The sequence below is a fragment of the Empedobacter sp. UBA6305 genome (assembly GCF_002440405.1).
Lineage (GTDB): Bacteria > Bacteroidota > Bacteroidia > Flavobacteriales > Weeksellaceae > Empedobacter > Empedobacter falsenii_B.
The window spans coordinates 1-46,680 of record NZ_DJTP01000042.1 but is presented as its reverse complement, the minus strand read 5'-3'; the positions used below and the strand labels follow the sequence as shown (position 1 = coordinate 46,680).

Genomic DNA, 46,680 nt, shown 5'->3' with positions numbered 1-46,680 from the left:
AGGATATGACGTACCCACATATAGAAATGGGTTGACAATGGATAGACGCTACCCTGGTACACATTTATCAGGAAGTAATCCATTATACACTATTCTTGCTACAGCAAATGAAGTAATTGAATATATTCCTGAACAACAAATTATTGTTTCTAAAGGAGTTTTAGTTCAAAATCCATAGGATTGAGAAACATTTGTAAAACTAAAATCCGTTCGACTATCGAACGGATTTTTTTATATTTTGATTACTAACTTTCTATTTTTATTGTTTTCAACAATTCTGGTAAAACGGTATTCGTAAATTCTTCTTGGGCTTCGATTAACAAAGGTTTATAATCGTGATAACGATTAGAAAAATGACCTAAAATTAATTTCTTTACATTGGCTTGTTTCGCAATCATTCCAGCTTCTTTTGCAGTTGTATGCCCTGTGTAAACCGCTAAATCTTTCAATTCGTGTAAAAATGTTGATTCGTGATATAACAAATCGACATCTTTTATAATTGGAACAATATCTGGTTTATATTTTGTGTCCGAACAAAACGCGTAACTCAAGGACTTTTGAGCATCAAATGTTAAATAATCATTCGGAATTATTTTTCCAGATTCTAACGTAAAATCTTTTCCATTTTTCAAATTTTGATAATCGCAGATTTCAATTTCAGGAAATTCTTCGATTGTATCCATATTCAATTTTCGAGGTTTTGGCTTTTCTCGAAAAAGATAACCATTGGTATACACTCGGTGATTTAGCGGAATAGAATAAACTTCAACTTTATCATCTTCAAAAACTAAAACAGATTCTTTTGTATGCAATTCATTGAAAATAATCTCGAATGAATTATTGGATTCTGTTAAGCGTAATTGTGTCGTAATAAATTCCTCAATTCCTTTCGGACCATGGATATGCAAAGGCATATCGCGACCAAGTAATTGAAGTGTGGAAATTAATCCAATCAATCCAAAAACATGATCGCCATGTAAATGCGATATAAAAATGTGGTTTATTCGGTTGAATTTTGCCTTTGCTTTTCGCAATTGTACTTGTGTTCCTTCTCCGCAATCAATCAAAAAATAGCGTTCTGCAATATTTAATAATTGTGCGGTTGGATGCGTAAAAGCCGTTGGTAATGCCGAATTAAATCCTAATATTGTTAGTTGTAAACTCAATTTACGTTTAGATTAATTAAAAAATCGTTTAATTTTTCGACAGCTTTTCCTCTATGACTAATGGCGTTTTTTTCTTCAGCAGTCATTTGAGCAAATGATTTTGAAAAACCATCAGGAATAAAAATAGGATCGTAACCAAAACCATTATCACCCATAATTTCGGTAGCAATTGTTCCATTTACGCGACCTTCGAAAAAATATTCTTTTCCATTCAAAATTAAACAGAAAATAGAAATAAAATAAGCTTTTCGATTCGTTTCTCCTTCCAATTCTTTCAACGCTTTTGCGATATTATCTTCGTCTTTTCCAGTACCTGCATATCGAGCAGAATATACACCAGGCGCACCATCTAACGCTTCTATCACTAATCCAGAATCATCTGCAAAGATATTTTTACCCGTTTTATCGAAAATAGTTTTCGCTTTTAATTGCGCATTTTCTTCGAAAGTTGTTCCAGTTTCTTCAATTTCATCAAAGAAATTAATATCAGTCAACGATTTCATCGATAGGTAAGAAGGTAACATTTTTGTAACTTCTTTTACTTTATTGTTGTTATGTGTGGCAAAAATTAATTCCATTTATATTGTTTTTGTTCTGTTTTTTTTGATTAATAAATAGACAGATAAAATTCCGATAAGTGTCATTCCTCCAATTAATAAATAATCTCTTTGCGCAAAAACTTCGCCTTCCATATCGCCTTGCATTAACATTAACGAGTAGGAAAGTGTATTGTTTAAGAAATGTAATAACATAGGCAAAAACAACGATTTTGTGCGGTAATAAACTATTCCAAAAATGATTCCTAAAAGTCCGGCGCCTATAAATTGCCAAGGATTCATGTGTGCGCATCCAAAAATAAAACCATTGATTAAGATTGCAGTGGTAGGATTTACATTGAAATTTAGCATTCCTTTCAAGATTATTCCTCTGAAAATAATTTCTTCGAAAATTGGAGCCAAAATACAAATCATAATAAATCCAGCGATTTTGTAATCTAACATCATTTCAAAAGAAGCTTGAAAGATTTTATAGATTTCTTCTAAAGGTCCAGTTGTTGGAATTAAACTTGTTGCAACCTCGGCTAAAGGCAAAAGAAATAACCAACAAGCTATTGATAATATGAGCTGAATTGGAGTAAAAGAATGTTTGATATCTTTTAAAATTGATGCAAATTTAGTTTGTGTCAACATCAATAAAATAACAATTGCGCAAACCGTTCCTGTTAAAAATCCTAACGGTAAAAGTAAGTGATTAAGCGGTTTGTAAAAAAGTGCTGGAACTGAAATAATTCCGCCAGCAAACTGCATTATAATCACTGCAATTGCGCTATACAAAAGAGCTTTTCCAATACCAAAACTTAGTTTATTTTCTTGCTTAGGAACAAATTCTTCAAATGGAGAGGTGTTATTCATGATGATAAGGTTTACCCTGCAATATACTAAATCCTCGGTAAATTTGCTCAGTCAAAAATAAACGAACCATTTGATGCGTAAATGTCATATTGGATAAAGACATTTTTTTATTTCCACGATTGTAAACAGATTCGTCAAAACCATAAGGACCACCAATCACAAAGACAAGATTTTTGACAGATTGATTCATGTAATTCTGAATATCATCTGCAAATTGCTTCGAAGTAGGCTGTTTTCCTTTTTCATCCAAAATAATAACAAAATCTGTATTGATGATTTTATTCAAAATTTGCTCAGCTTCTTTTTGTTTTTGTTGAATTTCGGACAAATTTTTACGATTTTTGATGTCAGGAATTTCAATTCTTTGATAATTAATGTGCGAAGGCAATCGATTTTCATACTTTTGTAATAGCATTTCGATGGCTTTTTCGTCTGTTTTACCGATACAAATGGTCGTAATATTCATTCAAAATTATTTATTGAGACAAAAATATGCGCATTCTACAAGATTTTAAAACATATACAGGAATAAATTATTTTCGAGCTTGGTCGAAAACAAAATTGATGAACAAAAATACAGGTATCACGGTATATGATTTCTTGAAAGTTTTTTGGATTCGCGTCATGAAAGGTAATTTTCCGTTGCGTTCGGCAGCAGTTTCATGGATTTTATTTTTTAGTATGTTTCCATTTTTGCTTTTTTTGTTTAGTATTTTACCGCATTTGGTTTATTACCAAGAGATAAAAAACTTGTTATTTACACAACTTCTTCCGCAACTTTTGCCTAAACATGTGAGCAATGAAGTGATTTCGTATATTGATAAAACGACGGCTGTACAAGGAAAACGTAAAGTGAATTATTTCTTGATTTTGATTACAATTTTTATGTCATCTAACGGAATACAAGGAATTATAAATGGGTTTAATGTTTCGTATCAAGATGTTTATGTAAAGCGAAAAAACTCAAAATCGAGAATGATTTCGATAATTTTAACCTTGTTTTTTACAGTTTTTATTGTGTTACAAGTGTTTTTATCTTATTCGACATCAATTATTTGGAAATACTTAACCAACGTTTCATTTTTAAGTAAACTTGGACAGTTTTCGTATCTAATCAACTATTTTTCGGTATTTCTTTTCTACTTTGTTTCGATGTGTATGTTGTATTATTTCGGACCAAATCACAAAAAATCGCGTAGCACAGTTTTACCTGGTGCTATTTTGACATCAGTTTTGTTCTTGTTAACTGTGATAGGTTTTAATTCGTATTTAAGTTATTTTACAAACATTGATTTGTTGTATGGATCGCTTGGATTAGTAATGATTATGATGATTTTTGTATACATCAATGTGATTTTGATGTTAGTTGGTTATGAATTGAATATGTCAATTAATTACACCAAAAATTACGAATACGTTAACCATATCGACAATAATCGATTTATTAATTTGGATAAATTTTAAGGCTCATTTAAAAGATGCCCGCAGGTTTTGCAATAAATAGCACCATCTAAATGATAATCATCACCACAATTGCGACATCTTTGTGTATTTGTAGGGATATCTTCATTATGTTTAGCTGCTTTATTCATTTCCATTGTTACAATACTTGTCGGAACAGCAATTACACCATAACCTATAATCATAACAACAGATGCTAAAAATTGTCCCAAACCAGTGACAGGAGAAATATCACCATAACCTACTGTTGTTAAAGTAACAATTGCCCAATAAATACTAATTGGAATACTTGTAAAACCAGATTCAGGATGATCGTGTTCAACCATATACATAATCGAGCCAATTACAACAACAATTAAGAGAACAAATGATAAAAAAACAATGATTTTATCTTTACTTTCTTTCAGTCCAAGTACCAACACATTTTTTCCACGTGTAAATCGAGTAAGGTTAAAAATTCTGAAAATACGTAGTAATCTTAAAATACGAATACTTGCTAGGTACTTACTTGTAGGTAAAACTAAACCAAGATAAAAAGGTAAAATAGACAATAAATCAATAACTCCATAAAAACTAAAAATATAGCGCCAACGATTTTTAACACAATAGATTCTTAATAAATATTCTATAGTAAACAAAAAGGTTAAAATCCATTCTAAAGATACTAAAACTGTATGGTGTCTTGCGTTAATTGCCGGAATAGACTCCAACATAACTAAGCCAACACTCAATAAAATTAAAAGTAATAAAGAGATGTCAAAAAATTTTCCATAAGGTGTATCAGCTTCAAAAACTATATCGAATATTTTTTGTTTTAGCTTCTTTTCTTCATCAGCTCCCATTCTTTTTAGATAAGGAAATCTACCTTTAAACATTAGTTTATATTTTTGGAATGAGCTAAATTAGGAAAAAATTTTAGTATGAATATTCTATTGACTGGTGGAAGTGGATTAATTGGTTCAGAATTAACAAAGATTTTAATTAAAAATGGACATCAAGTTCGTATTTTGACAAGAGAAAAAGAGATTGAACATCCTTTTTATCATTGGGAGAAAGATACAATTGATGAAAAAGTTTTTGAAAATTTGGATGGAATTATTCATTTGGCTGGAAGCTTAATTGCGAAAAGATGGACAAATTCTTACAAAAAAGAAATTTTTTCGAGTAGAGTTGATACAGCGAATTTACTTTTTGAGTATGTCAAAAAATTGAATATTGATTTGAAATTTTTTATCTCCGCGTCTGGAACTGCTTATTATGGACAAATTACTTCGAACAAAATTTTCAAAGAATCTGATGAACCGAATATTGATTTTTTAGGTAAAGTTTGTGTCGCATGGGAAAATGCTGCTTATCAGTTCGAAAAAATAGGTGCAAGAGTGGTTTGTCTTAGAACTTCTTTTGTTTTGTCTAAAAACGGCGAAGGTTTCAAATTATTAAAAAAACCTATTCAACTTGGTGTAGGAGCAAATCTAGGTAACGGAAAACAATGGATGCCTTGGATACATATTACAGATTTGATACAAATGTATGCGGAAGCTGTAGATAATGATAAAATAAAAGGAAGTTATAACGCATCTTCACCGCAATATATAAATCATTCGGAATTCAATCATACGCTAGCGAGAATAATGAATAAACCTTTTTTTATTCCTAATATTCCTGCTTTTGTTATGAAATTAGCATTAGGTGAGATGAGTAGTTTAGTCCTAAATGGATCTAGAATTGACGCAACTAAAATTCAAGAAATAGGTTTCAAATTTCAATATCCTACTTTAGAAAAAGCGTTAGAAGAATTGATAGAAAAGTAACGAAAATTTTATTTAGATTATTCTTTATGTATTATTGTGTATTGTACTTTTGCAGGAATTACAAATTGAAATGAAATTAAAAATTACTTTACTCTTTTTATTTATTGCATTATATACAAATGCGCAATCGAAAGATTTAAAATTCGGAAAAATTTCGGAGCAAGAAATTAACTTAACTCAAGTTCCTTTTGAGAAAAATGTAGATGCTGTTATTCTTTCGGAAGAAGGAAAAATGGATTTAACTTCGTCTAATTATTATTTGACTGTAAAACGAAGAATCAAAATACTGACTGATAAAGGACTTGATGAAGCAAATATACAACTGAATTATTACAGCAAGAATAGAAATGAATCTATAAGCGGAATCAAGGGAAGTACGATAAATATTGTAAATGGAGTAGAGCAAATGACTCCGATTGATGAGAAAGAAATTTTTGATGTTTCTTTAAATGAATTGTATGCTGTAAAACGTTTTACTTTTCCAAATGTAAAAGTTGGTTCTATTATCGAATATACTTATATCAAAAGTAGCGAACACAATTTTTCTATTGATGCGTGGAATTTCCAACATGATATACCAACGCTTTCGAGCAAGTTTCGATTAAATAATCAGGCTTATGGTACATATTCGATTATTACAATTGGTGATGGTTTGAATACAAAGTATAAAGGTAAATCTAGTTCAACGGAATGGTTATTACATAATATCCAAAGTTATAATCAATTAAAATACGTTTATAATCCTGAAGATCAAAGTGAACGAATTAAAATTCAGGCAGCTAATTATCATACAGATGGAGCAAAGAAAACTACGATGAGCGCGTAGATAGATTTGATTCAAGATATAAATGCACAATATGATTTGTATCGAAATCCTTCTGCAATCAGAGATGTTGCGCAAAATATTCCGAATGGAAAAGATGAGGTAGAAACTTTGAAAAATGTGATTGAATATATTGATTCAAATGTAAAATGGAATAGATTTTATGGAATTATTCCAACGCGTTCGAACAAAACTTTATTGAAAGAAAAGTCTGGTTCTACGGCAGATATGAATCTTTTATTGAATGAAATTTTAACAGCTAAAGGTTTCGAAACTTCGATGGTTATGTTTAGTAGTCGTCATCATGGACAAATTTTGTTTTCTTATCCAATTGTCAATCAATTCAATTCTGTTTTAACAGTTGTGAAATTAAATAATGGTGCTTCAAATATTATCTTAGATGCTTCAAAATTAAATAAAGAACAAATCGAATTTGGACCTTTAGATGTGTTTAATTATCATGGAATTGTCATCAAAAAAGGTGAAGCTTCGTTTGTAAAGTTGAATCAAAAATTGTCTTATTACGAATCATCATTAAAGTATGATTTTATGAGTAATGGAAATTTAATTCTTTATCGTAAAGACAAATTCAATGATTATTTTTATGATGATGCTGCAGACGAAGAAAATGTTTTGAATAGATATTTGACTGAATCTTTAGATGTGCGTTTAGACGAAGAAATTAATGATAAAACGGTTTTTGATACTGATTCTTACGTTAAAAATTATAAAGCAAAAGCTGTAATTCCGAATGCTCCATTTTATACATTTATAAATCCTTTGCGCGAATTTCTAAAACAATATACTTTTGAAGATAAAAATCGTCAGCGCAAAATAGAATTTAATTATCCTTATTTGTTTAATATTCAGGTGAAATCTAAAATTCCAGATGGTTACGAAGTGATAATTGATGAAAAATACAAAGCACATCACAAAACTGAGCTTGGTTTAGAGTATTATCAGGAAGCAAAAGTGAAAGATGGACAATTGATACTAGCAATTCAATTTTTATTGCCAGAAGGTGTTTATGAAGCGGATAAATACAATGAATTGAAACAATTTTTTGAGAAAATAAAAACAGAATCTCTGAAAGAAGTTTTAATGAAAAAGAAATAAATAAAATCCCGCACTGAATTTTTCAGTGCGGGATTTTATTTATTATTCAATCACCATCAAATTACAACCTCGCACATCCGAATGATCGAAACGTCCTAAGATTTCAAATTGATTGTGAGTTATTTTTTTACCTAAATCATCAGTTGCAATAAAACTAATCGAATTGTAATTTGCCAAATCAATCACATTCACGCCACCTGTTTTTCCCTCTTCAACATATTGGAAAGGATCTTCGGTTTCTCTGATCAAAATTCGCATCCAATTTGGCGATTTAAACGTCAAATCTCCTCGAGAATAACCTTGCGAAAGCAATTCCGTCATTCCATATTCCGAATGAATTTCATTTGTTCCGAAACCATTTTTCAAAATTGAATGCAATTCTTCGCGCGTAATTTCTTTCTTGCGACCTTTCATTCCGCCAGTTTCCATCACAATTGTGTGCTGCAAATTCATTTTATAATTTTCGACAAAATCTAATAAAGCAAATGAAACACCAATCAAAATTGCTTTCTTGCCCGTTTTTTCGTGCGCAATAAGATTTTCGTACAATTCATCGTGATTATACAAATAGAAACCACTTTTATCGCTACCAGATTTCTCAATCCAATACTCCACCATATCAATCAAAGACGAACCTGTACGCTCCAAATACGAAGGCAAAAGCGCGAAAATAGTATAATCGGGAAGTGGACCATAAAATTGTTCGAAACATTTTTCTAAACTGTAATGATACAATGCCAAATCCGTTACCAAATGTTTACTTGTCGCCATTCCAGTTGTTCCCGAACTTGTAAAAACCTTTTCCACTTCACGATTTCCCGAAATCAATTTAAATTTCTTAAAAAACTGAATCGGTAAAAAAGGAATTTCGTTGGTGTGTTTTACAGTAGAATAATCAACGTTCAAGAAATTTAAGAAGTTTTTGTACACCTCATTTTCTTGCGCTTGATAACGGAAAACTTCCAATGCAACGTTTTGGAAATCTTCTTCGGATTGAATAGAAAAAATTTGCTTTGAATCAAACATTTTGCAAAATTACAAAATAGAGTAGAAGTGAGCGAAGTAATTATATTATTTTATAAATAAAACCGTCAATTCGAGTGAAATTCGTTTAGAATTTTGTGTCGAGAATAAGGTTTTAGAAGATAAAATTCATCTTAATTCTCGATACAATTTTTAGAAATATATTTCTAAAAATCACTCGAATTGACGAATTTTAATTCAAGACAAGTTATTATTTAAAATATTCATCAAAATGATGTTTGAATAAAGTTGACATCGTTTCAGATTCTAAACCATATAAAGTAATTTCAAATTCAAATACGTCATCAGAAATTTCAATTCCAGAAATAGAACTTCCCCAACTTTTTAATTCTTCTTTAAAATCATTATAATAAATTCTAAGATTTGGAATAATCGCTGTGTCTATCAATCTTTCTTTTTCAGAATCATAATTTATATGGATGTTATTTGCTAAACAATAATTTTTGAATAATAAATAAGGAGATTCAATATCTATAAAATTTATTTTGCCATAAACAACTCCCATCGGAACATCTGCAAATTCAAATTCTGTAGTTCCAATAATTTGTTCTTCAAGCTTTATTGTAAATGTAGTAGCCATGCAATAAATTTCTTTAAACTTACAAAAATCTACTGATTTTTTAGCTTAACAATTGTTGCATTGGCTTTGTAAAGATGATCGCCAAGAATTTCGTAATTCTGAATTAGATCTTTGTAGAAAAGCGCACTTGTAGTCAAAAGTTTCTCTTTTTCGATCGTCTTCATTAAATTTGCTTCGGCTTCTTTGTAAATTGTATTAATCGTTTTTTCGATAAACTCCGCTTGTTTGATAGAAACTTCTTCTTGTGTTTCGTTCAAATTTTGATTTAGAATACGCGTTGTTTGATCCAAATTATTTTGAAATTCGACCAAATACGTTCTCATTTTTGGTGTAAAATAACTATTTGTCATTCTACGACGACGATGAATAGAAGAAATCTTAATCGCAATATCGCCCACACTTTCCAGATGATGACAAAGTGTAATTAGTTGATGAATCGCAATTGTATTTTCGTTTGGTAAATCTAAATCAGCAATTTCATTCAAAAATTCATTGACTTCTCTCTCCAATTGATCACCTTCTTTTTCCAGTTCCAAAATTCGTTCACGAAAAACCAAAATCTTTTCTTCATCACTTTCAGTAATCATTCGCCCAAGCGTATAAATCGTTTGTTTCGTTGTAGAAGCGAGTTTCAGAAGTTTTTTGTTGGCTTCATTTTTATATAGGTCAGAATTTGTTCCGAATGGAATTGCATAAAATTCTAATTTATTGTCTGCTGATTTTACAGAGAAATATTTTTTCTGACAATAGAAAGCTATTTTATTGATAAAAGGCGTAAACAAAATGACCCCGACGAAATTACTAATAGTATCAAAAGTAATCAGTTGAACAGCGATATTTGATGAAATTGTTGTTCCAATAAATTTTAAAACAAAATTTGCAATCAACATAAAAATCAACGCAATTACAATATTGAAAAATGTATGAAATGCTGCGACAACTTTCGTGTATTTATCTCCAATTGCGGCAACTAAATGCGCTGTAAAAGTTGTTCCTATATTTGCTCCCAAAACAATCATTGCAGCTAATTCGATAGGTAAACCTTTGCTCGCTAATAAAATTGCAATCGTAATTGATGCTGATGAAAAGTGGACTAAAACCGTTAGTAATATTCCAAATAGAATAAATAACAAATTAGTCAAAAAACCATAATGCGATAATTGCTGAAAGAATTCTTGTAACTTCTGATGACTTTCGATAGAAGGTAAAAAAGTTTTCAGGAAATAAAGCGAAAGAAAAAGTAAGGAAAGCGAAAATAAAATTCCACCTACTTTTCTTTGGTTACGTTTTTTCGATAAATAAAATGGAAAAGCCACCAGTATAAGAGGCAATGCAATTTGTACCAAATCGAATTTCATTCCGAAATAGACCAACCACAATGTAAGCGTAGTTCCGATATTTGCGCCTAATATTAAGCCAAATGCTTTTCGCAAATTAATCAATCCAGCATTTACAAATCCCAATATAAACACACTCGCAGCCGAGGAAGATTGTATAGCTGTTGTAAAAAAAGTACCTGTAACAATTGTCGATAAATTGTTTTTGGTTAATTTGTTTAGAGTGCGTTTAAAATTCGATCCAGATAACGCTTGTAAATTTTCGCTTAATAGTTTTATCGCAAAAATGAACAAAGCAATTGCTCCGAAAAGTTGCAAAATTTGTATGATAAGATGCATTAATGATTAATTGACTACAAAAATAGGGACTCTAATGTAAATAGAATATTATCTTTTTTACTTTTATTGAAAAAAAGTTTAATCTTTTTTTGAATTCTAAAATTCTGATTTTCAAAATTGAAGTAAATTTTTAGAAAAAACTTCTACTTTTTTTTGAAAAAACATTTGCGAGATTCGAAAAACTGCCCTAATATTGCACCACGAAAAAGGAACAATACTTCTTTCGAGAAATGAATATCCTGTTTTCAATTTGAAATATACAAATAATAATATTTTTGCCGATGTAGCTCAGCTGGCTAGAGCAGCTGATTTGTAATCAGCAGGTCGTGGGTTCGAGTCCCTCTATCGGCTCAGCAAAAATATAGGTCGGGGAGATACTCAAGCGGCCAACGAGGACGGACTGTAAATCCGTTGGGTAACCTTCGCAGGTTCGAATCCTGCTCTCCCCACTAAAAAGCCGATGTAGCTCAGCTGGCTAGAGCAGCTGATTTGTAATCAGCAGGTCGTGGGTTCGAGTCCCTCTATCGGCTCCAAAAAAGTTTATATTTTACTTTTAAAACAAAAATAAAAAATCGCCGATGTAGCTCAGCTGGCTAGAGCAGCTGATTTGTAATCAGCAGGTCGTGGGTTCGAGTCCCTCTATCGGCTCTTCTTTTTTGAAGAATACTTTATTATTAGGCGGGGAGATACTCAAGCGGCCAACGAGGACGGACTGTAAATCCGTTGGGTAACCTTCGCAGGTTCGAATCCTGCTCTCCCCACAATCCATTTTAAATATTTGGAAAAGCAAATCATCAAATCTTTTGATGATTTTTTTATTAATGTGAGCATCAAAAAAAAAGCCCTTTTTAAAGGACTTTTTACTTGATGATGTTCTTAATAATTTCTATTGAATATACATTCGAAATCTTTTCTATAAAACTATTAAAATCTAATGTAGAATGATCGTCGGCATCATCTGATATTGTTCTTATGATGATAAAAGGAATATCAAATTCGTAACAAACTTGTGCTACTGCAGCGCCTTCCATTTCGACACAAAGTATTTCGGGTAAGTTTTGTTGTAATTTTTCTTTCTGAGAATTTGTCGAGAAAAATAAATCTCCAGATCCAATTAAACCAACATGTAGTTGAGGCTGATGAATATTAAATTTATCCAAATCTTTTTCAGAAATCACATTATGCAAATGTTGCTCTTCTAAAATTTCTAAAATAGCTGTTGTCGCAACTTCTAATTGAGAAGAATCAGCCTCAAAATAAGCTTTTCCTAACATTGGGATTTCGTAAGCAGGAAAAAGAGGTTGAGCATTCATATCATGTTGAATCAAACTTTGCCCTAGAACAATATCTCCAATTTTTACATCAGCATGAATTCCACCTGCAACACCTGTAAAAATCAATTCAGAAACGTTAAATTCAAGGATTAAGGTTGTAACCGTAGCAGAGGCAGCAACTTTACCAACACGAGAATAAACGACCACAACTTTTTGATTGTTTAATTTTCCAGTAAAATAACTTCTTCGACCAATTTTATGTTCTTGCTTGTTTGTTAATAAATTGACTACACCGTTTATTTCTTGCGGTATAGCGCCTATTATTCCTATTATTCTTTCGCTCATCTTTCCAATTTGAAAGCGAAGTTACCAATTTATTTTCTGTATTTGTAAACCGAACAATAAATCTCATAAATTAAGATAAATGGCAAACAAATGATAATCAAACATGTATTTAGAAGATTTTTTATCATCTTACAAAAGTAGAGTTTTTTCAGAATATGTTAAAAATCAATTGTGAATTAGTCTTGGCTTGTTGTATTTTTGTAGCATAAAAGTTTGAAATGAAAAAATTATCTATAGCGATTATATGCTGTGCATCAGTAATGCTGATGAATTGTACGAATAAAACAGAAGAAAAACCAGTTGAACAACCTGCTAAATCTGCTGTTACAGTGGAAGAACCAACGGAAATTGTAGAGGGTGTAATTAGAAAATCTGGAGTTGAGTGGACGGCTTATAAAACAACAGAAAAAGTGGCTGTTTCAGGACGTTTTGATGTTGTTTTGGTGAAAGACGCAAAAGAAGATGGAAAAACGCCTCAAGAAGTTTTAGAAGGTGCAAATATTATAGCGACAGTTGCTACATTAAATTCTGATCAAATTGATCGTGATCAAAAATTGAAAGATATTTTGTTTGGAAATATGATTAATACAAGCGAAATCAAAGGTCAATTACATTTCAGAGATGGTAAAACTTTCTTGAATTTAACGTTGAATAATGCTTCTAAAGAATACGAAGTAAAATCAACGTTTGAGAACAATGTTTTTTCAATTGAAACAGATGTTGATTTGATGGATTTTAACACAGGAAAAGCAATAGAAGCTCTTAATCAAGCTTGTTTAGAATTACACAAAGGTGCAGATGGCGTTTCTAAAACATGGAGCGAAGTACACATCAAAGGTCAAGTAGAATTTAGCGATAGTTTCGGTAAATAATTCAAAAAATAAATAATTAATTTTAAGGCTACAATTTTTTGTAGTCTTAATTTTTATAAATAAATCAGTAAAAAATGAATTGGGTAATTTTACTAATTGCAGGATTGTGCGAAGTCGGTTTCGCATCATGTCTTGGAAAAGCAAAAGAAGCAACCGGAAATGACACGTATTTATGGTATGGTGGTTTTTTATTTTTCTTAACGGTGAGCATGGTTTTGTTGGTAAAAGCAACGCAAACATTACCAATCGGAACGGCTTATGCAGTTTGGACAGGAATTGGAGCAGTCGGAACAGTTTTAGTAGGAATTTTTATTTTTAAAGAACCAGCAAGTTTTTGGCGCGTTTTCTTCTTAACGACTTTAATTTGCTCTATTATTGGGTTAAAATTTGTGTCAAATTAACTGAAATTAAAGTGTTGATTTATGGAGAATTTTAATGTTTTTGATCAAGAGGAATTTATTCAGCAAACTGTTGAAAATAAACGTTTGAAAAAAGATTTGATTAAGACGATTTTTATTCAGCATGGTTATTTAATTATTTCTCAAAATGACCAAGAAATTAAACTAAAACAACACGATGTTTTCTTCCCAGAACCTAATAAATCTTACCAAATAATTTCAAAATCATCTGATTTAGAATTGTTGAGTTTAGTTTTAACCAAAAAGATTTTAGATACATCGATTATCGATTTGAGTGGTTATGAATACAACCAATTTTTTGGTGAAGGTAGAATCAATAATTATCATTTCAATGAAATAGAATTTTCTGCTTTAATCGAACTTTTATTGCAATTGAAGTTGCGTTTGCAAGAGAAATTGACCAAATTCGTACGCTATTTACAGTTCAATTTATTTTATGCGATTGTTTACACAACGTTTAGCGAACTTTCGAAACAACAAACAATTATTGTAAGAAAAGGAACGCGAAAAGATGATATTGTAAAGCGTTTTTTGAATGATTTAAATAAGAGTTATACAGAAAACAGAGATGCAAAATATTATGCAGATAAATTGAATATTACAGTACGATATTTAACTGAATGTTGCAAATCAATAACAGGTAGAACGACAAAAGAATTAATCAGTTCTGTTGTGATTCGTGAATCGAAAGTATTGTTGAGTGAAACAACTAAAACAATCTCTGAAATTTCGAATGAGTTAAACTTTTCTGACCAATATTCATTCGGAAATTTTTTCAAAAAACATCTAAAAATTAGTCCAACTCAATTTAGAAAAAGTTTACAATAACTTCCGTTTTGGACATCTTTAGGCTACTTTTCAAACTTTTTTTTATCTCGATTTTTATCATCTTTGTTACTATCAAAAGGGTCACTATAATTTTATAGTAAAACAGAGGTGTTTTTTGATGGCGAAAGCTAACAAAAGTGAGTAGAGTATTACTAAAAGTTTATATCACCTCTGTTTTTTCTAAAATAATGTTTTTAAAATTAATAGTTCCGAAAAAGTTTAAAATAGTTCTAAGTTTACTGATATTTGAAAAGAAGTAATCCAAAAACCTAAAATGATTATTTTGACCATTTGACAAAAAACAAAAAGAGAACCTAAAAAATTAAGTTCTCTTTTTCTATATTTTATAGATATTTAAGTGGAAAATCACCTTTTATTGAAAGGTGATTTTTTTATGCTTTAAATAATTCATTCAAGTTTACTCCACCGAAGTTTCCTGAACTCATCATCAAAAATACTTTATCTTTTTTATCTAAACTTTCGATATAATCTTGCAATTGTTCACCATTTGTAAATACCAAAATAGAATCATCTCCAAAGGCTTTTTTGATATCTTCTGGAGAAATCATTTCCATACGTTTTATTTCTAATGCTTCTGGGCTATACATTACAATTTTGATATCAGTTTTGTCTAAAGCACCTTTGTATTGCACCAAAAACTCAGGATTCAAAGACGAATAGGTGTGGATTTCTAAACATCCTACAACTGTTTTATCTGTATATTGTTCTTTTACTGCATTCGTAACTGAAGTTACTTTACTTGGCGCATGGGCAAAATCTTTATACGCAACAAAATCAGAAGTACGATTAATTAATTCCAAACGTTTAGATGCTCCTTTGAATGATTGAATTGCTTCGTTGAAATCATCATCCATTACACCTAATTGTTTACAAATTGCACGAGCACCTTCTAAATTCATCAAGTTATGATTACCAAAGACTTCTAACGGAATTGGTCCATCTTCTGTTTCGATAAAAGTGATTCCATTTTCGATAAAATGTTCTGGTAAATGATAAGGGAATTTCTTGATTGCTTTCTCCGTTTCTTCTACCACTTTAACAACTTCTTCGTCTGTTTCGTTGTAAATTAAAGCACCTCCATTCACGATAGATTCTACGAATTTTGAGAATTGAGAAGTGTAATCTGCAAACGTTGGAAAAACATTGATATGATCCCAAGCAATACCTGAAATCAACGCAATATTTGGTTGATACAACAAGAATTTTGAACGACGATCTAAGGCAGATGATAAATATTCATCACCTTCCATAATCATAAATTCGTTGTCTTCTGTCAATTTTACCATCACATCAAAACCATCCAATTGCGCACCAACCATATAATCAACATCGATATTATGATAATGCAAAACGTGAAGAATCATTGATGTAATTGTCGTTTTTCCATGCGAACCACCAATTACAACACGCGTTTTATCTTTTGATTGTTCGTACAAATATTCTGGATATGAATAGATTTTTAAACCTAATTCTTGAGCACGTAACATTTCAGGATTATCAGCGTGAGCATGCATTCCCAAAATCACAGCATCTAAATCTGTTGTAATTTTTTCTGGAAACCAACCCATTTCTTCTGGTAAAATTCTACGTTGGTCCAAACGTGTTTTCGAAGGTTCGAAAATTGCGTCGTCAGAACCTGTTACTTGATATCCTTTTTCGTGCAAAGCAATCGCCAAATTGTGCATTGCACTTCCACCAATTGCAATAAAATGAACTTTTTTCATTTTGTATGTTGTATTCTTTTAGTCTTTTTTATTTTCTTCGTCGTAGCCCATTTCTTCGAAATCATCAAACTCTTCGTCGTCTTCATTCAAATAATCATCCAATGATTTTTCACTATTTTCAGCAAGAATTTCGTCCATTGGTCGAACTTTATTAAATTCTGGTGCTTGCTCAATTGCATTCATAATTTTTTTCATGATTGCATCACTCGAATCATTTTCATAATCGATTTCCAAAGGCTCTTTGAATGTCATTGTCGCATTAATTCCACGTTTTTTAATACGCAAACCTTTTTTATCAAAAGCTCTACGAAAACCATCAATTACAACTGGAATTACAATTGGTTTATTTTTCTTGATTAAATGTGCAGTTCCACGACGACCAGGTGCAAACGCAGTTGTAGTCCCTTGCGGAAATGTTACTACCCAACCACTTTGCAACGCAATATCAATATTGTTAATTTCGCTTAAATCTACTTTTCTATTTACATTTTCTCCTTTTGCACGCCACGTTCTTTTTACGGTAACCGCTCCTGTGTAGGCGAATAATTTCGTCAAAAGATTATCTTTCATTGTTTCTTCAGCGGCAACGTAATAAAAGTCAATCTTAGGATTAAGTAAATAAATTGGATTTTTGATGGTATCAATAAAACCATTTTTTACACTACAAAATACATGATACATCGCGAAAACATCAGCAAAATAAGTTTGATGATTCGAAACGAATAATACATTTTGAGCTGGCAAATGAACCAAGTTTTTTGTACCGCTAACTTTTAATTTATTAAAACCATTGTAACGGTTATAAGTAAATGATCCTAATAAGAAAATTAACGTCCTTTTTAGGAAATATAAATGTCCAAATGAATCGCGAAATGCGTTCTTTTTCTTTGCTTTTTGAGACACGAGTTCTTAATTGTTTAAGTTACAAATTTAATACGATTTTTAGATAATCTTTAAATTCTTCTAAAATCATTGCCGTTGCGCCCCAAAGAAATTCATCATCACCAATGTTATAACCAGGAATTTCGACAACTTGACCAGAAAATTCTCTCTCAAAAACTTCGTAATCAGCATTCAAAAAAGCTTCCAAATTTAATGGAACAACGTATTGTACTTCGCGCTCATCTGGATTGAAATGTGGTTCTCCATGATAAATTCCGATGTAAGGATAAACCAAGAAATTACTTGGCGGAATATACATTTCGCTCAATTGTCTTACAATCTCAATGTTTTCGTACTCTACACCAAGTTCTTCCATAGTTTCGCGAATAGCAGTTTCGTCAAAACTAATATCTTGTTCTTCAAATTGTCCACCTGGCAAAGAAAACTGATGCGAATGCGCTCCTTCGTAAGAAACACGCATGGTTACTGGGAATTCAACTTCTCCATCTTCGTTTTGATACAATAAAATCATCACAGACGCACTTCTAGGATTGGTACGTTTTACATATTCTAAATCAAATTTTTGACGATATGGAGGTGAAAGCTTTTGGTGTGATTCCCAACTTGGCAATTCTTCAACACTTTCAGCTAATAAATATTTTAATTCTTCTAAATCTAAATACAAAATGGATTGATTTTTAGGGTAATAAAAAAGAGTGAAATTTTTCCTCACTCTTTTTCAAAGATAATTATTTTCGTTGAAGAAAATTCAACCTTTTCGGTAAGGTTTATTAATTATTTAACTTTTAAGATTTAGCTTAAATATTTCCCATTGTTTGAATGAAAAATTGAATATTTTTGAAATTTAACATTATAAGTTTTAACTTCGTTAGGTCTAAAAATTATAAAAATGTTTAATAAAAAACTTTTTTACGGAATGATGGTTGGATCGTCAATCCTAACCACTTCTTGTAGCGAAAAGTCAACAAATAGTATGTGGAACGATAAAAATCCTTTTTTTGAAGTGAGCACTTTGCCTTATCAAACTGCTGATTTTTCGAAAATTAAAAACGAAGATTTCAAACCTGCTTTGTTGCAAGGAATGACTGAACAATTAGTCGAAATCAATAAAATTGCGAATAATTCTGAAGCACCAACTTTCGAAAATACATTAGTTGAGATGGAAAAATCGGGTCAATTATTAACACGAGTTAATCATGTTTTTGGATTATTGACTGGAGCAAATACAAACGAAACGTTGCAAGCAGTTGAGGAGGAAATGTCGCCTAAATTTGCGGCTCATAGCGATGCCATTTATTTGAATGATAAATTATTTCAACGTGTAAAAACTTTACATGACAATAAAAAATCATTGAATTTAGATAAAGAGTCATCTCGTTTGTTAGATGTATATTATCAACGATTTGAATTGGCTGGCGCAAATTTATCTGCTGCACAAAAAGATGAATTGAAAAAATTGAATGGAGAAATCGCTTCTTTAGAAACTAAATTCTCCAATCAATTATTAAAAGGAACAAAATCTGGTGGCGTTACTTTTACGAAAGAAGAATTAGCTGGTTTGAGTGATGCTGATTTAGAGGCTTTCAAACAAGCTGATGGTACATATTTAATCAGTTTATTGAATACAACGCAACAACCTGAATTACAAAATATGACCAATGCAGTTTCAAGAAAAAAATTATTTGATGCAGCTTGGATTAGAACAGAGAAAAAAGACGAAAATGATACACGTTATACAATTTTAACTTTGGTTAAAAAACGTGCGGAGAAAGCTAAATTATTAGGTTTTGCAAATTATGCAGAATGGAATTTGCAAGATCAAATGGCGCAAAATCCTACAGCAGCAAAAGGAATTTTAAATCAAATGATTCCGGCAGCAACTGCAATGGCACAAAAAGATGCAAAAGAATTTGAAGCCTTAGCGAAGAAAGAAAATCCAGCAAATACATTAACAGCTGCGGATTGGAACTATTATGCGGAGAAAGTTCGTAAAGAGAAATATGATATCGACGAAAATGAAATGAAACCTTATTTCGTTTTAGATTCAGTTGTAGAGAATGGAATTTTCTTTATGGCGAAAGAATTGTACGGAATTTCATTCAAAAAACGTACAGATATACCAACTTGGCATGAAGATGTAAAAGTGTACGAATTGTTTAATGAAGATGGTTCGCAATTGGGATTATTTTATACAGATTATTTCAAAAGAGATTCTAAACAAGGGGGAGCTTGGATGAGTAATATCGTGGAGCAATCGCACTTATTTGGCACAAAACCTGTTATTTATAATGTCGGAAACTACACAAAACCTGCAAATGGTCAACCTGCATTGATTTCGTATGATGATGTGGTAACAACTTTCCACGAATTTGGACATGCATTGCACGGTTTCTTTGCGAATCAAAAATATCCAACTTTATCTGGAACAAATGTTTCAAGAGATTTTGTAGAGTTTCCATCTCAATTTCACGAGCATTATGTAACGGAGCCATCTATCCTAAAAAATTATGCAAAGCATTATCAAACAGGAGCTGCGATTCCTGATGTGTTGGTAGAAAAAATGAAAAAAGCATCTAACTTTAACAAAGGTTATACGTTAACAGAATTACTTTCTGCTGCGGCTTTAGATTTATCTTGGCACACTGTTTCTGTCGATAAAACAATCACAAGCGTAGACGATTTTGAGAAACAAGCCTTAATTGATAATAAAACAAATTTACCACAAGTTCCGCCTCGTTACCGTTCTTCTTATTTTAGCCATATTTTTGGTGGAGGATATGCAGCGGGATATTTTGCATATATCTGGGCAGAAATGTTAGACCATGATGCCTACGAATGGACAATAGAAAATGGAGGAATGTCACGTAAAAATGGTCAAATTTTGAGAGATAAAGTATTTTCTCAAGGGAATTCGGATGATTTGAATGTGATTTACAAAAATTTTAGAGGTAAAAATCCTTCAATTGAACCAATGTTGAAATACCACGGATTGAAATAATTATTCTAAAATATTAACAACTTAAAAATCCAAGACATAGTTCTTGGATTTTTTTCGTTTTATGAATAAATTTGCAACTATTAAAACAAGTATAAATGGGAAGAGCATTTGAATTTAGAAAAGGACGTAAATTAAAACGTTGGGCAGCAATGTCTAAAGCGTTTACTAAAATTGGGAAGGATATCGTAATGGCAGTAAAAGCAGGAGGACCTGATCCGCATTCAAATTCTCATCTTCGCGCGGTAATTCAGAATGCGAAGGCTGTAAATATGCCTAAAGATAATATCGAACGCGCAATCAAAAAAGCATCTGATAAAAATACAGAAAACTATAAGGAAGTTATTTTTGAAGGTTATGGACCTCACGGAATTGCCGTTTTAGTTGAAACTTCTACAAATAACAACAATCGTACAGTAGCTAACGTTCGTTCTTATTTCAGTAAATGTAATGGACAATTAGGAACGCAAGGTTCTGTTGAATTTATGTTTGATCATATCTGTAATTTCAAGATTCAAAAACCTGAAAATCTAGATTTAGAGGAATTAGAATTTGAAATGATTGACTTTGGAGTAGAGGAGATTTTTGAGGATGAAGATGGAATTGTATTAATTGCACCTTTTGAGAATTACGGAACAATCTTCAAATCTTTGGAAGAAAGTGGATATGAAATTATTTCATCAGAATTTGAAAGAATTCCACAAACAACAAAAGAATTAACAGAAGAACAAAAAGCTGACATCGAAAAATTGTTAGAGAAATTTGATGAAGATGAGGACGTAAATAACGTTTATCATACGATGAAAGAAGACGAAGAAGAGGAAGAATAATCTTTTTTGAAAAGAATAATATGAAAACCGTTTAATTTATTTTAAACGGTTTTTTTTATCTTTAACTATAATTGAATTTTTGAGAATGATAAAAATTTTTACTTTACTTGGTTTGATATTGCAATTTCTTGCATTTTGGATGGCTGCGCCAGAAATTCTTGGAGCTGATTGGTTAAGTAAAACCGAAGAAATGATTCGGAAAGCAATTAATCAGTTGCCACAATTAATATTAGCTGTATTAGGAATGGCGATGGGAGTGATGTTTTATCATTCGATGAGTTCTTTTTTTGTATTTGTCGTTGTTATAATGATTATAATTTTATTATTGATTTTCTATAAAAAAGTAGAAAAGCTTTTGGACGAAAAAATCTCGAAACCATTGGTCAATAAATTAATCTTGAATGAAACTTTTCGTTTTACTTTATTGAAGTTTGCCGCTTTGTTTTTTACGCTTGGTTTCCTTATTCAGATAGCTTTGGTCGTTATTGTATAATTTTTTTTAAAATATTTATTTGATACTGAATAAACTATGTTTTTGTATTAAAAAAACTTTAAATTAAGGTTTGCAAATTCGAAAAAGCGTTCTATATTTGCACTCGCAATACCGCAGTAGACTGCGTTATTGGAGAGTTGGCAGAGTGGTCGAATGCGGCAGTCTTGAAAACTGTTGAGGGTCACACCTCCGGGGGTTCGAATCCCTCACTCTCCGCTGAAAGCTTGAACATTTGTTCAAGCTTTTTTTTGTTTTATAAAATTTTAATCAAAATAAAAGGCCAGATTAATCTGACCTTATAATAGAAGTATTTATTTTTCTAAATCTTTATATACTTTTCGAATAATTCCGTCCGAAAGTCCAATTTTCGGAACATGAATTTTCTTTGCATGCGACCATTTTAGTACATTACTATAAATTTCTAATGCATAAACCACTACATCAGCACGGTCGGGTTTCATATTGAAATTCTGCATACGTTCTTCAGCAGTCATCGTTTGTAAAATTTGATAATGTTTTTTGACATAAACACTACTCAAAGGCATTCCCAGTTTTACGCCTGAATATTTGTATACATGGTTAATATTTCCACCAGAACCAATTAATTCGACTTCATCATCACCAATGTTTTCGTGAATCCATTGTTTCATTTCGTTAAAAGTATTTGGTGAAACTTTATTTTCCAACAAACGTACAGTTCCTACTTCAAAAGATTTTGACGTAAAAACCTTATTATCTTTTAATAATGTTAATTCGGTACTACCACCACCAACATCTACATACAAATAGATTTTTTCGTCTTGTATAAAATCACCTAATTCTGTATTAAAAAGTAATTCAGCTTCGGTTTTTCCATCTATAATCTCGATGTTAATTCCAGATTTTTTAATCACCTTTTTTACAACATCTTTTCCATTTTTGGCTTCGCGCATGGCAGAAGTTGCATAAGCTTTATAGATTTCAATATCATAAACCTTCATCATCAATGCATAAGACAACATAGCATCGCAGATACGATCTATATTTGTTTCGGAAATTTGTCCATCAATAAAAACATCGTGTCCCAAACGAATAGGCATTCTCACAATACTGGTTTTATTAAAAATTGGCGCACGACCTTCTTCTTCGTAAACATAATTAATCAACAATCGCATGGCGTTAGATCCAATATCTATTGCTCCTAATTTTCTAATCTTCATTTTCTTGTTCGTTTAATTTTTTAAAATATTCGTAGGTCGTAAACTGAGAGCGGTTTGGTTTTTTATTGTTTCGTTTGTATTCTAAAGAAGATTCAGCCGTTATTTGGCGACCTTTTACGTTATCTTCAAAACTCAAATTAAACGTATCCATAACTATTTTTTTGAATTTATGATCGTAAATCGGACACGCTACTTCCACACGATTATCCAAATTACGTTCCATCATATCTGCAGAGGAAATATAAACTTTGTCATCGCCTGCATTTTTAAACCAATACACACGCGGATGTTCCAAAAATTTATCAATAACGCTGACACATTCAATATTTTCGGAAAGATTTTTAACTCCAGGAATCAAACAATTAATTCCACGCACAACCAAACGGACTTTTACTCCTTTTTGAGAAGCTTTATACAATAAATCAATGATTTGTTTATCGCTTAAACTGTTTAATTTCATGTTGATCTCCGCAGGTAAACCAGCTTGATGATTTTTGATTTCTCGTTTAATCATCTTGACAATTTTTTTACGTGTTCCATAAGGTGAAACCAATAAATGATTGTACGTTAAGTTCAAATAATTAGCTCCGAAAAATTTAAAAATCTGTTCAACATCCTTTGTTATTCCCGGATTGGTTGTGAAATACGTATAATCTGTATAAATTTTTGCTGTTCCTGCATGAAAATTTCCTGTGCTAATAAACACATATTTCTGCGCCAACATTCCTTCTGGTTTACGTTCGATATAACCAATTTTCGAATGTACTTTCAACCCCGGAACCCCAAAAATAACATTCACACCAGCTTCTTGCAATTTTTTCGACCACATCGCATTATTCGATTCATCAAATCGCGCACGAAGTTCCAAAACAGCTGTTACTTCTTTTCCATTCATCGCTGCGTTTATCAACGAATGCATCACTTGCGAATCCTTTGCAACACGATAAATTGTAATTTTTATTTTGGTTACTTTAGGATCAATTGCAGCTTCTCGAAGAAATTTTAACAACAAAGAATAATCGTGATAAGGCGCCATCATCATTTCCTCATTTTCCGTAAAAGCCTGAAAATAACTGTTATATTCAAAAGGTTTTTTCTGAATAATTGGTTTTATTTTTTCGTACGTTAAATTTGGAATGTCAAAGCTTGGAAAGCTCATCAAATCTCGTTTGTTGTGATATTTTCCTCCCGGATTGATACTATCATATTCATCTAATCGTAATTTTTTCAAGAAAAATTTCAACGTATCTGGTGCAATTTCAGCATCATAAACTAATCGGACAGGAACACCTTTTTTACGATTTTCTAAACTATTGATGACTTTTTCTAATAAACTATGTTCTAAATCGTTATCAAAATCAAGTTCGCTATCTCGTGTAATTTTGATGGAATGTGCTTCAATTGTTTCGAAATCAAACATTTTGAAAATATCTTTCAAATGAAAACGAATAATGTCTTCCAAATACATGACATACGTATTTTGATCATACTTTGGAAGCACAATAAAACGCGAAAATAAATGCGTTGGAACAATCAAAAGTGCATATTGAACTTTGTCTTTTAATTGCATTTTCACCGCTAAATAGAACGATCCATCGCGTAAAGGCGGTGCTTTTTTAATATCATCTAAAATAAAAACTCCAACCGTATGAATAAATTCGTTGTAAAAATATTCGGAAATAAATTCTAAATAATTCTCAGGAATCGATGTATCATCTATCACAAAAATATTGTGATTCTCTAATTCTTTGAATAATTGATTATGCAAATCATCGTACTGGACTCGCTGCTGACGCACAATTTCATTGATTTCATCGATCAATTCTTCGTCCGTTTGATCTGGTACAATATTTTGATAAACAATTTCTACATCTTTGAACTGTATCGAGCGCAAAATTGTAGAATATCGAACCGAATAAAATTCATCTAAATTGTTCGAATAAATTCCTAAAAAACGAATTCGTTCTAACAACGGAACTGTTTCGTCAGAAGCCTCTTGCAACACGCGCGCATTGAAAGAAAGCCAACTGATTTCGCGGTTTATATATTTTTTCATTTAATTTCTTTAGGTAAAATTATTTTTATAGTTTTTCCTTTTTGAATCGATTTCCAATTATCAGAATCAAACTGTATCCAGACAAATCCAGAAGTCGAAAGATTGTAAATCATTTCATTTCCTAACTGATTGGTAATATCTGTAAACGCAGGATTATGTCCAAAAATAAGAACATTTTGCAATTCATTATCCAAATTTCTAATCCATTTGTCTAATAAATAATGCGAAAAAGTATACAAATCATCTTCGATATGAATGGTTTGATTAGGAAATAAAATAGGTTTGACAAGTAGAGAAGTTTCTTTTGCTCGAACTGCTTTGCTCGAAAATATTTGATCAAATTTCAATTCAAAATTTTGATGAATATAATTTGCTACTTTCTTCGTTTTGAATTCACCAATCTCTGTGATAGAACGAAATTGATCTGAAACATTTTCGTTCCATTTACTTTTTGCATGACGCATTAAAAACAAATTTTTCATAACGCAACAAGTTTAAAAAGAAAAAGTAGTTAAATCTAATCATTATCTAATGAAAAGACTTAACTACTGTTGTATTTTTTTTAGGATTATTTTCTAAAGATTACCTTCGTAATTCTTAAAATCATTTTTTACCCAATCTGGCAATTCCATCGATTTTTTCTCTTCCATATCGTACATTACTTGTGTACTTTTTCCGATACAATGAATAACATCTTCACCATTTTCGCTTTTACTTGTGACAATATATTCAAAATCGAAACTCTTATTTCCTAATTTTGTAACTCGTACACCAATACGAGGTTCTATCGCATTTGGACGTAATTCTTTTTGGTAACTCGCTTCCATATGTGCAATGACAAACATGTGTCGCGTCCATTGCCATTTTTTGCTCGAAGCCATCATATAATAGGCTCTACCGATCTGGAAATACTCGAAATAAAATACATTATTTACATGACCAATTGGATCAAAATCGCTCCAACGTGGTTCTAAAGGTTTAAAGAATTTAAAGTTTTCTATACTCATTTTTAATTGGTTTTTAATAATAATTAATCTTCAGGATTTGGATCAATAAATTCGTATTTGTACAATTTGACTAACCAAAAGAATACTGAAAATAAGATAGGCCCAAATATAATTCCGATAAATCCGAATAGATTTAAACCAACGATTACTCCAAAAATAGTAATTAATGGATGAACATCTGCCATTTTTTTTTGTAAAACTAAACGGATTAAATTATCTGAAAGCCCAACAATTACAAAGCAATAAATTAATAATCCAACCGCTGATCCAGTTTCACCTTTTGCAAGTAAAAATAGTCCAAGAGGTACATAAATAAGTGCGGCACCAACGACAGGCAACATTGCAGCAAAAATGGTTAAAATAAACCAAGTAAACGCATCATCTACACCAAATATAAGATATCCAATGTAGGCAATTATTGCTTGTAGAAAGGCTGTTAATGGCATTCCGACAGCATTTGAAATAACTAAATCTTTCAAATCTTTGTTCATTTTGACTAAATTACTTGTTTTAAGCGGAATTGTTCTGTAAAACCAATTTTCAAGTTTTTGATGGTTCATCAACATAAAATACAAAATAAGGAAAGCAACACCCAACTGAACTGTCATATCCATTGAAGCATTCAGTGTTTTTTCTAATAATTTACCTCCAACTTGTGTTATTTTTTCAATGTTTGTTGCACTAAACACATCGATATGAAATTTGGTTTGCAACATTTGAATAATTTTATTGACATCTGTTTTAATTTGAGCTGTGTCATTTAATAGCACCATTACTTTATTCGTTAACATTTGAATTAATAAATAAAGAGGTCCAATAATCAAAATCGCGCTACTAATCATTAAGATAATTACACTTGCTAATTTGTTCCATTTTTTTACTTTTACTAGCCATTGCAAAGGATTTAAAAGCAAAACATACAAACACAAAGCACCGAGAAGTCCAGGGAAAAATGCTAAAAGATTTTTGGTAATTAATCCAAAAACTAAAAGTATTATTGCAATAAATGCTAACTGTAACAAGACATTGTTAGAAAGATAGTGTTTATTAGAGTTCATAGGTAATTTATTTGTTTAATAACAGTTGTTGATATTTCGTTATCAAATTCAATGCTAAAAATAGTTAATTTCTATAAACTTTTCTATTTTTAGACGTTGAATAAAATTTTACACATGAAAAAAATAGTCGGTTTAATCTTATCAGTTTTGACAATCTCTACATATGCACAAACGAAACAAGACAAAGTTGTTTTGGTAATTCATGGTGGTGCTGGTACAATTCTGAAAAAAAATATGACACCCGAAAAGGAAAAAGCGTACCGAGATGCTTTAGCTGAATCTTTGACAAAAGGTTATGAAGTCATCAAACAAGGTGGCGAAAGTGAAAATGCAGTGATAGAAGCCATAAAAGTAATGGAAAATTCACCTTTGTTTAATGCAGGAAAAGGAGCGGTTTTTACGCATGAAGGTAAAAATGAATTAGACGCTTCGTTGATGATTGGAAATACAATGCAAGCAGGTGCTGTGGCTGGAGTTACAACGATTAAAAATCCAATTTTAGCAGCAAAAGCTGTTTTACAAAATTCTGCTCATGTGATGATGGTTGGAAAAGGAGCAGAAGAATTTGCTCAAACTCAAGGTTTAGAAATTGTTGATCCAAGTTATTTTAAAACTGAGGAACGCTTGAATTCTCTTCAAAAAGTTTTGGAAAAGGATAAAGAAAAAATGGAATTAGACCATGATGCTAAAACACAAGCGTATGTTCCATTCAATTTTGTTGACGAAAAATTTGGTACTGTAGGCGCAGTTGCTTTGGATAATAAAGGTCATATCTCGGCAGGAACTTCGACTGGTGGAATGACAAATAAACGTTTTGGTCGAGTAGGCGATTCGCCAATTATTGGTGCTGGAACGTATGCAAATAGCGAAGTTGGTGTTTCGAGTACGGGTTGGGGCGAATATTTTATAAAAGCTGTTGCGGCATATGATGTTGCGGCTTTGATGAATTACAAGAAACTTTCTTCGAAAAAAGCTGGTGAAGAAGTTATTAAGAAAATTGGTGATTTAGGAGGCGATGGCGGAATGATTATTTTAGATAAAAATGGTCAAGCAAGTTTTCCTTTTAACACTGCCGGAATGTATCGCGGAAGTATTACACAATCAGGTAAGATAACTATCGAAATTTATCAATAAATTTGGAACACATTTTAAAATAAAGATATACAATACATGATAAAACAAATTTTACTTACAGCCACTGTTGTTCTTGCAAATTTTGCAACAGCGCAAGTAACCTCTATGATTAATGATAAAAATGTAGATGCTTCGACAAAAGTATATGGAATGGCTCCTTTAAGCGATGAAACAAAGGCTTATGAGAAGTTTAATTTTATGTTAGAAAATGCTGCGGCTATACAATTAGGAAAACCAATTTTGGAGTATGGATATCAATCATCTACTTTTCAAGCACAAGATAATGGAGTAATGATTTATATGGTAAAAGATAAGAAAATTGTCGATCAATGGTTGGTAAATCCTGCCTTCTACAATGTTTTTCATGACGGAATTCCGTATTCTTATGATACCGATAAATTAGCTGTTCTTGCTGATAAATATCCGTTGATTTATAAAGAAGAAAAACGTCAATATAAAACTGAAAAAGAATACCAAAAACAGCGTCCAGCCTTGTTTGCTGATCCTTATAATTTGATTATTACAGAACCAGATTTTACATACGAAGGATATTTTGATGTGCAATTTCCACAAAACGAACAATTCAAAAATTCTGAAGCTGCTATAGCTTATTTAAAACCAATTGTAGAGAAATTGACAAAAAAGAAATTTGATATTAATTATACAATTACTGAAAAAAATATTTTAGATCGTACACAATTTACAATAACAGTTGCAGGAGAAGAAAATATCTACAAAAAAATAAAATTAGATAATCTGCAAAAAGGAGATTGGCAATCATTAAGTTATGAAGCTTCGATTTTCCGAAAAGCGAATTAATAGAAAGAAAAGGTTTTTGAAATAATCAAGAACCTTTTTTTTATCCACAAAGATTCGTAATTTGACTTTTTAACCCAAAGAAATATGAATTCTAACTTCTATAAAATATTACAACACTCAAAAGAAAATCAATCAATTATTGCCGTTTACAATGATCCCGAAGGAGATAATTTTTGGGCTGGATATATTTTAGATTTTAATGACGAATTTTTTACGATGCAACACATTTCGAAATATGGTAAAAAAGATGGAATTTTAATCGAACCTTATTTTAAAATTAGTCGAATAGATGTTGATGATTACTGCAAATGTCTCAATTATTTGAAAGAACATCACACCGATTTGGATCAAGAAAATCCAATCACATTTAATGCAACAGCAGAAGAAAATTGGGTTCGTCAAATTTTAGGCGAAATAAATGATCAAACCGAATATGTATCACGTATTCAATTAAATAACAATAGTCGTTTTGCAGGTTTTATTCGGAATTTAACTGAAGATGATTTCGAGTTAAAATGTATTGGTTCGGAAGGAACGGACGAAGGCTCTTTGTATTTTCAGATTGATGATGTTTCGTCGATTCGTGTCAATGATTTAGAAGCTCGCAGAAGGTTATTTTTTTATAATTATCGTCGTTCTATCGACTTTTTTGATGAATAATCGAGAGATATTAAATAAAAAAATCCAACTCAAAACGAGTTGGATTTTTTTGATACTATGTGTTTAATCTTATCCGTTTACAGCTTCAACGTTGTCTACAACATCAGGCATCATTTGTTTTAAAATACCTTCGATACCATTTTTAAGCGTTGCTGTAGAAGACGGACAACCAGAACAAGCACCTTGTAATAACATTTTTGCTGTTCTCGTTTCTTCATCAAATTCAATTAATTCGATATTTCCACCATCATTTGCAACTGCTGGTTGAACATATTCGTCTAAAATAGCTTTGATTTGTTGTTCAACAGAAGAAAACTCTTCAGCAGATTTTACCACAACATGCTCAGGAGCTTCTGTTGTGAATTCATAAAATTCATCAAAAACAGGACCTCCAGCTTGTAAATAATTCGTAATAAACGAACGAACATCCATCGCCCAAAGTGACCAATCTTCTGTTTCGTTTTTCGTTAAAGAAACATAATTATCAACAATAAAAACTTCTTCAACAAAAGGATATTCTTTGTAAATCGCAACAGCTAATGGAACTCCAGCAGCTTTTTCTCTCGATTTTATCTCGATGATTTCTGGCGCTAACATAGAATTTGAAACGAATTTCATCGCAGCAGGATTAGGCGTCATTTCTGCATAAATAGAAATAGGAGCCTTTTTCATTGGTGCTAAAATTGCATTTTCTTCTAAATGTTCATTGATAATTTCTTTCAAATCTTCTGTAACATCAGCCCAATCAACAGCATCTATTTTTTCTATCGCAACAAAATTCGCTGTGATAAATATTTTTTGAATAAATGGTATAGTCAATAAAACTTGCGCTAAAGGAGATTCGGTAGCTGTAGATTCTTTATCGAATTCCACGCCACCTTGTGTTAAAGTCTCGTCACAAACGAACTTCATCACGTTATTATTTGGTGTAATTTCTTCGTATACTCTCATAGTTCTACAAAAATACGCTATAAAAATGTATCTTTATCATTAGAATTATAGATTTTGTTATGGCAATAATTAAAGAATTAAATGGGCATACGCCAAAGTTCGGTGAAAACTGCTTTTTAGCGGATAATGCTGTGGTTGTAGGAGAGGTAGAAATGGGAGATGATTGCTCAATTTGGTTTTCAGCAGTTGTGCGTGGAGATGTACATTATATCAAAATGGGGAATAAAGTAAATATTCAGGATAACGCAACGATACATGCGACGTATCAAAAATCGCCAACAACAATTGGAAATAACGTTTCGATAGGGCATAATGCTATTGTACATGGTTGTACAATACATGATAATGTTTTGGTTGGAATGGGCGCAATTGTAATGGATGATTGCATTGTTGAATCTAATTCTTTGATTGCTGCTGGTGCAATTTTAACCAAAGGAACGCATGTAAAAGAAGGAGAATTATGGGCTGGAATTCCAGCGAAAAAAATAAAAGATGTTCCAAAAGAATTGAAAGAAGGCGAAATAGAAAGAATCGCCAATAATTATTTGATGTATAGTAGTTGGTATAAATAAAAGAAAGCTCAGTCTGTAACTGAGCTTTTATTTTCTACTTCCAGAAATTCCAAACTTTACCATCAAAAAAGGCAATTGTTTTGGATAAGGAGAAATAATATCATTGACAACATGTCTATACGAGGTAAAACTATTCAATTGTTGTTATCATTTCCAGATTGTGGAACATATTGCGAATCAATTCTGGTTGTAGATTTTCCAAAATCTTCATTAAATATTACCTTTGTTGTTTAAGGTTTAACAAAACTTATACTAAGGAAAATAAAAACATTGAAAAAAGTATATTATTAATCATAATTAATCCAGACAAAAAAAATAAAATGCAGTTTTGTAACAAATTTTTATAAAGAATGTTGAAATGTTTCTAGTAATCAAATAATTACGTTTTTAGTTGCTTGTTAAATGTTTATTAAGTAAATAAAATATTATTAAACAATACGATATGGTAAAGCAGTTAACTTATGATGATTTTGGACATACGCTTCATCATAGTCAAATTCAATCGGTTGATGGTAATTATCTTGTTTTTGATAGACGAAATGATGATACAAAAATTGGAGAAACTTCTTCCATTTGTTTACTTCATACGAGAACTTACGAATCCGAAATTATTTATACAACAAATAATCAAACAGAGTTTGGTCCTGGAGTAGGTGCAGCCTCTTTTTCACAAATTGAGAATAAAGTTATTTTTATTCATGGTATTCGAAATGCGAATCAAGCAAATCCGTATTCGGCAACAAGAAGGACAGGTGTCGCAATTGATTTAGAATTTCCAAATCAGCCTATTTTTATGGATGCTCGAAATATAAATTTTCCCTTTACAAATGGTGCTTTGCGTGGAGGAACACATTCGCATTCGTGGCAAAAAGAGAAGAATTGGATTAGTTTTACTTACAACGATTATGTCTTGGAACAAGAATCCAAACACAATTCTAGTATAAAAGATCAGCGAGTGGTTGGAATGATGTTTCCCAAAAAAGTTGAGGTTGATTTTGATAAAACATTAGAGAATAATTTTGGTGAAATGTTTTCGATTATCGTTTCTAGAGTAGTTATAAATCCTAAAAATGGAAGTGATGAAATCGAAAAAGCTTTTGATGAATGTTGGATTAACTCAACAAACAATATCGCATTTCAGGGACATGTGCGTGATGAAAAAGGGAATTTGAAAACGGAAATTTTTATTGCTGAAATTCCAAATGAAATAAGGTTTGATGAAAACGATAATTTAAAAGGAACTTTAACTACTTTGCCAGATGTGCCAAGTTGTATTTCGCAGAAACGAATCACTTTTACTCAACATGGAATTAGTAATTTTAGACATTGGTTACGTTCTTCTCCTGATGGGAAAATCATCTATTTTTTGATGGAAGATGAATTTGATAAGACGCAATTATTTGGTGTAAATTTAGTTTCGAATGAAATTATTCAATATTCTTTTTTAGAAAATTCGATTACCTCTCCATTCAATCTTTCACCAAACGGAAAATATGCTATTTATTTTGTTAACGATAAAATATATCTAAATGATTTAACCGAAAAAAAATCTAAACAAATCTATCAAGTTCAAAAAATCAATAATGAATTAACGGGAATTCCGCATTTTTCTAACGATGGAAAAAAAATCTATTTTAATCAATTTGTTTCAAATAATTTCAATGAAAAGTTTATTCAAATCTTCGAATTAGAGTTATAAAACAAAATTGAAATATGTTAAAGTTCAAAGTTTTCTAAAAAATATTTGTCCCTTATAAAAAATATTTCTAATTTTAGTACAGATACTTAACCGAACCTAAGGTCTATGCTCTTATTCGAGTCTAACCAATGGGAATAAGAACTAAAAAAAACCTCCAATTTGGAGGTTTTTTTTATGTTTTTATTAGTCTTACTTCATACAAATCCTTGCGTCTGTCTTTCATCGTTTTTACAGTTCCATACTCATGCAACTCTTTTAGAAGATAAAGATCAACATCAGAAATCAGTACCATTTCTGTATTCGGAGTTGCTTCTGCTTTAACTCCATTGTTTGGAAAAGAGAAATCTGAAGGTGTGAAAACTGCCGATTGTGAATATTGAATATCCATATTATTCACACGCGGTAAATTTCCCACAGAGCCTGCAATAGCCACATAACACTCATTTTCTATTGCACGAGCTTGCGCACAACTACGTACTCGCGTATAACCATTTTGCGTATCAGTCATAAATGGAACAAATAAAATTTCCATTCCTTGATCGGCTAAAATACGGCTCAATTCAGGAAATTCGACATCATAACAAATTAGTAAACCTACTTTTCCGCAGTCGGTATCAAAAACTTTTATTTCATCGCCACCATTCAATGCGTAATATTTGAACTCATTTGGTGTAATGTGTATTTTACTATACGAATCTAATTTCCCCGAACGATGACATAAAAATGACGTATTATATAGTTTTCCTTCCTTTAGATGAGGCATAGATCCTGAAATAATATTGACATTATATGTAATTGCAAATTCTTGAATTTTCTTCACAATATCGTCCGTCATCGTTGCTAATTGATGCATCGCTTCAATCTCTTTCAAATGATTATATGGACTCATCAACGGCGAATTGAAAAATTCTGGAAACATAATAAAATCAGAGCCATAATCGCTTACCGCACTTACGAAAAACTCAATTTGATCATAAAAATCTTGTAAACCATTAAATAAACGCATTTGCCATTGCACCAAACCAAGACGAATAGTACGTTTTGTCGGTGAATTAGATTTCAATTCAGGTTCGTAATAGATATTATTCCATTCTAATAAAGTGGCGTATTCTAAGGATTCTTTATCATCTTTCAGATAATTTTTCAAGATTTTTTTAACATTAAAATCATTCGAAATCTGAAAAGCTAAAGTTGAATCATAAATTTCTTTACTTTTTACTTTTTCTATATATTGTCTAGGAGATAATTCTTGCGAATATTTATGATAATTTGGAATACGTCCACCAGCTACAATTGATTTTAGATTCATTTCTTCACAAAGCGCTTTACGTTCGTCATATAAACGTCTTCCCAAGCGCAATTGACGATAATTTGGATGAACAAAAACTTCAATTCCATACATTACATCACCTTCTGGATCATGTTTTAAAAATTTACCATTAGATGTTATCGTATCATAATTCGATTCGATATTCGTTTTTTTCGAATTAACCACAATACTTAATGCCGAAGCAACAACTTTTCCATCCACTTCAACACAAAGTTGACCTTGCGGAAAAATAGCTAATAATTCTTTAATTTCGTCGACAGTCCAAGTTCCAAGCTGATTGTGATAGGCTTCTTTTGTAGATTCAGTCAAATCACTATAATCTTCAAGAGTCAAATTTCTGACCTGAATATTCATTTTATTTAGATTTAGATTATGTTTGAATTTAGCAAATATTAATCCAATAAACAATTTTAAAAAATAAATTTAGACCTATCTTCGTATAGACTAATAAGCATGAAATGAAAGATGTAAAAATAGAGTTTAGAAAGCCTATTTATCCTGTGAGTGACGAATTAAATCATTATTTAGAGAAATATCATCGCAAAACAAAAGCGAGTGTAGAATATGATGATTTGATGCGTTTTTCGGGTTGTGTAGCATTGGAAGATAAGGAAGGAAATGATACGCATTGGTTAGGTGTTTATTATACCGACTCGGAACATCAGGAAATTCAAGATAGTCTAAACAGAATTTACACCTACTTACATTCAGACGGAGATGAGGAGTCTTTGCCTTATCTTGTTGTTGATTCTATTGATTATTGTACGTTCGGAAATTCGAAACCTTTTCGTATTCGGGTTCGTAATATTTTGAATGATAATTATACCAATTTTTACATCAAAAAAGCAGATGCTTCGCGTATTTATGGTTTAGAATTAGAAGATATTTTGTCTCCACATCGAATCAATTTTTTGGTCTACAAAAATACATTGATTGAAGAGCATATTTTAGGAATTCCAGGAGATGTTTTTATCAAAAATTATTTGGATAAATGTAATGATTTAGAGAAAAATCAGATTGCAAAAGAGTTTGTAAAGTTCAATGAACGCTGTTTTATTGGTCTTTTAGGTGATATGCGATCGTATAATTATGTGGTGATTCCAATTCACGATTTTGATCAAGTTATCTATAGAATTCGACCAATAGATTTCGATCAACAATGTTATGAAGGAAATTTAAAAATTTATCGACCACAGTATTTCAAAGAAAATAAAATTATGGTTGATTTGGTGAATAATCGCTTGAAACCAAATTCTGTCGATCAATATAGAAAAGAAGTAAAATCCTTGATTTCGAAAAGAATTTCGAATAGTTCGAAACGTTTTCGTGATTTAATGAAAATCATGAAAAATGATCATATTTCTAAACCAGAAAATGTTGCACAATTACGAACTGGTTTTGCAAAGTTTTATAAAGATCAATCTTACGAAAATTGTGAAAGAATGGGTGAAGTTCTATATAAAGCAATTGCGAATAGTTTGGAACAGATAAAATAAGAAAAGCTTCTCAAAAATAGAGAAGCTTTCTTTTTTTATATAATTTAGAAATTAGTTTTTTAATAACTGCTTTCTGAAACGTAAAGCAACCAATCCTGCCCCTATTACCAATAATGGTAAATAATCATCGATTGGTGCTGGATCAGCATCTTCAACATCTGTTCCACCACCACCGGTTCCTGGTCTAGCAGAACTTTCATTTTGATTAGTTGATTCAAAGAACGAAATCTTATTTTCTTGAGCAGATAGACCTATTGAACAATGCAAAACTCCTGCAACTAAGATAATTTGTTTTATATTTTTCATATTGTACTATTTTATTAGATGTTAAATTATTTGTTTACAACTTTTTGAGTCTTAACTTTTCCGTCTTCAGTCAGAACTTTTATAACTAAAATTCCTTTTGCAGAAGATTCAACTTGGTAAACACTTGCACGAATGTTATTTTTCACAAATATTTTTCTTCCTTGAATATCATACAACTCTACCGAAGAAATTTTATTTTGTTTTGCATCCACTACAATTGTATTGTTTTTAGTATAAACAATAACATTTTCTTTTGACAATTCATCTGTACCTAATGTTTTATTTGTATACACAAGTTCAAAACGAGTATCAAATATTCCTGCTTTAGAAGTGAATGAATAAGCTGATTCTGATAAGTTATGTACTTGATTTAACTCTTTATCTCTTAAATAAACAATCTGTCCTTTTTCAAACAACCCATCAGCTTTCTCTATATTGATTGTGTAATTTCCTTGCTCTAAAGTTTCAAAACCTAATTTTACGACATCATCAGTTTTAAAAGGTAAGCTGCGTCCTTGGATTGCATATGCTTCATTATTAATCAATGAGTAGATTGCTGAAGATCCTCTTTGCATCACTTTTGCATCAATTTGATTATCCGCATCGTTTGTAGCTCCATCCATATAAGCTAATAAAATTTGGCTAATTGTTTTACTTTCTTTTGATAAACTTAACCAAATTCTGTTTTTCTCTGCAATTGAATTTTTATAGAAAAATGCATCTTGCGAAGTTCTCATTGTATTGTTAAAATTAACTGTAGGTGTAGCTTGAGAAAGTCCTACGATAAATCCTTGTCCAACAGAAATGTTTGACAAATCAGGAATAACACCACCTACAACGTTGAATGCGGCATAATTATTTGCATATTCTGAAGAACCAACAGGGAATTGATGTGTCCAGAAATATAATGAATTAACATTCTCATTTGCTAATAAGAATTTTTCCACATTAATGTTAGAAGCATAAGGGTTACCAACTAAATTGTATCCATTTGCTGTAAATTGAACAGGAACTGTTATATCTCCATTGAACGGAACACCTAAAAATGCACCATTATGAATTGTATTTTGCCCTGTTGGTAAAGTGTTTTTAACACGGATAGAAACCCCTTTACCTGGTTCAAATAATTTTGAGTCTGTATCTGAAGTTAAAATCTGAGTAAATTCATCTGTTGTTTCATTATATGTCCAAAAACGATTGTATAATGTTTCCGGAGAGAATGAACGTATAGTTTGTTGCGATGCTTCCTGCTGAACCGGAGAAGACCAGAACGTCATATCATTACGAACCATCGATTTACTATCGCGGTTAACTGTAATTGCTCCTGAGTTAGCAACGTTTTGATTTTGGATTAAATTACCACCATTTTCTACAACTAATCCTGTAAGACCAGCTTGATTGTCGATCTTCCCATCAACGATTAAACGAGCACCTGACTTTACGACAACTGAACCTCCAGCATCTGAAACTGTAAACGTTTTAGCTTCTAATTGCGTATCAACTGTTACTTTACCTTTGATGATTACATCTTTTGTAAGATCCGGCGTTCCATTAGACCATGCAGTTCCGTCCCAAGTTGTAGAGTTTTCAGCTGTTGAACATTGAATTTTAACATTGTCAATAAATGCTCTTTTTGCCGATGTTTCTAATTTTAAAGTAGAACCAGCAGCTACGTTTTCAAAACTTACAGTTTGTGTTTCGAAATTATCTGCCATTTTCGCTGTATAAACAACATTTTTAGTTTCTGAACCTAATGTAACATTGACACTTCCTTCAATTGCTGTCCAACCTTTTACATCAAAAGAAACTATTACATTACCAGCTATTTGATCTAACACTTTTGATGTTATCCCCCCTTTGTTATTACTTGAACCTAACCTAATAGCATTTCCTGCTTGATAAACAGTAACTACAGTAGGAAAATTAGAATTCCCATTCCAAGCCTTATTAGATCCTGCAGTACTTGTATTATTACCATTTAAACCATCAAATGTTTCCTCAAAACAATAAGTAGCATTAGGATCTGTTACTGAAACATCAAAAGTTGTACTAAATTCGTTATAATTATTATTACTAACGGCAGTTGCATTAATAGTTGTAGAACCAATACCATCAAATGATAAGCTATTTCCGTTTATAGAAACAATAGAATTATCAGCAGAAGTATACACAATATTTAACCCTTGATCTGTTTGTGATGGTAAACCAGAAAAAGTGGTTCCTTGGTTTTGAACTAAAGCTTCAAAGTTATAATCTACTGTTTGGTTTGCTTTTGCAATTTCAAAAGTTATAGTAGCCGGATCAGAAGTTCCATATTGATTTGTGGCTGCTACCTGTGCTGTAAATGTTCCTGCTTGTTCAGGTGTACCTGAGAAAACGCCATTATCAAATGTAATTCCTAAAGGTAAAATACCTGTTTGAGTCCAAAAGGTAGGATTATTAGTTGCTGTCACAGCTCCATCAGGCAATAATACACCATAAGTTCCTGTAATTGTTCGTGGAGACACAACTGGTTTTTCCGTTGCTATTCCAGCGGCAGTCCAAGAAATATTATCTAAAGTAAGTTGTGGTCCTGCATTTCTAAATGTAATAACAGCTGCCTCTGACTTATTTATTTCTACTTCAAATGAATGAATAGTAGCATCCGTTTGTGCTTTTCCAAATGTTGGTGAAGTGTAAACAACTACATTATCTACTAATACTTCAATCTTTCTATTATTTGAACCTCCAGTAAAAGCTTTTCTGACATCAAAAGATAATTTTCCGATTCCATTAGAAATTGTAGTTTCTAATGTATTTCCTGAAGCTTGAAATAGGATTCCTTTATTTGTGATTGGATATGTACTTTCATTTCTTGCATTTGTATAATTCCATACAATTCCTCCTGTTTCTCCAGTAAATGATCCTGTTGCATAAGAACTACTTAATGCTGTTTGGGACTCAAAAGTTTCTGTTCCCTGTCCAAAAGCAAATCCTGATAACAATAATGTTAATAAGGATGATTTAAAAAAGTAAAGTTTTTTCATACGATAAATTGTTTTAAGTTTTTTTTAAAAAAAGTTAATTTTCTAAACTAATATTAATATAACATTAACAAAAATAATACATAAAATTTACTTAAGTATTTTTAAATGAATATCCTACAAAAAAAATCCGCTAACAAATAAATGTTAACGGATTAATTTTAAATAAAGGGAAAAAATACTATTAATAGTATGTATATCTTCTAACACCTGCAATGTGTTTTGCTAAACGCATTACTTGGTGACTGTATCCATATTCGTTATCATACCAAACATACATCACAACATTTTTACCATCGGCAGAAACAATTGTCGCATTACTATCGAAAATCGACGGAGCAGAAGTTCCAACAATATCCGAAGAAACCAATTCATTGTTCAACGAAAATTTAATTTGCTCAACTAATTCTCCGTTCAATGCAGCATCTTTCATCAAATTGTTTACCGCTTCTACAGAAGTATCTTTACTAACTTCTAAATTCAAGACAACCAAAGATCCATTTGGAACAGGAACACGAATTGCATTCGAAGTTAATTTACCTGCTAAACTTGGTAAAGCTTTTGCTACAGCACTACCAGCACCAGTTTCAGTAATTACCATATTCAAAGCAGCAGCACGTCCACGACGATATTTTTTGTGCATATTATCAACCAAATTTTGGTCGTTTGTATAAGCATGAATTGTTTCTAAATGCCCTTTTACAACACCTAAATTATCTTCAACAACTTTCAAAATAGGTGTAATTGCATTTGTTGTACAAGAAGCAGCTGAGAATATATTTACATTTTCTGGGCTATATTCTTCATGATTAACACCGTAAACAATATTCGGAACACCTTTTCCTGGCGCTGTTAATAAAACTTTATCAGCACCAACAGATTTTAAATGACGAGATAACGCTTCTTCATCTTTAAAAACACCTGTGTTATCAATAATTAAAGCATTATTAATTCCGTAAGTAGTATAATCAATTTCTTCTGGCTGAGCTGCAGAAATCATATAAACAGAAACTCCGTTGATGATTAAAGCATTATTTTCGTGATCAGCTACAACGTTTCCGTCAAAATCACCATGAACAGAATCATGACGTAACAAAGAAGCTCTTTTTTCTAACAAAACAGGATCGTTTTTATCACGTGTTACAACAGCGCGTAATCTTAATTGTTGACCTTTTCCCATTTGAGAAGCCAACTCACGAGCTAATAAACGTCCGATACGACCAAAACCGTATAAAACAACGTCTTTTGGTTCAACACTTTTTACATTTTTGCTTGCACCTAATTTCTCTTCAACGAAAGCTTCTGCCGAAGCGTAATTCCCAGAAATATATTCTTTAGCTAATTTTCCAACATCAAGTCTAGAAGCTGGTAATTTAGCTTCAGAAATAGCTTTAGCAATCGCTAATGTATCGTCGATAGCAATCTTTTTTTCTACAAATTCCTCAGCATACTGATGTAGATTTACGATGTCACTAACGTTTTTATCAACTAATTGATTACGGAAAATTACCAATTCAACAGATTGATCATACCATAAATCTGAAACAATTTTAATGAATTCTACAACCTTTTTGCTCATTTCATTGAAAGATGCAAGTTGTTGATCATAAGAAGAGTGGTTCATTTAATAAATGTTTATTTGTGTTTATTTACTTAATTCTTGGCAAAAGTAATCAATTATAACGATTTCGTACATTTTTTTTACAAAAACTAATTATTGTCATAAAAACACAACTATTCCTACGAAAATACTAAAATATAGAAAAAAAATAAATTTTTAATAGGAAATTTTAAATTTTATGAATACTAATAAGTAGCTATTAACCATTATTTTATTGTTTAATTTAAATTGAATTGAATTTTACGAAAACGTTTTCGTAAAATAATTGTTAAAAATTTTTATTTGCAAATTCGAAAAAGCGTTCTATATTTGCACTCGCAATACGGCAATAAACGCTGTGTTGGAGAGTTGGCAGAGTGGTCGAATGCGGCAGTCTTGAAAACTGTTGAGGGTCACACCTCCGGGGGTTCGAATCCCTCACTCTCCGCTGAAAGGGATTCTATTACTTAGAATCTCTTTTTTTGTATAAATAAAAAAGTTTTCTTCCTTTATTTTCAAATGGTTACTCGAAAATAAATCCATCATTGTAGGTATTTGATAAATCCCATTTTCATAGTGTAAACTGCTGTCGAACACTATGTTTACAAATTCTTTTTTCTGTAAAGTATTAGCTTTAGAATAAACAAATGACCCGGTCCTAAAATAACTATACATGTTTTTAAATAAATCCTGTTATAGTTACACACCAATTGATCTTAATCCTAAATTTACTATACAAAGGAGTTTTGATTATTAAAACTTCTATTATAGTTTTCCATCTTTTCTTTAATTTTTCTGACTGCAAATGCGCAGCATTTGGAGTTAAATAATCACAACTTGTATGTGGTCTTAATTCATTATAAGTTTTAATACTATTAGTAATTTTAATTTTTGTCTGATCAAAACCTAATGTGCTTTCATATAAATTAAATTCCATTTTAATTATTCCATTAACCCTTTCTGCCATTGTATTTTCATAGGGATCACCTTTTTCTGTCATACTTATAGCTATGTTATTTGAGAGTAATAAATCTACATATTTATGTGAGCAATACTGCGATCCTCTATCAGAATGATGAATTATAGATTCATTATAAAGCCTGTTATTTACTGCCATGTTAAGCGCTTCAATACAACCATCAGCTGATAAATCTTCACGGAAGCAATACCCCATTATTTTTCTTGAATAAGCATCTGTTATTAAACTCAGGTAACCCCATTGAGTGCCTAGTCGAACTTGTATACCGTAGTGTTTTTGGGCTTGTTTATACGTAAAGCCGCCTTTTTCTACTTGGCGTACAACAGCTAACTTAAAGCCTAAGGTGTAATCGCGTTGTGTACGCTTTTCTCTTTCTAAGTATGATTCTTTCATGATAAGTTGATTTGGTGTCAACTTATTTTAGGATAAGACATTCTTTAACAAAAAAGGCTCTTATCCAAGAATTTTATATTAAAGAAATGTTTTGGGAAAAAGTACTTTTTACCGAGCTTAAAACAAGGAATCGTCTTGTTTCTCCTCATGCGATACAACGTTTTTTCACTAACGTTAAGTAGCCTTTGCACATCTGCACTGTCGTAGAATTCGTGAACTTTGTTATATGTTTTAATTTATTTAATTTCAGTAATATACGAGTTAATTAAATAAAATAAATGATAAGAGGAAGTAGGGATAGGGTGATTCTATATTTCTTCTTTTCATTTTTTTGTTCATCCAAAAAAAACGAAACAAAAAAAGATGCCGACAGTAGTCTCTCAATGATTCAACTAACTAAATTATTTTCATAAAGTTGTCAACTCGTTCCACTCAGACACTCCAACTTTTTTTATTCCAATAATTTAGAATTGAATTTCATTTCGATACTAAATCGTCGGATTTTTAATTCCTTTTTCAATATTCAAATTCACTTATAATAACGAATTTTAAAGCTGTCATTGCTGAAGAGTCGAGTGTCAATTCTACGTAGTGAGCGTTAAAAATGATTTACTGTTCACATTTTATATGTGAATAATTTAAAGCATTTAGCGAGTAGTCGTTATTGACCGACTTGTAGGCACGGACTTGATTTTTTTTGGTTCGTTTTTTTTATCAAGAAAAAAAATGAACATATAATTTATTAATCAACTTGTAACAAGTTTACCTAAGCTCCACAAGAGCTTCTCCTTATAATTTCAAATGTTTTTTACTGTATGTAGAAGATTATTTTAGAAAAATAATTCATTTTCATGTTGAATCTTTTGTATTCTCTCTATTTTAGTAAGAAATTAATGATATGAATTTTAAAATACTGTTTTTATTTCTTACTTCTACACTACTTTTTGGTCAAAATAATTTTATAACTCCTTACGAAAAAGGAAATAAAAATCAAACTACAACCTATGATGAAATGAATGTGTTTTATCAAAATTTAGCGGAAAATTTTGAGACAATACAGTATGTAAAAAAAGGAGAAGACGATAATGGAAAGTCAATTTATGTAGTTGTTTATAATCCATTTAAAGAAAAAGATATAAAAGAATTACGTAAAACAAAAGCAGTGCTTTTCGTAAACAATGGAATTCATCCTGGAGAACCGGACGGAATTGATGCGACGATGATGTTGATGCGAGATTTGGCAATGAAAAAAATTAAACCGCTTAAGAATTTTATTATTGCTGCGATTTCGGCCTATAATGTAAGTGGTATGTTGAATAGAGGGGCTTTTTCGCGCGCAAATCAGAATGGACCTGAACAATATGGTTTTCGTGGAAATGCCAGAAATTATGATTTGAACAGAGATTTTATTAAAAATGATTCAAAAAATGCAAAAAGCTTTCAGACGATTTTTCATTGGTTGAAACCTGATGTTTTTATTGATAATCATGTAAGTAATGGGGCAGATTATCAGTACACATTTACCTATATTTCGTCTTTTAAAGCGCGTGTAGGAAATGTTTTGGGCGATTATTTTTATACGACATATCAAGCAAATAATCTAGCCGAAATGCAAAAAAATGGTTACGAAAGTACGCAATATGTGAACATACATGGCGATGTTCCTGATATTGGTTTTGCAGCTTTCGAAGATTCTCCACGCTATTCTACAGGTTATACAACATTGTTTAATGCACTAAGCACAATGCCCGAAACACATATGTTAAAGCCTTATGAAAACCGTGTAGACGCAACGTATAAATATATGTTGGTAAATCTAGAAAATTTAGATAAAGAATATTTGACAATCAGAAATTTACGAAAAGAAAATCTAAAACAATATCAGGTCGGAAATCAATATGGAATTCGTTGGAAAATAGATTCTACTCAATTTACAACAATGAATTTTAAAGGATTTGAAGCAGGATACAAGCCAAGTGCGGTTTCGGGAAAAGATAGATTGTACTATGATCGATCGAAACCATTTACAAAAAAAATTAAATTATTCAATTCTGCAAAACCAATTAGTTACATTACAATTCCGAAATATTATGTTCTTCCACAAGCTGAATATCGCGTTGTAGAAGCTTTGCAACGAAATGATATTCAAATGAAACGAATAGAAAATGATACATTAATTAACGTCGAATCGTATAAAATATCAGATTTTAAAACCAATAAAAATGCATATGAAGGACATTATAATCATTACGAAACGGTGGTTACAAAATCGATGAAATCGCTTAAATTTTTTGAAGGAGATTATATTGTGCCAACACAACAAGATGGAGTGAAATATATTCTTGAAACCTTAGAACCAGAGGCATTGGATTCGTTCTTTAACTGGAATTTTTTCGATGGAATATTAGGTCAGAAAGAATATTATTCGGCTTATATTTTTGAGGATAAAGCTGCTGAATTATTGAAAAATAATGTGGTTTTGAAAACCGCATTTGAAGCAGAAAAAGCATTAAAACCAGAGTTTGCTAATGATGGCGAAGCACAGTTGGATTGGGTTTATAAAAATTCGCCTTATTTTGAGAAGAATACTTACAGACAATATCCGATTTATAGGATTCTTAATTAAAACCAGTTGTGCATTTTGAAATAAAATTATTCAAATAGATGGTTTAAGTTGTTATAACACACAATTTGTTAATTAAAATCTATTTGTTGAAATAGAAAAGGCAAAGGTGAAAAATTGTAAAAAGCTCTTATCTGTATTGATAAGAGCTTTTAATTTATAGTTTGATGCATTCTAAAAATCGTCTTCAATAATTTCTTGCACACGTCCAATTTGTCCATCCGTCAAACGAACTTTTATACCACGATGATGATAAGGCGCAGAAGTCAATAAATCTTTCACGATACCCTCAGTCAATTCGCCAGTTCGTTGATCCTTTTTCAATACAATATTAACCAGCATACCAGGTTTTATATTTGCTCTTGTTTTACCATCCATATTACAAATATCTTAAAATAAATGGAAAAGATATTCATTCTATCGTAAAGGAAATTAAAAAATACATTCATCTGGAAGGTAAAAATGAAATGGGATTGAATATGAAATTTATGAATTTTCTCTTTTATTATTTTATTTACAACCCAGCTGAAAAATTTTGAGATTGAATATAAAGGCAAGAATAACAAGAATACAACTTTCTTTTATTGGAGAGGGGTTGAGGTGAAAATCATAAAACTAGAAATAGGATTTGTTCGAGTGTTGTTCGATAATGTTTCGGAAAAAGTGGGCGAACAAAATAGGGGAGAAGTGAAGTGATTTTTATTTGAAATGGTAATTGATTTAAAAATTAATTATTACTGAGTATAAATAAGAAAATATAAGATAGATTTGGTCGAGTATTTAATTGATTTGGAATAAATTTAGAAGATAAATAATTCATTATGGAAAATTTACCAAATTTAAATAGTATTCATGATACTGATAAAAGCGTTGGAGCGATAAGTATTTTCAAAGGCGAATCTAGTAATGTAACATCAATTCAATTATTAGAAAAAAGTGTTTTAAAAGAGCACAGTACAAAAATACCTGCTTTGCTTTTATGTGTTACTGGAAAAGTAGTGTATTCAGATGAAAATGAACAAACAATAGAATTAAGCTCTAGTGACTATATAACGATAGAACCAAATGTTATACATAAGTTAGAGGCTTTAGTAAATAGTCAGTTGATTTTAGTAAAATAAGATCATCAATAAAATGAATTAATATTTCTTGATATGCACGAATTACATCTATTATTAATTTTCCATTTAATAGGCGCTACGATATGGGTTGGTGGACATATTATATTAAGTTTGGTTATTTTACCACAAGTATGGAAAGAAAAATCGATAGAGAAATTGTTCTCTTTTGAAAGTAAATACGAACGAATAGGACTTCCAGCTTTATTAGTTATGGTTATTACAGGAGTAAGAATGTCTTATATCTACACGATCAAGATTAGTAATTGGTTTCAATTCGAAAACCCCATTGAAAGAGTTGTCTCATTAAAACTGATAGGCTTAGCAACAATTGTATTATTGGCTTTGAGTGCTCAATTTTATGTGCTTCCTCGTTTAAAAACAGATGATACAAAACTTCCTCTCATGACATTTCATATTATAGCGGTGACAACGATTAGTATAATCATGTTAATACTAGGTAGCTTCGTACGATATGGTGGTATTTAGATAAATATTAGTAGTTTAGCCTATCTATTTATTAAATTTCTTGTTATAGTTTAGTAGAGAACAATAGTAACAAAGTAGCTATGAATCATTCTTAGGTAATGGTATTTGTAATCCAGTTTTAACTGTATGCATGTTGACAAAAGTTTTAAAACGTCGTATATTCGAGTTACTAAAAAATAATTTTCGAGTCAAGGATTCGTATTCTCGCATAGTATTAACCACCATAATCAATGCAAAATCTACTTCACCTGTTACATAATAACATTGCTGAATTTGAGGAGTTTTATTGAAAGTTGATTTTATTTCATCAATAAATTCAATTTTATCTGTATCCAATTCAATTTCTACGAACAGCTGTCGTACTTCATGACTTCG

At 31.2% G+C, this 46,680-nt stretch carries 44 protein-coding genes, 7 tRNA genes and 1 pseudogene; 26 read left to right on the top strand and 26 right to left on the bottom strand.

Going from position 1 to position 46,680, the window contains the following annotated elements; translation table 11 throughout:
* Positions 1-245: 245 nt before the first annotated feature.
* From B3M86_RS10915 to rlmH, 4 genes are read right to left on the bottom strand one after another with little or no spacing between them, the layout of a single operon-like run.
* Complete coding sequence (locus B3M86_RS10915) at positions 246-1,166, bottom strand: ribonuclease Z (protein ID WP_219034751.1); 921 nt, start codon at positions 1,164-1,166, stop codon at positions 246-248.
* Positions 1,163-1,744, bottom strand: a complete 582-nt coding sequence (rdgB, locus tag B3M86_RS10910; RefSeq protein ID WP_038334525.1) for an RdgB/HAM1 family non-canonical purine NTP pyrophosphatase — start codon at positions 1,742-1,744, stop codon at positions 1,163-1,165. Before rdgB ends, B3M86_RS10915 begins: the two co-directional genes overlap by 4 nt.
* Complete coding sequence (locus B3M86_RS10905; protein WP_280052062.1) at positions 1,745-2,578, bottom strand: CPBP family intramembrane glutamic endopeptidase; 834 nt, start codon at positions 2,576-2,578, stop codon at positions 1,745-1,747.
* A complete protein-coding gene (gene rlmH, locus B3M86_RS10900; protein ID WP_115001348.1) occupies positions 2,571-3,044 on the bottom strand; it encodes a 23S rRNA (pseudouridine(1915)-N(3))-methyltransferase RlmH in 474 nt (157 codons plus the stop codon). Before rlmH ends, B3M86_RS10905 begins: the two co-directional genes overlap by 8 nt.
* A 26-nt stretch (positions 3,045-3,070) precedes the next feature.
* Here rlmH and B3M86_RS10895 point away from each other — a divergent pair, with 26 nt between their 5' ends.
* Positions 3,071-4,042: a YihY/virulence factor BrkB family protein gene (locus B3M86_RS10895; RefSeq protein WP_125348824.1), complete on the top strand. Its 972-nt coding sequence runs from the start codon at positions 3,071-3,073 to the stop codon at positions 4,040-4,042.
* Here B3M86_RS10895 and B3M86_RS10890 read toward each other — a convergent pair.
* Complete coding sequence (locus B3M86_RS10890; protein WP_291065928.1) at positions 4,039-4,914, bottom strand: ion transporter; 876 nt, start codon at positions 4,912-4,914, stop codon at positions 4,039-4,041. The two genes, B3M86_RS10895 and B3M86_RS10890, sit on opposite strands and share 4 nt — an antisense overlap.
* A gap of 45 nt (positions 4,915-4,959) precedes the next feature.
* Between B3M86_RS10890 and B3M86_RS10885 the strand changes: the two genes are divergently transcribed.
* The 3 genes from B3M86_RS10885 to B3M86_RS10875 all read left to right on the top strand — a co-directional run bounded on the left by B3M86_RS10885 (position 4,960) and on the right by B3M86_RS10875 (position 7,789).
* A complete protein-coding gene (locus B3M86_RS10885; RefSeq protein ID WP_291065927.1) occupies positions 4,960-5,850 on the top strand; it encodes a TIGR01777 family oxidoreductase in 891 nt (296 codons plus the stop codon).
* Positions 5,851-5,920: 70 nt separating this feature from the next.
* The gene (locus B3M86_RS10880; RefSeq protein WP_291075963.1) at positions 5,921-6,676 is read left to right on the top strand and encodes a DUF3857 domain-containing protein; all 756 of its coding nucleotides are present in this window, start codon (positions 5,921-5,923) and stop codon (positions 6,674-6,676) included.
* Positions 6,677-6,682: 6 nt separating this feature from the next.
* Positions 6,683-7,789, top strand: coding sequence for a hypothetical protein (locus B3M86_RS10875; protein WP_219034758.1), 1,107 nt, complete (start codon positions 6,683-6,685; stop codon positions 7,787-7,789).
* A gap of 42 nt (positions 7,790-7,831) precedes the next feature.
* Here B3M86_RS10875 and B3M86_RS10870 read toward each other — a convergent pair whose 3' ends face one another.
* From B3M86_RS10870 to B3M86_RS10860, 3 genes are all read right to left on the bottom strand, one after another.
* A complete protein-coding gene (locus tag B3M86_RS10870) occupies positions 7,832-8,815 on the bottom strand; it encodes an acyl transferase (protein ID WP_286495957.1) in 984 nt (327 codons plus the stop codon).
* A 208-nt stretch (positions 8,816-9,023) separates the two neighbouring features.
* Complete coding sequence (locus B3M86_RS10865) at positions 9,024-9,413, bottom strand: hypothetical protein (protein ID WP_115001331.1); 390 nt, start codon at positions 9,411-9,413, stop codon at positions 9,024-9,026.
* Positions 9,414-9,442: 29 nt separating this feature from the next.
* A complete protein-coding gene (locus B3M86_RS10860) occupies positions 9,443-11,089 on the bottom strand; it encodes a Na/Pi cotransporter family protein (RefSeq protein WP_219034760.1) in 1,647 nt (548 codons plus the stop codon).
* 277 nt (positions 11,090-11,366) lie between these two features.
* Between B3M86_RS10860 and B3M86_RS10855 the strand changes: the two genes are divergently transcribed.
* The 5 genes from B3M86_RS10855 (at position 11,367) to B3M86_RS10835 (ending at position 11,850) form a co-directional block, all read left to right on the top strand.
* Positions 11,367-11,440: transfer RNA gene (locus B3M86_RS10855), tRNA-Thr, on the top strand.
* A gap of 17 nt (positions 11,441-11,457) precedes the next feature.
* Positions 11,458-11,538, top strand: a tRNA-Tyr gene (locus tag B3M86_RS10850).
* Between the two features lie 7 nt (positions 11,539-11,545).
* Positions 11,546-11,622: transfer RNA gene (locus B3M86_RS10845), tRNA-Thr, on the top strand.
* 41 nt (positions 11,623-11,663) lie between these two features.
* Positions 11,664-11,737, top strand: a tRNA-Thr gene (locus B3M86_RS10840).
* 32 nt (positions 11,738-11,769) lie between these two features.
* A tRNA-Tyr gene (locus B3M86_RS10835) sits at positions 11,770-11,850 on the top strand.
* Between the two features lie 99 nt (positions 11,851-11,949).
* Here the strand turns inward: B3M86_RS10835 and B3M86_RS10830 are convergent.
* A complete protein-coding gene (locus tag B3M86_RS10830; RefSeq protein WP_219034761.1) occupies positions 11,950-12,708 on the bottom strand; it encodes a 5'-methylthioadenosine/adenosylhomocysteine nucleosidase in 759 nt (252 codons plus the stop codon).
* 218 nt (positions 12,709-12,926) lie between these two features.
* Here B3M86_RS10830 and B3M86_RS10825 point away from each other — a divergent pair, with 218 nt between their 5' ends.
* The 3 genes from B3M86_RS10825 (at position 12,927) to B3M86_RS10815 (ending at position 14,827) form a co-directional block, all read left to right on the top strand.
* Positions 12,927-13,580, top strand: coding sequence for a hypothetical protein (locus B3M86_RS10825; protein ID WP_219034762.1), 654 nt, complete (start codon positions 12,927-12,929; stop codon positions 13,578-13,580).
* Positions 13,581-13,654: 74 nt separating this feature from the next.
* Complete coding sequence (locus tag B3M86_RS10820) at positions 13,655-13,981, top strand: DMT family transporter (protein WP_038334569.1); 327 nt, start codon at positions 13,655-13,657, stop codon at positions 13,979-13,981.
* A 21-nt stretch (positions 13,982-14,002) separates the two neighbouring features.
* The gene (locus tag B3M86_RS10815; RefSeq protein WP_291046460.1) at positions 14,003-14,827 is read left to right on the top strand and encodes a helix-turn-helix domain-containing protein; all 825 of its coding nucleotides are present in this window, start codon (positions 14,003-14,005) and stop codon (positions 14,825-14,827) included.
* Positions 14,828-15,219: 392 nt separating this feature from the next.
* Here B3M86_RS10815 and B3M86_RS10810 read toward each other — a convergent pair whose 3' ends face one another.
* The 3 genes from B3M86_RS10810 to B3M86_RS10800 are packed head-to-tail and all read right to left on the bottom strand — an operon-like array spanning position 15,220 to position 18,139.
* Positions 15,220-16,572 carry a UDP-N-acetylmuramate--L-alanine ligase gene (locus B3M86_RS10810; protein WP_115001321.1) on the bottom strand — a complete coding sequence of 451 codons (1,353 nt, stop codon included), beginning with the start codon at positions 16,570-16,572 and terminating at the stop codon, positions 15,220-15,222.
* A gap of 18 nt (positions 16,573-16,590) precedes the next feature.
* On the bottom strand, positions 16,591-17,475 hold the full coding sequence (locus tag B3M86_RS10805) for a lysophospholipid acyltransferase family protein (protein ID WP_038334575.1): 885 nt from the start codon (positions 17,473-17,475) through the stop codon (positions 16,591-16,593).
* Positions 17,476-17,494: 19 nt separating this feature from the next.
* On the bottom strand, positions 17,495-18,139 hold the full coding sequence (locus B3M86_RS10800; protein ID WP_115001319.1) for an NUDIX hydrolase: 645 nt from the start codon (positions 18,137-18,139) through the stop codon (positions 17,495-17,497).
* 225 nt (positions 18,140-18,364) lie between these two features.
* On the opposite strand from B3M86_RS10800, the gene B3M86_RS10795 reads away from it, so the two are divergent.
* From B3M86_RS10795 to B3M86_RS10780, 4 genes are all read left to right on the top strand, one after another.
* Positions 18,365-20,473 (top strand): M3 family metallopeptidase, encoded by a 2,109-nt coding sequence (locus tag B3M86_RS10795; protein WP_219034767.1) that lies wholly within the window; start codon positions 18,365-18,367, stop codon positions 20,471-20,473.
* Positions 20,474-20,568: 95 nt separating this feature from the next.
* Positions 20,569-21,300, top strand: a complete 732-nt coding sequence (locus tag B3M86_RS10790; RefSeq protein WP_219034768.1) for a YebC/PmpR family DNA-binding transcriptional regulator — start codon at positions 20,569-20,571, stop codon at positions 21,298-21,300.
* 85 nt (positions 21,301-21,385) lie between these two features.
* The gene (locus B3M86_RS10785; RefSeq protein ID WP_219034769.1) at positions 21,386-21,793 is read left to right on the top strand and encodes a hypothetical protein; all 408 of its coding nucleotides are present in this window, start codon (positions 21,386-21,388) and stop codon (positions 21,791-21,793) included.
* 131 nt (positions 21,794-21,924) lie between these two features.
* Positions 21,925-22,009 (top strand) — tRNA-Ser (locus B3M86_RS10780).
* Between the two features lie 95 nt (positions 22,010-22,104).
* Here B3M86_RS10780 and B3M86_RS10775 read toward each other — a convergent pair.
* The 5 genes from B3M86_RS10775 to B3M86_RS10755 all read right to left on the bottom strand — a co-directional run bounded on the left by B3M86_RS10775 (position 22,105) and on the right by B3M86_RS10755 (position 27,113).
* Positions 22,105-22,992, bottom strand: a complete 888-nt coding sequence (locus B3M86_RS10775; RefSeq protein ID WP_219034770.1) for a Ppx/GppA phosphatase family protein — start codon at positions 22,990-22,992, stop codon at positions 22,105-22,107.
* A complete protein-coding gene (ppk1, locus tag B3M86_RS10770) occupies positions 22,982-25,048 on the bottom strand; it encodes a polyphosphate kinase 1 (protein ID WP_219034771.1) in 2,067 nt (688 codons plus the stop codon). The genes B3M86_RS10775 and ppk1 overlap by 11 nt, the downstream gene beginning before the upstream one ends.
* On the bottom strand, positions 25,045-25,530 hold the full coding sequence (locus B3M86_RS10765) for a SixA phosphatase family protein (RefSeq protein ID WP_038336593.1): 486 nt from the start codon (positions 25,528-25,530) through the stop codon (positions 25,045-25,047). Before B3M86_RS10765 ends, ppk1 begins: the two co-directional genes overlap by 4 nt.
* Before the next feature lie 93 nt (positions 25,531-25,623).
* Positions 25,624-26,055 carry an acyl-CoA thioesterase gene (locus B3M86_RS10760; protein ID WP_052217929.1) on the bottom strand — a complete coding sequence of 144 codons (432 nt, stop codon included), beginning with the start codon at positions 26,053-26,055 and terminating at the stop codon, positions 25,624-25,626.
* Positions 26,056-26,078: 23 nt separating this feature from the next.
* Complete coding sequence (locus B3M86_RS10755; protein ID WP_260509614.1) at positions 26,079-27,113, bottom strand: AI-2E family transporter; 1,035 nt, start codon at positions 27,111-27,113, stop codon at positions 26,079-26,081.
* A gap of 114 nt (positions 27,114-27,227) precedes the next feature.
* Here B3M86_RS10755 and B3M86_RS10750 point away from each other — a divergent pair, with 114 nt between their 5' ends.
* The 3 genes from B3M86_RS10750 to B3M86_RS10740 all read left to right on the top strand — a co-directional run bounded on the left by B3M86_RS10750 (position 27,228) and on the right by B3M86_RS10740 (position 29,726).
* Complete coding sequence (locus B3M86_RS10750) at positions 27,228-28,247, top strand: isoaspartyl peptidase/L-asparaginase family protein (RefSeq protein ID WP_286495944.1); 1,020 nt, start codon at positions 27,228-27,230, stop codon at positions 28,245-28,247.
* Positions 28,248-28,283: 36 nt separating this feature from the next.
* Positions 28,284-29,066 (top strand): hypothetical protein, encoded by a 783-nt coding sequence (locus B3M86_RS10745; protein ID WP_280049999.1) that lies wholly within the window; start codon positions 28,284-28,286, stop codon positions 29,064-29,066.
* 84 nt (positions 29,067-29,150) lie between these two features.
* The gene (locus B3M86_RS10740; RefSeq protein ID WP_125348839.1) at positions 29,151-29,726 is read left to right on the top strand and encodes a hypothetical protein; all 576 of its coding nucleotides are present in this window, start codon (positions 29,151-29,153) and stop codon (positions 29,724-29,726) included.
* 69 nt (positions 29,727-29,795) lie between these two features.
* Here the strand turns inward: B3M86_RS10740 and B3M86_RS10735 are convergent, their stop codons facing one another.
* Positions 29,796-30,677 (bottom strand): NifU family protein, encoded by an 882-nt coding sequence (locus tag B3M86_RS10735; RefSeq protein WP_038333605.1) that lies wholly within the window; start codon positions 30,675-30,677, stop codon positions 29,796-29,798.
* A gap of 59 nt (positions 30,678-30,736) precedes the next feature.
* Here B3M86_RS10735 and B3M86_RS10730 point away from each other — a divergent pair, with 59 nt between their 5' ends.
* Positions 30,737-31,249 (top strand): gamma carbonic anhydrase family protein, encoded by a 513-nt coding sequence (locus tag B3M86_RS10730; protein ID WP_286495943.1) that lies wholly within the window; start codon positions 30,737-30,739, stop codon positions 31,247-31,249.
* Between the two features lie 442 nt (positions 31,250-31,691).
* Positions 31,692-32,948 carry a DUF3748 domain-containing protein gene (locus tag B3M86_RS10725; protein WP_286495942.1) on the top strand — a complete coding sequence of 419 codons (1,257 nt, stop codon included), beginning with the start codon at positions 31,692-31,694 and terminating at the stop codon, positions 32,946-32,948.
* Between the two features lie 172 nt (positions 32,949-33,120).
* On the opposite strand, the gene B3M86_RS10720 is transcribed toward B3M86_RS10725, so the two are convergent.
* Positions 33,121-34,632 carry a carbon-nitrogen hydrolase family protein gene (locus B3M86_RS10720; protein WP_219034775.1) on the bottom strand — a complete coding sequence of 504 codons (1,512 nt, stop codon included), beginning with the start codon at positions 34,630-34,632 and terminating at the stop codon, positions 33,121-33,123.
* Positions 34,633-34,736: 104 nt separating this feature from the next.
* Between B3M86_RS10720 and B3M86_RS10715 the strand changes: the two genes are divergently transcribed.
* Positions 34,737-35,774: a hypothetical protein gene (locus B3M86_RS10715; protein WP_180904915.1), complete on the top strand. Its 1,038-nt coding sequence runs from the start codon at positions 34,737-34,739 to the stop codon at positions 35,772-35,774.
* A 51-nt stretch (positions 35,775-35,825) separates the two neighbouring features.
* Here B3M86_RS10715 and B3M86_RS10710 read toward each other — a convergent pair whose 3' ends face one another.
* The 3 genes from B3M86_RS10710 to B3M86_RS10700 form a co-directional block, all read right to left on the bottom strand.
* Complete coding sequence (locus B3M86_RS10710) at positions 35,826-36,080, bottom strand: hypothetical protein (RefSeq protein WP_180904914.1); 255 nt, start codon at positions 36,078-36,080, stop codon at positions 35,826-35,828.
* Between the two features lie 26 nt (positions 36,081-36,106).
* Positions 36,107-39,106, bottom strand: a complete 3,000-nt coding sequence (locus B3M86_RS10705) for a hypothetical protein (protein WP_291046416.1) — start codon at positions 39,104-39,106, stop codon at positions 36,107-36,109.
* A 181-nt stretch (positions 39,107-39,287) separates the two neighbouring features.
* Positions 39,288-40,727 (bottom strand): glyceraldehyde-3-phosphate dehydrogenase, encoded by a 1,440-nt coding sequence (locus tag B3M86_RS10700; protein ID WP_286495940.1) that lies wholly within the window; start codon positions 40,725-40,727, stop codon positions 39,288-39,290.
* Between the two features lie 339 nt (positions 40,728-41,066).
* On the opposite strand from B3M86_RS10700, the gene B3M86_RS10695 reads away from it, so the two are divergent.
* Positions 41,067-41,151: transfer RNA gene (locus B3M86_RS10695), tRNA-Ser, on the top strand.
* A gap of 342 nt (positions 41,152-41,493) precedes the next feature.
* Here the strand turns inward: B3M86_RS10695 and B3M86_RS10690 are convergent.
* Positions 41,494-42,075 (bottom strand): annotated as a pseudogene (locus B3M86_RS10690) (DDE-type integrase/transposase/recombinase); the annotation flags it as partial.
* A 44-nt stretch (positions 42,076-42,119) separates the two neighbouring features.
* Positions 42,120-42,311: a helix-turn-helix domain-containing protein gene (locus B3M86_RS10685; protein ID WP_286495961.1), complete on the bottom strand. Its 192-nt coding sequence runs from the start codon at positions 42,309-42,311 to the stop codon at positions 42,120-42,122.
* A gap of 662 nt (positions 42,312-42,973) precedes the next feature.
* On the opposite strand from B3M86_RS10685, the gene B3M86_RS10680 reads away from it, so the two are divergent.
* Positions 42,974-44,701 (top strand): hypothetical protein, encoded by a 1,728-nt coding sequence (locus tag B3M86_RS10680; protein WP_291075961.1) that lies wholly within the window; start codon positions 42,974-42,976, stop codon positions 44,699-44,701.
* Positions 44,702-44,872: 171 nt separating this feature from the next.
* Here B3M86_RS10680 and B3M86_RS10675 read toward each other — a convergent pair whose 3' ends face one another.
* Positions 44,873-45,076, bottom strand: coding sequence for a YwbE family protein (locus B3M86_RS10675; RefSeq protein WP_286495937.1), 204 nt, complete (start codon positions 45,074-45,076; stop codon positions 44,873-44,875).
* A gap of 443 nt (positions 45,077-45,519) precedes the next feature.
* Between B3M86_RS10675 and B3M86_RS10670 the strand changes: the two genes are divergently transcribed.
* Entirely contained in the window at positions 45,520-45,819 is a 300-nt protein-coding gene (locus B3M86_RS10670; protein ID WP_286495936.1) for a hypothetical protein, read from the top strand.
* A 33-nt stretch (positions 45,820-45,852) separates the two neighbouring features.
* Positions 45,853-46,305, top strand: coding sequence for a CopD family protein (locus B3M86_RS10665; protein WP_286495935.1), 453 nt, complete (start codon positions 45,853-45,855; stop codon positions 46,303-46,305).
* 78 nt (positions 46,306-46,383) lie between these two features.
* Here B3M86_RS10665 and B3M86_RS10660 read toward each other — a convergent pair.
* Positions 46,384-46,680: Lrp/AsnC ligand binding domain-containing protein (locus tag B3M86_RS10660; protein ID WP_291046406.1), on the bottom strand; the 297-nt coding region annotated here is incomplete at its 5' end.

Coding starts and splice junctions, on each gene's coding strand:
- B3M86_RS10735 (WP_038333605.1), bottom strand. CDS start 30,677: ATGAGAGTATACGAAGAAATTACACCAAATAATAACGTGATGAAGTTC.
- B3M86_RS10880 (WP_291075963.1), top strand. CDS start 5,921: ATGAAATTAAAAATTACTTTACTCTTTTTATTTATTGCATTATATACA.
- B3M86_RS10870 (WP_286495957.1), bottom strand. CDS start 8,815: ATGTTTGATTCAAAGCAAATTTTTTCTATTCAATCCGAAGAAGATTTC.
- B3M86_RS10680 (WP_291075961.1), top strand. CDS start 42,974: ATGAATTTTAAAATACTGTTTTTATTTCTTACTTCTACACTACTTTTT.
- B3M86_RS10745 (WP_280049999.1), top strand. CDS start 28,284: ATGATAAAACAAATTTTACTTACAGCCACTGTTGTTCTTGCAAATTTT.
- B3M86_RS10820 (WP_038334569.1), top strand. CDS start 13,655: ATGAATTGGGTAATTTTACTAATTGCAGGATTGTGCGAAGTCGGTTTC.
- B3M86_RS10675 (WP_286495937.1), bottom strand. CDS start 45,076: ATGGATGGTAAAACAAGAGCAAATATAAAACCTGGTATGCTGGTTAAT.
- B3M86_RS10895 (WP_125348824.1), top strand. CDS start 3,071: ATGCGCATTCTACAAGATTTTAAAACATATACAGGAATAAATTATTTT.
- B3M86_RS10760 (WP_052217929.1), bottom strand. CDS start 26,055: ATGAGTATAGAAAACTTTAAATTCTTTAAACCTTTAGAACCACGTTGG.
- rlmH (WP_115001348.1), bottom strand. CDS start 3,044: ATGAATATTACGACCATTTGTATCGGTAAAACAGACGAAAAAGCCATC.
- B3M86_RS10885 (WP_291065927.1), top strand. CDS start 4,960: ATGAATATTCTATTGACTGGTGGAAGTGGATTAATTGGTTCAGAATTA.
- B3M86_RS10810 (WP_115001321.1), bottom strand. CDS start 16,572: ATGAAAAAAGTTCATTTTATTGCAATTGGTGGAAGTGCAATGCACAAT.
- B3M86_RS10670 (WP_286495936.1), top strand. CDS start 45,520: ATGGAAAATTTACCAAATTTAAATAGTATTCATGATACTGATAAAAGC.
- B3M86_RS10755 (WP_260509614.1), bottom strand. CDS start 27,113: ATGAACTCTAATAAACACTATCTTTCTAACAATGTCTTGTTACAGTTA.
- B3M86_RS10825 (WP_219034762.1), top strand. CDS start 12,927: ATGAAAAAATTATCTATAGCGATTATATGCTGTGCATCAGTAATGCTG.
- B3M86_RS10700 (WP_286495940.1), bottom strand. CDS start 40,727: ATGAACCACTCTTCTTATGATCAACAACTTGCATCTTTCAATGAAATG.
- B3M86_RS10720 (WP_219034775.1), bottom strand. CDS start 34,632: ATGAATATTCAGGTCAGAAATTTGACTCTTGAAGATTATAGTGATTTG.
- B3M86_RS10785 (WP_219034769.1), top strand. CDS start 21,386: ATGATAAAAATTTTTACTTTACTTGGTTTGATATTGCAATTTCTTGCA.
- B3M86_RS10765 (WP_038336593.1), bottom strand. CDS start 25,530: ATGAAAAATTTGTTTTTAATGCGTCATGCAAAAAGTAAATGGAACGAA.
- B3M86_RS10740 (WP_125348839.1), top strand. CDS start 29,151: ATGAATTCTAACTTCTATAAAATATTACAACACTCAAAAGAAAATCAA.
- B3M86_RS10795 (WP_219034767.1), top strand. CDS start 18,365: ATGTTTAATAAAAAACTTTTTTACGGAATGATGGTTGGATCGTCAATC.
- B3M86_RS10750 (WP_286495944.1), top strand. CDS start 27,228: ATGAAAAAAATAGTCGGTTTAATCTTATCAGTTTTGACAATCTCTACA.
- B3M86_RS10775 (WP_219034770.1), bottom strand. CDS start 22,992: ATGAAGATTAGAAAATTAGGAGCAATAGATATTGGATCTAACGCCATG.
- B3M86_RS10865 (WP_115001331.1), bottom strand. CDS start 9,413: ATGGCTACTACATTTACAATAAAGCTTGAAGAACAAATTATTGGAACT.
- B3M86_RS10860 (WP_219034760.1), bottom strand. CDS start 11,089: ATGCATCTTATCATACAAATTTTGCAACTTTTCGGAGCAATTGCTTTG.
- ppk1 (WP_219034771.1), bottom strand. CDS start 25,048: ATGAAAAAATATATAAACCGCGAAATCAGTTGGCTTTCTTTCAATGCG.
- B3M86_RS10890 (WP_291065928.1), bottom strand. CDS start 4,914: ATGTTTAAAGGTAGATTTCCTTATCTAAAAAGAATGGGAGCTGATGAA.
- B3M86_RS10705 (WP_291046416.1), bottom strand. CDS start 39,106: ATGAAAAAACTTTACTTTTTTAAATCATCCTTATTAACATTATTGTTA.
- B3M86_RS10815 (WP_291046460.1), top strand. CDS start 14,003: ATGGAGAATTTTAATGTTTTTGATCAAGAGGAATTTATTCAGCAAACT.
- B3M86_RS10730 (WP_286495943.1), top strand. CDS start 30,737: ATGGCAATAATTAAAGAATTAAATGGGCATACGCCAAAGTTCGGTGAA.
- B3M86_RS10725 (WP_286495942.1), top strand. CDS start 31,692: ATGGTAAAGCAGTTAACTTATGATGATTTTGGACATACGCTTCATCAT.
- B3M86_RS10905 (WP_280052062.1), bottom strand. CDS start 2,578: ATGAATAACACCTCTCCATTTGAAGAATTTGTTCCTAAGCAAGAAAAT.
- B3M86_RS10830 (WP_219034761.1), bottom strand. CDS start 12,708: ATGAGCGAAAGAATAATAGGAATAATAGGCGCTATACCGCAAGAAATA.
- rdgB (WP_038334525.1), bottom strand. CDS start 1,744: ATGGAATTAATTTTTGCCACACATAACAACAATAAAGTAAAAGAAGTT.
- B3M86_RS10790 (WP_219034768.1), top strand. CDS start 20,569: ATGGGAAGAGCATTTGAATTTAGAAAAGGACGTAAATTAAAACGTTGG.
- B3M86_RS10715 (WP_180904915.1), top strand. CDS start 34,737: ATGAAAGATGTAAAAATAGAGTTTAGAAAGCCTATTTATCCTGTGAGT.
- B3M86_RS10710 (WP_180904914.1), bottom strand. CDS start 36,080: ATGAAAAATATAAAACAAATTATCTTAGTTGCAGGAGTTTTGCATTGT.
- B3M86_RS10665 (WP_286495935.1), top strand. CDS start 45,853: ATGCACGAATTACATCTATTATTAATTTTCCATTTAATAGGCGCTACG.